We start from the raw sequence: 57,340 nt of genomic DNA, 5'->3' as shown, positions 1-57,340 counted from the left end.
CCACCGCACGATCTACGACGCCCGGCACACCCAGGACCTGCCCGGCACGCAGGTCCGCGCGGAGGGGTCCGACCCGGCCTCGGACGCCACCGTCAACCGCGCCTACGCGGGCCTCGGCGCCACCTTCGAGCTGTACCTGAAGGCCTACGGCCGGCACTCCATCGACGACAACGGGCTGCCGCTGGACGCCACCGTCCACTACGACCAGAACTACGACAACGCGTTCTGGAACGGCGAGCAGATGGTGTTCGGCGACGGCGACGGCGAGATCTTCCTCGACTTCACCATCCCGGTCGACGTCATCGGCCACGAGCTGACCCACGGCGTCACCCAGCACACCGCGAACCTGGAGTACTTCGGCCAGTCCGGCGCGCTCAACGAGTCGGTCTCGGACGTCTTCGGCTCGCTGATCAAGCAGTACACCCTCGGCCAGACCGCCGACGAGGCCGACTGGCTGATCGGCGCGGGCCTGCTCGCCCCGCAGGTCCACGGCACCGCGCTGCGCTCGATGAAGGCCCCGGGCACGGCCTATGACGACCCGAACCTGGGCAAGGACCCGCAGCCGGCGACCATGGACCACTATGTCCGCACCGGCCGCGACAACGGCGGCGTGCACATCAACTCGGGCATCCCCAACCACGCCTTCTACCTGGTCGCCACGGCCATCGGCGGGAACGCCTGGGAGAAGGCCGGGCAGATCTGGTACGACGTGCTCACCGGCGGCGAGCTGAGGAGCGACGCGCTGTTCGCCGACTTCGCCACGCTGGCGGTGAAGGCGGCCCGGGAGCGGTACGGCGCCGGAGACGAGCTCCAGGCCGTGCAGAAGGCGTGGGAACAGGTCGGGGTGCGGACGCTGTAGTACTGCGACGCCGCGGTGCTGGAGACTGAGCCCATGCGGATTCAGGTGAGGCGTACAGGCGGGTTCGCAGGCATCGAGCGCCGGGCCGAGGTGGACACCTCGGCCCGGCCCGACGCCGCCGTCTGGCACACCCTGGCCGAACGCGTCCTTGCGTCCGGCCGGGGCACCCCGCCGGCCGGCGTCCCGGACGGCTTCCGGTACGAGATCACGGTGGACGGCCGCACGGTGTACGCGGCCGATCCCCGACTCACCGAGGAACAGCGGGAGTTGATCACGAAGGTGCTGAAGGAAGGGGCCTGAGGACGGGTTTCCGCCGGGGCGTTGACTTCCGTTACCGGGGGTAAGGATGATCCGGCCATGGCGACTGACGCAGGCAATCCGATACCTCGGTTCCCGGCCGGCTTCCTGTGGGGTGTGTCGACCTCCGCCCATCAGATCGAGGGGGCGGCGGACGAGCGCGAGGCGTCCGTGTGGGACGTGTTCACGGCCGAGCCGGGGCGGGTGAAGGACGGTTCGACGGCGGCGGTGGCCTGCGACCACTACCACCGCCACCGGGAGGACGTGGCCCTCCTCGCCGGCCTCGGCGTGGACGCGTACCGCTTCTCCGTCTCCTGGCCCCGCGTCGGCTCCCCCGGCGGCCTGGACTTCTACGACCGCCTGGTGGACGAGCTGTGCGCGGCGGGCGTGCGGCCCGTGCCCACCCTCTTCCACTGGGACCTGCCCGCCTCGCTGGACTGGCTGGAGCGGGACACGGCGGAACGGTTCGCCGAGTACGTGTCCGTGGTGGCCGAACGGCTCGGCGACCGCGTCACCAAGTGGATCACCCTCAACGAGCCCGCCGAGCACACCCTCCTCGGCCACGCCCTCGGCGCCCACGCCCCCGGCAGGCAGCTGCTCTTCGACGCGCTCCCGGTCGCCCACCACCAGCTCCTCGCCCACGGTCTCGCGGTACGGGCCCTGCGCGCGGCCGGGGCGAGGGACATCGGCATCGCCAACTCCCACGGCCCCACCTGGCCCGCCTCCGCCGAACCGGCCGACGTGGAGGCGGCCGGCTTCTACGACGTCCTGCTCAACCGCCTGTTCGCCGAGCCGGTCATCCTCGGGCAGTACCCGGACGGCATGGGCGAGTTGATGCCGGGCGACGTGCACGAGGACCTGAAGGTCATCGCCGAGCCCGTCGACTGGTACGGGATCAACTACTACGCGCCGACTCGGGTGGGTGCGCCCGGCGGCGCCGACAGCGAGTACGGCGGCCTTGCGCTGCCCGCCGAACTACCCTTCTCGGTAAGGGAGATCGAGGGCCGGCCGGTGACCGACTTCGGCTGGCCGATCGTCCCGGAAGGCCTCACCGAGCTGCTGTGCGGCTTCCGCGAGACCTACGGCGACAAGCTCCCGCCGATCGTCATCACCGAGAACGGCTGCTCCTACGACGGCCTCGACGACCAGGACCGCATCGCCTACCTGGACGCCCACATCCGCGCCCTGCACACCGCCATGGAGGCCGGCGTGGACGTGCGCGGCTACTTCGTGTGGTCCCTGATGGACAACTTCGAGTGGGCCGAGGGCTATCAGCGCCGCTTCGGCCTGGTGCACGTGGACTACACGTCGCTGATGCGCACCCCGAAGGCCTCCTACCACTGGTTCCGGGGCATGCTCCGGGCGCAGAGATGACGGCCCGGGATGACCGCGCAGGATGACGGCACGGAGACGGCCATGGCCCGGGCCCCGGCCGCGCTGGCCGAGCCCGTCGTACCGGTCGGCCGGGGCTGGACGGCGGCCCTCTCGCTGGCCAACGGGGCGATCTGGGTCGGCTGGTTCGGCCCGCTGCAGATCCTGCTCGCCTCCCAGGCGGGGGACTTCGCGCCCGGCTCCGGGATGTCCAAGGAGACGATGCTGGCCTGGGTGACCGGCGCCGGCGCGGTGGTCTCCCTGTTCGCCAACCCGCTTTTCGGCGCCCTGTCCGACCGTACGACCGCCCGCCCCGGCCGCCGTACGCCGTGGATCGTGGCCGGGTCGGCGGGCGGCGCGCTGTCCTTGCTGCTGCTCGCCCGGGCGGGCGGGGTGTGGTCCATGGCGGTGGGCTGGTGCCTGGTGCAGCTCACGCTGAACGCGGCGTTCGCCGCGGTGACGGCGGCCGTGCCGGACCGGGTGCCCCGGCGCCAACGGGGCGCGGTGGGTGGGTGGTTGGGGGCGGCGCAGATCCTGGGCGTGGTCGGCGGGACGGGACTGGCGACCGTGGCGGGCGGAGTGGGCGCCGGGTATGCGGCGTGCGCGGTGTTCACGGCGGCGGGTGTGCTGCCGTACGTCCTGCGGCATCCGGATCTGCGGCTGTCGGCCGACGACCGCCCGCCGTGGTCCTGGCGCGGCTTCCTCGCGGGCTTCTGGCTGAGCCCGCGCCGCCACCCCGACCTCGGCTGGGCCTGGCTGACCCGCTTTCTGATCAACCTCAGCAACTCGCTGGTGCTGTTGTACCTCCTCTACTATCTGCGGGACCGGCTGCACTACGCCGACCCCGACCGGGGCGTGCTGATCCTGACGGCCGTGAACAGCCTGACGCTGATGGCGACGGTCGTGGCGGGCGGCGTCTGGTCGGACCGGGTGGGCCGGCGCAAGCCGTTCGTCGTCTGGTCGGGCGTGCTGATGGCGGTGGCGACGGCGGCCCTGGCCGGCTGGCAGACCTGGCCCGGCGCGCTCGTGGCGGCGGCCGTCCTCGGCGTCGGCTTCGGCGTGTTCACCTCCGTCGACTTCGCGCTGATGACGGACGTCCTGCCGAAGGCGCTGGACCGGGGCAAGGACCTGGGGGTCGTCAACGTGGCCAACGCCCTGCCCCAGGTGGCGGCCCCCGCCCTGGCGGCGCCGATCGTGACCTACCTGGGCGGCTACCGGGTGCTGTACCTGGTGGCGGCGGTGATCGGGCTGGCGGGGGCGGTGCTGGTGGGGCGGATCAGGGGAGTCGACTAGCCGGACAGGGCCTGGGTGGCTCAGAGGACTCCGGCGTCGCGGGCGGACCAGACGGTCGGGTAGAGGGGCCGGAAGCCGAGGTCCCGGCGGATCCGCTCGGTGGACATGACCCCCAGCCACGGGTCGGGGTCGGTCCGGGTGTGCATGTCGGCGGGCGGCTCGACGCCGTTGAGCCGGTGCAGCTCGACCGCGGTGACGGGGGCGTCGTCGGCGATGTTGTAGACCGGGCCGCTCACCGCCGGTGCGTACAGCAGGCGCAGCAGCCCCTGGGCGACGTCGGCGTGGTGGCCCATGTGCAGCCGCTGGGTGGACGCCCAGTGCGTGGCCCAGCGCAGGGACTGGGCGAGGTGCGGGTCGCCGTCGCCGTAGACGAAGGGCAGCCGGCCGACGCGCACCTCCATGCCCTCCAGCGCGAGCAGTTCGCGCTCGGCCGCCGCCTTGGACTCGGGATAGGCGCCCCACATCGCGCCGCCGGGCCGGGTCTCGTCGTCCTCGCTCAGCGGGCGGCCCCGCCCGACGCCGTACACGAGACCCGTGCTGACCTGCACGAAGCGCCGCACGCCCGAGGTGAGCGCGGCACGGCCCAGGGCCACGGCCGCGTCCCGGTTGACGGCCCACGCCTCCGCGTCCGGCACCCCGCGGAAGGACGCCGCGATGTTCACGACCGCGTCCACCCCGGCGAGCGCCTTGCCGAGCGTCTCCTCGTCCCGCAGATCGCCGACGGCGACCTGGGCGCCCAGTTCCGCGAAGGCCTCGCCGCGCGGCGCGTCCCGCACCAGGACCCGTACCTGCTCGCCCGGCTGCCGCTGGGCCAGCAGCCTCGGCACGAAGCGCCGGCCGACCTGTCCCGTGGTGCCCGTCACCAGTGTCAACATCTTCTGCTCCTCTCGACGTGGTGCCACCACTGTCGAACGGGGCCGCGAGGGGCGGGAGAGACCTCCCGATCAGGGGACCGGCACTCCCTGGATAACCCCTGCCTTCTGCTCCACCCTGAAGAGGTGAACCGAGCCGAACTCGCCGACTTCCTGCGCCGTGGCCGTGCCCGCCTGGACCCGACCGACGTGGGGCTCGCCCCCGGCGCCCGGCGCCGCACCCCGGGCCTGCGGCGGGAGGAGGTGGCGTCGCTGGCCGGTATGTCGGTCGACTACTACACCCGGCTGGAGCAGTGCCGGGGTCCGCGCCCGTCCCGTCAGATGCTCACGGCACTGGCGCGGGCGCTGCGCCTGACCGACGACGAACGGGACCACCTCTTCCACCTGGCGGGCGAGGAGCCGCCCCGCCGGGAGACGGCCTCCGCCCATGTCAGGCCCGGGCTGCTGCTGGTCCTGGACCGGCTGCACGACGCGCCGGCGCTGGTGGTGACGGACTGCGGTCAGGTGCTGGCGCAGAACGCGCTGTCCAGGGCGCTCTCAGGAGACGCGCTGGCCCGCCCGGCGCGTGAACGCAACCTGGTCCGCCGCTTCTTCCTGGACCCGGCGGGACGCGGGCTCTTCCCGCCGGAGGACGTGCCGGACCACGCGCGTCAGCACGTGGCGAACCTGCGCGCGGTGGCCGCCGCCCGCCCCGACGACCCCGAACCGGCCGCCTTGGTGGCCGAACTCCGCGCCGCCAGCGAGGAGTTCGCCCGTCTGTGGGACGAGCACGAGGTGGCGGTGCGGCGCGGCACGACGAAGCGTTTCCGGCACCCGGTCGTGGGTCTCCTGGAACTCGACTGCGAGATCCTCCTGACCGACGACCACCGCCACCACCTCGTCCTCCACACGGCCCGCCCGGGCACGGAGTCGTACGAGCGGCTCCAGCTGCTGAGGGTGGTGGGCCTGCAGGACATGACCCCCCAGGGCGCCGCCGGTTAGAAACCGAGCTTGCGCAGCTGCTTCGGGTCCCGCTGCCAGTCCTTGGCGACCTTGACGTGGAGGTCGAGGAAGACCGGCGTGCCGAGCAGTGCCTCGATGTGCTTGCGGGACTTGATGCCGACCTCCTTCAGGCGCTTGCCCTTGGGGCCGATGATGATGCCCTTCTGGCTGGGGCGCTCGATGTAGACGTTGGCGTGGATGTCCAGGAGGGGACGGTCCGCGGGGCGGTCCTCGCGCGGGAGCATCTCCTCCACGACGACGGCGATGGAGTGCGGCAGCTCGTCGCGCACGCCCTCCAGCGCGGCCTCGCGGATCAGCTCGGCCACCATGACCTGCTCGGGCTCGTCGGTGAGGTCGCCCTCGGGGTAGAGGGCCGGGCCCTCCGGCAGGAGCGGGATCAGGAGGTCGGCCAGGAGGTCCACCTGCTTGGAGCCCACCGCCGACACCGGCACGATCTCCGCCCACTCGAGGCCCAGCTCCTTGCCCAGCTGGTCGATCGCGATGAGCTGCTCGGCGAGGGCCTTGGAGTCGACCAGGTCGGTCTTGGTGACGATCGCGACCTTCGGGGTCTTCTTGATCCCGGCGAGTTCCTTGGCGATGAAGCGGTCGCCCGGGCCGATCTTCTGGTCCGCCGGCAGACAGAAGCCGATCACGTCGACCTCGGCCCACGTCGTACGGACCACGTCGTTCAGTCGCTCGCCGAGCAGCGTGCGCGGCTTGTGCAGGCCGGGGGTGTCGACCAGGATCAGCTGGGCGTCGGGCCGGTGCACGATGCCCCGTACCGTGTGCCGGGTGGTCTGCGGCCGGTTGGACGTGATCGCCACCTTCTGCCCGACCAGAGCGTTCGTGAGGGTGGACTTGCCCGCGTTGGGACGGCCCACGAAGCAGGCGAAGCCGGCGCGGTGGTGGGCCTCGGCCGGCTGCTCGGATGACTGGGTACGAACGCTCATGCCGTTCATTGTCCCTGATCCACGAGCCCCCGCCGTACCGTGAGGTTTCGGTAACCCTCAGGCAATGAAACGTCACGGAAACACACCTGTGCGCAACCGGAAACGCTCACCGGTGACCCTCTGACGAGCCCGCACACCGTTGGAGACGCCCGTGACTTCCGCCGCCGCGCACGTGAACACCGGCGACACCGCCTGGCTGCTCGCCGCGACCGCCCTCGTCCTGCTGATGACCCCGGGCCTGGCCCTGTTCTACGGCGGCATGGTCCGCACGAAGAGCGTCCTCAACATGCTGATGATGAGCTTCGTGTCGATCGCCCTGGTCACGGTGGTGTGGCTGGCGGCCGGCTACTCCCTCGCCTTCGGGGACGACATCGGCGGCGGGCTGATCGGCGGGCTCGGCCACGCCGGGATGGCGCACCTCGGCCCGGGCAGTGTGCACGGCACCGTCCCCACCCTCCTCTTCGCCACCTTCCAGCTCACCTTCGCGATCATCACCGCGGCCCTGATCAGCGGTGCGGTCGCGGACCGCACGAGCTTCTCGGCGTGGCTGGTCTTCGTCCCGGTCTGGACCCTCCTGGTATACGTTCCGATCACCCACTGGGTGTGGGGCCCGGGCGGCTGGATCGCCGGCACGCTCGGCGCGCTCGACTTCGCGGGCGGTCTGCCCGTCGAGATCACCTCCGGCGCCTCCGGTCTCGCCCTGTGCCTGGTCCTCGGGCCCCGGCTCGGGTTCAGGAAGGACGCCATGCGCCCGCACAACCTGCCCATGGTGATCCTCGGCGCCGGTCTGCTCTGGTTCGGCTGGTTCGGTTTCAACGCGGGCAGCGCGCTCGGCGCGAACGGCCTCGCCGCGGCCGCCTTCCTGAACACCCTGGCCGCCGGCTGCACCGGCCTGCTGGGCTGGCTCTTCGTCGAGCAGAAGCGCGACGGCCACCCGACCACCCTGGGCGCCGCCTCCGGAGCGGTCGCCGGCCTGGTCGCGATCACCCCGTCCTGCGGCACGGTCTCCCTGCTCGGCGCGCTGATCGTCGGCCTGGCCGCCGGTGTCGTCTGCTCCTACGCGGTGAGCTGGAAGTTCAAGCTGAACTACGACGACTCCCTGGACGTCGTCGGCGTCCACCTGGTCGGCGGCGTCATCGGCACCCTGCTGATCGGCCTGTTCGCCGAGAAGGCGATGACCGGCGACACGCGGGGCCTCTTCTACGGCGGCGGACTCGCCCCGCTCGGCAGGCAGGCGCTCGCCGTGGTGGTCGTGGCCGGCTACGCCTTCGCGGTGACGTACGGCCTCGGCAAGCTCCTCGACAAGGCGATGGGCTTCCGCGCGAGCGAGGAGCAGGAGCACACCGGCCTGGACCTTACGGTGCACGCCGAGACGGCTTACGATCACGGGGTCCTGGGGCACGGCGCCCCGGTCGCCCACTCCGTCCTCCCCTCCGCTCAGAAGGTCAAGTCCCAGGCATGAAGCTCATCACCGCGATCGTCAAGCCGTACCGTCTGGACGAGGTCAAGACCGCCCTGCAGGAGCTCGGGGTGCACGGTCTGACCGTGACCGAGGCGAGCGGCTACGGCCGGCAGCGCGGCCACACCGAGGTGTACCGGGGGGCCGAGTACCGGGTCGACCTGGTGCCGAAGGTGCGCATCGAGGTCGTGGTCGAGGACGCGGACGCCGACGCCGTGATCGACGCGATCGTCGGGGCCGCGCAGACGGGGAAGATCGGGGACGGGAAGGTGTGGGCCGTGCCCGTGGAGACGGTCGTGCGGGTGCGGACCGGCGAGCGCGGTCCGGACGCCCTCTGAGCCGGGGGGCTGTCGTGGGGGGCGAATGGTACGTGCTCGTCGAGACGAACAACGGGCACCTCGACGGCAATTGGCTCCTGAAGGACAAGGTGCATGTGGAGGCGGCAGGGAGCAGGCCCTGGCGTGTGCCGAGGAGCTGAGCCTCACGTACACGGATCGGCTCTTCTCCCTCGGCTCCGGCTACGGCCGCCTCGTGTTCCGCGTCTCCGAGACGAGCTGGTTGCTGGAGATCACGGATTCGTGGTGGCCCACCGACTCCGACGAGGCCGTCACGCGAACGCAGTACGCCCGGTTAACCGTGGCGCAGCTCATCTCCTCGACGGAGCCTCCTCCCGTCGAGCGCCCCGCGCCGAAGAAGGGGAGACTGCGCCGCGGCCTCGGCCGCGACTGACGGCCCGTGCCCGACGCGCCCTGACCAGCAGTGCTCCGGTCACCGCTCCCGCCACGAACACGAGCCCGGCGAGCAGCCACGGCAGGGCGAGGAAGGAGGCGCTCGCCGACTGCCGGGTGCCGGTGGCGCTCGCGGTCAGCGTCACCTCCGCGCGGTCGAGCTGGGGCGCTTTGGACCAGGTCTCGGTGAGCCGGACCCGCTGTCCCGGCAGCAGCTCGGACGGCACCCGGGTCAGCTCGCGGTCGAGCAGAGCGCGGCCGAACAGCCCTCGTGCCTTCAGCTCCACCTCGGGGTCGAGGGTGACGTTTCCGGTGTTGCGCAGGGTGTAGGAGACGGTCGCCGTGCCGGTGCCGAACCCCGGGATCAGGGGCTGGTGATGGGTGATGCGCAGCTGCCCGACGGAGAGCGCGGGCAGGGTGGGCCCGCTGACCCGCAGGTAGACCCGGGCGCCGACGGCCCGCTGCACGCCGAGCGCGAGCCGCTCGCCGCCGGTATCGACGCGCTCGTCCAGGGCGACGACGGCACCCGGGTGATCGCCGGGCTGGGCACCCCGCGGGACGCGGAGGGTGAAGGGCACGGTGACGGTCGTATGGCCGGGCACGGTGACCCGGGACTTCGCGAGCCGGGTCCAGGCGCCCACCCCGAGCATGCGCTCCTTGACGGTCCGCACGGCGAAACCGCCGTCCCGGGCGGTGTTGTAGGCGTCGGCCGCGTAGAGGCGGAAGGTGAGCGGACGGCCGGTCTTGTTCTGGACGGCGACCTTGTCGGTGAGGGTCTGACCGGGATCGGCGGAGAGGTAGAAGTAGGGCCGCGCGGCGATCTTCGAGGCGACCGGGTAGACGGACCAGCTGCCGTTGTCGGCGGCGTGGGCGGGCGTGGCCTGCCATGCCGTCATCAGGGCCAGGAGGAGGACGTACAGCTTGCGCATGGGTGCGGACCCCCACGGACGGTAGACAGGGGCGGGAGACGGGGGAACGGGCGGGTGCGGACGCCCGCACGCTCAGGTGAGCGTCAGTGTGAGCACGCCGGAGTACGCGCCCGGAGGCGTGAACGCCGGTACGGCCAGGGAGAGTCCGGCGTCGACGGTGAACTCACCGCCGGTGAGCGTGCCGTCGGAGGTCGACGCGAGGGTCGCTCCCGAGGCGCCCACGGCGCCCGCCGAGCCGGCCTTGCAGGTGCTGGGGCTGCCCGCCTTGGTCGCGCACGCGGGGGTCCAGCTCAGCTTCCCGGCGTCGATCTTGCCGCCGGGCCCGGTGAAGTCGGTGACCTTGCCGGTCAGGGACCAGCCCGCGGGCTCGCCGCGGAAGTCCTGCACGGTCACCGTCTGCAGCTTGCCGGTCGAGGCCCCGCCCTTGCCGAAGTCGACCGCCGACAGCGCGACGGAGTCCCCGGCCTGGGACATGGACAGCGTGCCCGCCTTGACGGTGGTGGTCAGCTTCTGGCTGCCGGGCGGAACGGGGGTGTTGTCGTTGACGACGTAGGCCGCGGGGCCCGCGCCCTTGTCCGCGCTCCAGGCGCCGCCCTCGTAGGCCACGATCCCGGTCGTCGTCTTGTCGTTGACGACGAGGGAACCGCTGAAGGAGCCCTGGGTGTTCGCGGTCACGGTCGCGGTGTCCGCGGTCTGGGTGCTCCCGGACCGCCCGGCCAGGGTGACGGTGGCGCCCGGCGTGAAGTTGCTGCCGGTGACGGTCACACCGGCCCCCGGGTCACCCGAGGCCGAACTCAGGGAGATGGCCCGGGTGTTGGCCGGGGTCCCGTCGGTGGCCGTCACGGTCTGGGACACCGGGGCGGGCGGATCGGTGACCGTGCACGGCGTGTCCAGTTCCAGGATGTAGCTGGTGTGGATGTTGTAGTCGCCGGGCGAGAGGGTGATCTGTCCGGCCTTGGTGACGGTGAACGTGCCGGTCATGGAGAAGGACGGGAAGGTCGCCTTCCCCGGCACCGGCGGGTTCTTCTTCGGCCCGGCGACGGTGACGTCCCCCGTCTGTGCGCCGCCGAGGGTCACCTTTCCGGTCGGGGTCATGATGTCGGCGGGCAGGGCCAGGTCGGTGGGGTTGCCGGCGGCGGCGGTGACAACCGTGTACGTGACGGTGACGGTGTCGCCGACCTTGGGGGTGGCGTTGTCCACCGACACGGCGGCGGTCGTGGTGCCGTCGATCGGCGGGATGCCCGCGACGGCGGGCGGGATGCAGTGCGTGGCGAAGTCCACGTTCGTGCCGGCGGCACCGGCCGGACAGGCCAGCGCGCCGCCCGCGGTGACCGCGAGGGCGGTCGCCCCGAACAGGGACGCCCAGCGCCACCGTCGGGATCTTCGTGGTCTTGGGGGTGTCGAACCCATGGGGCCCCCTCCTGAGGGTTGCGGGCGCAGCGGCTCATCTGCGCCGACAGGGGGCATTGATGTGGAGCGGGAGTGAGAAGTCAATGGAGATGTCGCAGAAATCTGACGGATCATCAGTTTCTGCGGCATCCGGAACACATCGCTCGGTCCGGTCAGTCGAAGACGAACGGGCCGGGTGACTGCGGACCGCTTGCCGTGCAGGTCACGGTGACCCCGAAGATCACCATCTGCAGTGAGCCGCCGTAGGCGTCCAGGCTCTCACCGGAGGCGACGGTGCCGGGGAGCGGGCCGACGCTGACGGCGTCGCCGGTGTTCATGGCGGGGTTCCTGGTCCCGCTGAAGACCACCGATCCGTCGCCGGCCCTGGCCATGGTGAGGGTGGAGGAGATGGAGTCCTGCGCGACCGCGACCGGCGCGGTGATCGCGGAGGAGGTGAGGGTGATGGTGGCCGAGGTGCCGCTCTGGGTGGCGGTGAGCGTGGCCGTGCCGCCGCCGAAGACGCCGCAGCTCGCGGTGATGGTCGCCGGCTGTGGGGTGACGGCGGCCGCGGAGGGTGCGAAGGCCAGTCCGGTGACCGCGAGGGCCCCGGCGGCCAGTGCCGCACCCGTTGCCGTGCGCTTGCCTCTCATGGGGATCCGCTTCCCTTCCCTGTGGGGGGGTGTGGGGGGACACCGACGGGCGGTGAGGCCTGCGCAGGCGGTCGGGCCCACCGCGCCGGCGGTGCGGATCTGACGGCCCGTCGGAGACGTACGGTTTCATTGATGCGCAGGGGCAGGAGGCCAACAAGGTTGAATTCCAGCCGGCCTTTCGGCCGGTGCCGGGGTACGTCAGCCGGCGGAAACGGTGACCCGCACCACCCCGTCGAGCCCGGCCAGCAGCACCGGCGTCCCCGCACCCCCCAGGTCGGCCACCGCGGCCAAGTCCTCGTCGGCCACGGACTCGGCGTCACTCACGAGCGCCGCCGCCTCCAGCGAGCCCGCCCCCGACGCCACCGCCATGGCGACGGCGGTACGCAGCGCGCTCAGCCGCAGCGAGGGCAGCGCAACCGACCCGGCGACATAGGTACGCCCGGTCTCGTCCCGTACCGCCGCCCCCTCCGGCACACCGTTGCGGACCCGCGCGGAACGGGCCAGGGTCACGATCTTGCGGTCCTCGGGGTCAAGCGCGTTGCTCTCGGTCATGCCCAGAGCATACGAAGCCACAGCCCGACCACCCCGCCACGGGGTACCGCGTCACCCCGCGACGGGGTACATCGCGCCCCGCCGTCCCTCCGGAGAGGCCAGCCACTCCAGCTTCGCCGCGGTGTTCGCCTCGTCCAGCGGAGTGTGCAGCACGATCATCAGATCGGGCCGGGCCGGCACCTTCATCACCGTCGACTCCACGACCAGCAGCCCGGCCAGCGGATGGTCCAGCTCCTTGCGGATCTGCCCCTGGTCCTCGATGTCCCGCTCGGCCCACATCGCCCGGAACTCGGCGCTGGCCTCGCTCACCTCGGCGAGCACCGCCCGGAACCCCTCGTCCTCCGGCCGCGCCGCACACGCCGCCCGGAACTGGGCCACGACCGTGCGCGCGTTCTGCTCCCAGCTGTGGCTGCGCGACCGGTAGAGCGGATCGGTGAAGAAGTCGACGAGACAGTTCTGCGTGATCTCCGGCCGCATGCCCAGCACGATCGCGGCCGCGTCGTTGTACATCACGCAGTTGTAGTACAGGTCCATGATGTGCGCCGGATACGGCATCCAGGTGTCGATCAGCCGCCGCAGCCCGTCGCACATGTCCCGCTTCTCCGGCGCCACTTCGGGCGCCGGCGGGTTCATCCCGGCCAGCAGATACAGGTGCCGGCGCTCGGCGTCGCTCAGCCGCAGCACCCGGGCGACGGCGTCGAGCACGTGGGGGGAGACGGAGATCTCCCGCCCCTGCTCCAGCCACTGGTACCAGGAGGCGCCCACCCCGGCGAGCACGGCGACCTCCTCCCGGCGCAGTCCGGGCGTACGGCGCCGGCCGCCGCCGACGGGCAGCCCGGCCTCCTCGGGACTGACCCGGGCCCGCCGGCTCATCAGGAACTCGCGCAGTTCGTTGCGCCGTTCGCTCCTCATCGCCCCCGCAGCAGGCACGTACCGCTCCTCCCCCGTCGTGTCTGGTGGTGCCACCACCACCATAAGTTCCGACTCCCCACCGGTATTCCGCCCGCCCGAAGCTCGGTACATGGCGATCGACACCACCACCCAGACCACCACCTCCACGGGCACACCGCTCGACACCCGCCGGCCGCCCCGGTTGTCGACGCGTGACAAGCTCGTCCTGTTCGTGCTGTGCGCGGCCCAGTTCATGGTCGCGCTGGACTTCTCCGTCCTGAACGTGGCCCTGCCGGAACTCGGCGCCGACCTCGGCATGAGCCGCTCGGCCCTGCAGTGGGCGGTCACCGCGTTCGCGCTGCCCTCCGGCGGCTTCCTGCTGCTCTTCGGCCGCATCGGCGACCTGTACGGCCGCCGCAAGCTGTTCCTGACCGGCCTGGCCCTGTTCGGCGCGGCCTCGCTGCTGGCGACCCTGGCCTGGGACCCGGCGTCCTTCCTCACCGGACGCGCGCTGCAGGGCCTCGGCGCGGCGGCGATCGTCCCGACCGGGATGTCCCTGCTGACCACCACCTTCCCGGAGGGGCCGGCCCGCGACCGCGCCCTCGGCATCTCCGGCACCCTGCTGTCGCTCGGCTTCACCGTCGGCATGGTCGCGGGCGGCGTGCTGACGGACGCGCTCGGCTGGCGCTCCACGATGGCCCTGCTGTCGGTGTTCGCGCTCGTCGTGCTGCCGCTGGCCCCGGGCCTGCTGCCGGAGTCGCGCACCCCGGAGCGTCCGCGCCTGGACGTGCCCGGCGCGATCACCGTCACCACCGGCCTGCTGTCCCTGATCTACGCCCTGTCCACGGCCGCCGACCACGGCTTCGGCCGCCCGGACGTCATCACCACCCTGGTCGCCGGGCTGCTCCTGCTGGCCGCGTTCACGGTCGTGGAGTCCCGTACGGCCGCCCCGCTCGTCTCGCTGCCCATGCTGCGCCGCCGCACGGTGGCCTGGGGGAATGCGGGCGGCTTGGTCACCTTCTCGATGATGTCCACCGTCGTCTTCGTCCTGACCCTGTACCTGCAGGAGATCCTGCGCCTGTCGGCCTTCGAGACGGGCCTGGTCTTCGGCGTCCAGGGCGTGCTGTCGGCCGTCGCCGGCTCGCTCGCCCCGAGGGTGATCGGCCGCTTCGGCGCCCGCCGCACCCTGGTCGGCTCGCTGACCGGCCAGGGCGCGCTGATCGCGACGCTGCTCCTGCTGAACTCCCACGTCTGGTCGGTGTGGCTCGCCACGGCGGCGGTGTCCCTGGCCAGCATGTGCCACCTGGGCGCGATCATCTCGTACGGCCTGACCGTCACCTCCGGGGTCCCGGACGAGGAGCAGGGATTGGCCACCGGTCTGGTGACCTCCACCCAGCAGGTCGGCATCACGGTCGGCATCCCGCTGCTGGGGGTCCTGGCCACCACCTCCGGGGATCTGCTGACCGGCGTCCGCACCGTCGTGGCCCTGGACGCGGCGATCGTCCTCGCGGCAGCCGTCCTGGTCGGGCTGGGCCTGCGCCGGCGTCAGTCCAGGGTCTGAACGATCTCGCTCCGCGCGGCCGTGTGCACCACACGGCCGCGCGCTCCGTTGACCAGCGGGAGGTAGGGGGCGACATGCCCGCACTCGACGTCGGCGACGATCGGCACACCGAGTGGGCCGAGGGCGTCGAGCACGGCCTCGTGCTGGGTGAGGGTGCGGCCGGCGGGGGCGTGGGTGCGGCCGACGAGGACGGCGGCGGCACGGTCGAAGAAGCCGTTGAGACGCATGCCGTGCAGGTTGCGGCAGATGGTGAACGCGTTGTCCTCGCAGGCCTCCACGTACACGAGCAGCCGGTCGCCGCCCGCGAAGGACGAGGTGTCCAGGTACGGCGTCCCCGCGAGGTTGGCGAGGGTCTCGATGCACCCGCCGATCAGCCGGCCCTCGACGTCCACGTCCCCGTCCCCGTCGAGCCGGGTCCAGGCGCCCTCGGCGTCCAGGGTCAGGTCACGGATCTCCGGGTTCCGGGCCCAGTCGTCCCAGCCGCCGGACCGGTACCGGCCGGGCGGTGTCTGAGCGAACGGCTCCCCCTGCGGCGCGGCCACGATGTCCAGCCAGGACAGCAGCCCCTCCGGCGTCCGGTAGGGCGTGTCCATGAGGTTGTTCCCGTGGACGGTGGCGACGCCGGTGAGCAGGGTCAGCGGGGTGATGACCGTGGACATGTCCGAGTAGCCGACGACCCAGGTCGGCTCGGCCCGCCGGATCGCCTCGAAGTCGAGCAGCGGCAGCAGGTCGATGGCGGTCTCCCCGCCCCACGGAGGCACCACGGCCCGTATCTCCGGGTCGGTCAGCATCGCGGTCAGCTCGGCCGCGCGCTCGGCGGCCGGCGCGCTGAGGTGGGTCGAGCCGTCCATGCACCGGCCGACGACCGCCTCGTACCCCCGCGCCTCGATCTCCCGGACCGCGACTTCGAGCCGCCCCCGGAGTTCCTTGGCCACTCCGCTGGAGGGAGAGGTCACACCGACGCGGTCACCGGGGCGCAGGGGGCGCGGATATCTGATCGTCATACGGGCATCCCACCGCGCGCCGATCGCCTCGGGCAACCGGATTCACGGCCGGTCCAGCCGCAGCCGCTCCGCCCTCGGCAGTCCGGCGACGACGAGGTCGTACGAGTCCTCGATCAGCTCTTTCACCAGCCGCTCGGGCAGGTCGCCGTCGGCCGTCACGGTGTTCCAGTGCCGCTTGTTCATGTGATACCCGGGGATGATCAGGCCCTCGTGCTCACCGCGCAGCCGGATCGCGTCCTCCGGGTCGCACTTGAGGTTGATCGTGAGGGGCCGCGCGCCAAGGTTCGTCAGGGCGAACATCTTGCCCAGCACCTTGAAGACCGAGGTCTCCGGGTTGAACGGGAAGTCCTCCACGGCCGCGTTGAAGGACAGGCAGAAGGCGCGCAGCTTCTCTGGGGTCACTCGGGTGTCGCCTCCTCGGCGGCCGGCACGGGGACGGGTTCCACCAGGACCGTCACGATCTTGTTCCGGCGTCCGGCCGCGGCCTCCGCGGTCAGCTTCAGCCGGCGCTCGTCGGGCAGCTCGACCTCGGCGGACGCGCCCGCGATGGGCACCCGGCCGAGGGCCTTGGCGAGCAGTCCGCCGACGGTCTCCACGTCCTCGTCGTCGTACTCCTCCAGGCCGTACAGCTCGCCGAGGTCGGTGATGTCCAGGCGGGCGGTGACCCGGAAGCGGTCGTCGCCGAGATCCTCGACCGGCGGGAGTTCCCGGTCGTACTCGTCGGTGATCTCGCCGACGATCTCCTCGAGGATGTCCTCGATGGTGACGATGCCGGCGGTGCCGCCGTACTCGTCGATGACGACGGCGACGTGGTTGCGTTCCTTCTGCATCTCGCGCAGCAGGTCACCGGCGTTCTTGGTGTCCGGCACGAAGGCGGCGGGCCGCATGGCGGTGGAGACCAGGTCGCCCTCCGCCTCCCGGTTGATGTGGGTCTTGCGGACCAGGTCCTTCAGATACACGATCCCGACGATGTCGTCCTCGCTCTCGCCGGTGACCGGGATCCGGGAGAACCCGGAGCGCAGGGCGAGGGTGAGGGCCTGCCGGATGGTCTTGAAGCGCTCGATGGTGACCAGGTCGGTGCGCGGCACCATGACCTCGCGCACCAGCGTGTCGCCCAGCTCGAAGACCGAGTGCACCATGCGGCGCTCCTCGTCCTCGATCAGCGACTCCTTCTCGGCGAGGTCGACCAGCGCGCGCAGCTCGGCCTCGGAGGCGAACGGGCCGCGCCGGAAGCCCTTGCCCGGGGTGAGGGCGTTGCCGATGAGGATGAGCAGCGACGGGATCGGGCCCATGATCCGGGCCAGCGGCAGCAGCACGTAGGCCGCCGCGGTCGCGGTGTTGAGGGGGTGCTGACGGCCGATGGTCCGCGGGGACACCCCCACGGCGACGTACGACACCAGGACCATGACCCCGATGGCGATCAGCAGGGCCTGCCAGGTGTCCTTGAATGCCTCCAGGCAGGCGTAGGTCACCAGGGCCGCGGCCGCCATCTCGCAGGCGACGCGGACCAGCAGGGCCACGTTCAGATAGCGGGTGGGGTCGGCGGCGACCTGGGCCAGCCGGGCGCTGCCGCGGCGGCCGGACTTGACGGCCTCCTCGGCCCGGAAGCTGGAGATCCGGGCGAGGCCCGCCTCCGCGCAGGCGGCGAGCCAGGCGACGACGACCAGCGCGATCGCGCCGATCACGATCTGCGGAGACATACGGCCCGCTTATGAGACGGTCGGCGCCGGGGACGGCCCGGTCAGCCCGCGCTCGGCGCGCCATCCGTCCACGATGGCGGCCTGGAGTCCGAACATCTCGGCCTTCTCGTCCGGCTCCTCGTGGTCGTAGCCGAGCAGATGCAGCACGCCGTGGACGGTGAGCAGCTGGAGCTCCTCGTCCATGGAGTGCTGCGTCTCGGCTTCCGCCCCCTGCTTGGCGGCGACCTCCGGGCACAGCACGATGTCACCGAGCAGCCCCTGCGGCGGCTCGTCGTCGTCCTTGGACGGCGGTCGCAGCTCGTCCATCGGGAACGACATGACATCGGTCGGACCCGGCAGGTCCATCCACTGGATGTGCAGCTGCTCCATGGCGTCGGCGTCCACGACGATCACCGAGAGCTCGGAGAGCGGGTGGATGCGCATCCGCGCGAGCGCGTAGCGGGCGATGTCGAGGATCGCCTGCTCGTCTACCTCGGTGCCGGACTCGTTGTTGACGTCGATCGACATGGTCGTGCTGGTCTACTTCCCCTTGTGCCCGGACTTGCCCCGGCTCTTCTGCATGCCGTTCTGGGTGCCGTGGCTGCTGTCGTACTTCTCGTACGCGTCGACGATACGGCCGACGAGCTTGTGCCGTACGACATCGTGGGACGACAGCCAGGAGAAGTGGACGTCCTCGACGCCGTCCAGGATCTCCTGGACCTGCCGCAGGCCGCTCTTGGTCCCGTCGGGCAGGTCGACCTGCGTCACGTCACCGGTGATGACGATCTTCGAGTCGAAGCCGAGGCGGGTGAGGAACATCTTCATCTGTTCGGGGCTGGTGTTCTGGGCCTCGTCGAGAATGATGAAGGCGTCGTTGAGCGTACGACCGCGCATGTACGCGAGCGGCGCTACCTCGATCGTCCCCGCCGCCATGAGCCGCGGGATGGAATCCGGGTCGAGCATGTCGTGCAGCGCGTCGTACAGCGGGCGCAGGTAGGGGTCGATCTTCTCGTACAGCGTGCCCGGCAGGAACCCGAGCCGCTCCCCCGCCTCCACCGCCGGCCGGGTGAGGATGATCCGGTTGACCTGCTTGGACTGCAGGGCCTGCACGGCCTTGGCCATGGCCAGGTAGGTCTTGCCGGTACCGGCGGGTCCGATGCCGAAGACGATCGTGTGCTTGTCGATCGCGTCGACGTACCGCTTCTGGTTGAGGGTCTTCGGGCGGATGGTCCGGCCCCGCGAGGACAGGATGTTCTGCGTCAGCACCTGCGCCGGGGTCTCGGGCCCGTCGCTCGTCCCGTTCTCGCTCGCCTTGAGCATGGCGATCGAGCGTTCCACTGCGTCCTCCGTCATCGGCTGCCCGGTGCGGAGCACCAGCATCATCTCGTCGAACACGCGCGAAATGAGAGCGACGTCGGCGGGGTCGCCGACCGCGCTGATCTCATTGCCCCGGACGTGTATGTCGGCCGCCGGGAAGGCCCTCTCGATCACACGCAGAAGGGAGTCGCCGGAACCCAGCACGGTCACCATGGGGTGCTGGGCGGGGACGGTGAACTGCGCTCTCGCCTGCTCCTGCGCGGGGGTGGTGTGAGCTGTGGGTGTCTGTGTCATGGGCCGGCTCTGAAGGCCTGCGCTTCCTCCTCGTCACGGCCGCGTAGCTGAGGGCGGCCTCGCGATTCCAGGGTACGACGGTGCACAGACAAGCCCGTAGGCCTTTTACACGGCCCCCTCCTCAGCCGCCCCGACCACCACAGGCCCACAGGGCACACACCTCAACCACCCGAGCCGACCCCACCCCGCCGGGGACCACTCCCCAGACACCCGAGCCGGCGCCATCCCGCCGGGGGGCCACTTCCCAGGCACCCGAGCCCGATCCGCCGAGGACGACCGCTTCCGAGCCGCCCACGCCCCAGGGGGCACCACCACTTCCCAGCCGACCGGGCACTCCTCAACCACCCGAGCCAAACCGGCCGGGGACAACCACTTCCCAGCCGCACACCGAACCGCTCCCACCGGAGGTCACCTTCCAGCCGGTCCGAGCCGGACTCACCCCGCCCACCCGCCGGGAGGCCACGTCTCAACCTCCCGAGCCTGATCCGCCGAGGACGACCACTTCCCAGTCGCACACCGAGCCGCCCCTGCCGGGGGTCACCTCCCAGCCAGACCGAGCCGCCCCCACCCCCGCCCGCCCCCACCGAGGCACTCCGCAACCACCCGAGCCCCACCCGCCAGGGACGACCCTTCCCAGCCGCCCACCCGGCTCGTCTCCCAGCCGACCGAGACGGGACCCCCAGGGGGCACCTCTCAGCCGACCGAGACGGGTGGGTGGGTGGGCGAGCGGGGGTCCAGGGGGCGGAGCCCCCTGGTGGTCAGCTGGAGCGGCGGAAGCCGATGGTGGGCACCGCGCGGCGCAACGGCCACGGCCGGTCCAGTTCCTCCGGGACCAGCGCGTCCAGGAAGCCGTACCGGCGAAGCGCCGCCCGCTCCTGCCCCGGCACGGACTGCACCCGCCGCCACCACGCCCCGATCTCCGACCACCCCGGCGCCGACAAGGACCCCCCGAACTCCTGCACCGACAGCGCCGCGGTGAGCCCCGCGAAGGCCAGCCGGTCCGCCAGCGGCCACCCCGCGAGCGACCCCGTCACGAACCCGGCGACGAAGACATCCCCCGCCCCCGTCGGATCCAGCGCCTCCACGGCGATCGCCGGCACCTCCGCCGCCTCCCCCGTCCGCCGGTCCACGGCGTACGCCCCCTCCGAGCCCAGGGTCACGACCGCCACCGGCACGTACTCGGTCAAGGCATGCGCGGCGAGCCGCGGACAGTCGGCCCCGGTGTACCGCTTCGCCTCCTCCGCGTTCGGCAGAAACGCCTCGCAGTGCTCCAGATCGGCGAGCCCGGCCAGATCCCACGCCCCGGTCTCGTCCCAGCCGACGTCGGCGAAGATCCGGGTCCCCTCCCGCGCGGCCTGCGCGATCCACGGCGCGCGCGCCCCCGGCGTCAGTGAGGCCACGGCGGCCCGCGCGCGGGGCGGGCAGTCCGCGGCCCGCTCCTGGATGAGCACGGCCTCCGGCGGCGGCTCGTGCCCGTGGGACACCATCGTCCGCTCGCCCTCGTACGCCATGGACACCGTCACCGGGGAGTGCCAGCCGGGCACGGTCCGCGACCTCGACAGATCGATGCCCTCGCCCTGTGCGAGCGCGTCCCAGCAGTACTCGCCGTAGTGGTCGTCCCCGAAGGCCGCCGCCAGGGAGGTCTTCAGACCGAGCCGGGCCAGGGCCGTGGCCATGTTGGCGACCCCGCCGGGGCTGGAGCCCATGCCCCGGGCCCAGGACTCGGTGCCGCGCACGGGCGCCGAGTCCAGGCCGGTGAAGATGATGTCGAGGAAGACCGTGCCCGTCAGATAGACGTCCCAGGGCGGGTCCCCGGGCCGGCGCAGCGCGGCGAGCGGGTCGACCTGGGCCTGACGGCGCGCGGCCGGGGTGAGGTGTTCCGGTTCCTCTCCGGTGATCGTGTGCGACGGGGTCACGGTGCGCTCCCTGGCATGGTGCGGATCTGGCCAGTGTGCACCAATCAGCCCGCCGCACAGGGGGTTACCAGCGGGGCATCACCGGTTGCCGCCAGCCCGGTTCGGCCACCCGCATCGCGGCCGCGTCGTCGCGGTCGCGCAGCGAGCCGTCGTCCTCGGCCCACCGCCGGTGCAGCCGGGCCAGTTCGTCCCGGTCGAGCTCGACCCCGAGGCCGGGGGCGTCGGAGACATGGACCCTCCCGTCCCGGAACGCCGGCCGCTGGGTGAGGACGTCCTCGGACTGCCACGGATAGTGGGAGTCGCACGCGTGGTGGAGCCCGGGGACCGTGGCGGCGACCTGGGTCATCGCCGCGAGGCTGATGCCCAGATGGGTGTTGGAGTGCATGGACACCCCGACCCCGAAGGCGGCGCAGATCGCGGCGAGCCGCTGGGTGTTGCGCAGCCCGCCCCAGTAGTGGTGGTCGGAGAGCACGACCTGCACGGCGTCGCGCGTGAACGCCTCCTTGATCTCGCCGAAGGTGGTCACGCACATGTTGGTGGCGAGCGGTACGTCGGTCCCGGCGGACACCTCGGCCATGGCTGGCGTCCCCAGAGTCGGGTCCTCCAGGTACTCCAGGACGTCCCCGAGTTCCTTCGCCACCTTCAGCGAGGTCTCGACCGACCAGGCGCCGTTGGGGTCGAGGCGCAGCGGATGGCCGGGGAAGGCCTCGGCGAGGGCCCGTACGGCCGCGATCTCCTCGTCGGGCGGGAAGACGCCGCCCTTGAGCTTGAAGGACGTGAAGCCGTGCCGCTCCTTGAACAGCCGTGCCTGGGCCACGACTCCGGCCGGGTCGAGAGCGGCCCCCCAGTCGTCCTGCTCGCCGGCCACGCCCTCCGGATGGCCGGCCCACTTGTAGAACAGGTAGGCGCTGTACTCGACGGTGTCCCGCAGCTTGCCGCCGAGCAGCGCGTGCACGGGCAGCCCGAGTGCCTTGCCCTGGGCGTCCAGACAGGCGACCTCGAAGGCGGACAGCACCGACAGCCGGAGCTTGTCGGCGCTCTGCACGCCGCGCAGCCCGCCGGCGTCCACCTGGCCCTGGACCCGGGACTCGTCCACGCCGAGGTCGATCGCGAAGAGGCCGTTCACGTCCATGACCGAGCGTCCGGTGAGCCGTTCGGCCAGCGGGCGGGCCAGTTCCAGGTACTTGGTGTCGCCGTAGGTCTCGCCGAGCCCGGTGATCCCGTCGGCGGTGACGATCTCCACGATCAGCCGCGGGGTGTACGGCTGGTGGACGCCCTGGGTGTTGAGCAGCGGCGGGTCGGCGACCAGGATCGGCGTCAGCCGCACCTCGGCGATGGTCAGGTCACGGGTCACAGGGAGGCTCCTACGAGGTCGAGTCCGGCGGTGAGCAGGGCCTTGAGGTCGGCGAGGTCGGCGGGCGCGGGGTCGGTGAGCGGGGCGCGCACAGGTCCGACGCGCTGTCCGCGCAGCCGGGCCGCCGCCTTCACCAGGGACACGGCGTATCCAGGGGCGCGGTCGCGCAGTTCCACGAACGGGACGTAGAAGTCCCGCAGCAGCTTGTCGACGGTTCCGTGGTCGGCGTCCCGCAGGGCGGTGAAGAAGGCGCCGGCGATCTCAGGGGCGAAGGCGTGCACGGCGGAGGAGTAGGCGGGCACGCCGACGGTGGCGTAGGCGCGGGCCTGGATCTCGGCGGTGGCGGCGCCGTTGAAGAAGAGGAAGCCGTCGGGGGCGGCGAGGGTGAGGCGCTGGAGCCGGTCGAGGTCGCTGTGGCCGTCCTTGAGGCCGATGACGTTCGGGATGCGCGCGATGCGCCGCAACGCGTCGGCGGTGTAGGCGACCTGGCCGCGCTGGTAGGCGATCAGCGGCAGCCCGGAGCGCTCGGCGAGCCGCTCCAGCTGGGCGGCGAGGCCGTCCTGCGGGGCGTCGACCAGGTAGTGCGGCAGCACGAGCAGGGCGTCGGCGCCGGCCTCCTCGGCGATCCGCGCGAACCGGGCGGCCTGCGCCCAGCCGTACCCGGTGCCGGCCACGACCGGAACCCTTCCGGCCGCCTCCTCGACGGTGATGGTGACGACGGTCCGGTACTCCTCCTCGTCCAGCGAGAAGAACTCCCCCGTGCCGCAGGCCGGGAAGACGGCGCCGGGACCGGCGGCGAGCCGGCCGGCGACATGGGCGCGGAAGCCGTCGGGATCGAGGGAGCCGTCGTCACGGAACGCGGTGAGCGGGAAGGACAGCACGCCGCGCGCCATCCCCTCCCGCAGCCGCCGCGCGACACCCTCGGGACTCGGATCGCCACCCACCTTGATCATCTCCCCTTATGAATTACGTCTACATATGCGAACGAGCTTAGCGCTTCCTACCCGGGGCCCCACTACACAAACCGAAAAGTGACGCAGATCGCATCCGTTCTCCTTCTTCCTCGAACCGCGTGCTTGGTACAACTTTTTTCGCGCGTTCCTGTCGCTCGACGGGCGTCGCCCCACTCCCCTTCCTGAGCCGCTCCTCTCGCCTGCCCTGGGAACGCCCGTGTCCGCCCGCCGCCACCTGCCCTGGCCCCTCGTCGCCCTGTTCACCGCCGGGTACCTCGCCTCCTACCTGCTGCCGACCACCGTCGGCCGGCTGGACACCGGGCTTCCGCTCACCGCGACCCAGGCGGGGGCCATCGGCAGTGCGCTGCTGCTGAGTTCGGCGACGGCGGGCTTCCTGCTGGCCTCCCGGGTCGACCGGTTCGGCCCCCGTACGCTCGCCCGCCTCGGACTCGCGCTCACCTTCCTCGGCTATGGCGCCGCCGCGCTGACCGGGGTGGTACCGGCCGTCGTCGCGGGCGCGGTCGTCGGCGGCTTCGGGTCCGGCACGGTCACGGTGGTCGCCGCGAGCGGCATCGCCGCCCAGCGGGACCCGCACCGGGCCACCACGCTCGGCCTGCTGACCGTCTCCGCCCTGGCCGGCGCCCTCTATCTGACGATCCCCCACCTCGGCCCGGGCCACGGCCTGTCCCTGGCCGGGCTCGCGCTGACCGCGCTCGCCGTCTGGCCCTTCACCGCCCGCCTGTCCGCCCGGACCGCACCGGCCCGCACCGCCGCCGCCCACGGCCGTCTCCCCCAGCGCCGCGCCGGACTGCTGCTGGCGGCCGCCATGCCCTGCTGGTCCCTCGCGCAGAACTCCCTCTGGGGCGTCAGCGGCCGGATCGGGCTCGACCAGGCCCACCTCAGCGAGGTCACCGTCGGCGCGGTGTTCGCGATCGCGCTCGGCGCCGGGCTCGTCGGGGTCCTCGGCGCGGGCGCGCTCGGCCCCCGGCTGGGCCAGGCGGTGCCCATCGGCGCCGGTACGGCACTGATCGCGGGCTGCATCGCACTCAGCGCGTCCGCGACCGACCTGACGGCCTTCGCGGCGGGCGAGATCTCCTGGAACCTGGTCTACCCGGTCGTCCTGTCGTACGTCATCGGCCTCGCCGCCTCCCTCGACCCGCGCGGCCGCTGGGCGGTTCTGGTCGGCTCGGCGGCCTCGCTGGGGACGGCGGCGGGACCGCTGGCGGGGAGTGTGCTGGCGGTAGGAGCGGGCTTCCCGATGATGGGCAAGGTGCTCGGCGCCGCGCTGCTGCTGATCGCCGTACCGATGACGGCGGTGGCCCTGCGGGCGGGCAGGCGGCTCCTGCCGGTCGTGGAAGTGCCGGTGGACTCGCCCGCCGTGCCCGCCCAGTTGGCCTACGACACCGCGTCCCCGAACTCGTACGCCTCCACTTCGGCGATGTAGCGGGCCCGCCGCTCCTCGTCGTCCTCCAGGAACGAGGCGAGGAAGGAGTTGCGGGCCAGCTCGCGCAGCCGGTCCTCGGTCAGGCCCAATGTTCGGTACGCGGCCGCGAAGTTGTCGCCGGCGTACCCGCCGAAGTACGCGGGGTCGTCGGAGTTGACCGTGCACAGCAGGCCGGCGTCCAGCATGGCCGGCAGCGGGTGGTCGGCCAGCGTGTCGACGGTGCGCAGGCGGACGTTGGACAGCGGGCACAGGGTGAGCGGGATCCGCTCCCGCACCAGCCGCTCGACCAGCGCCGGGTCCTCCATGCAGCGCAGCCCGTGGTCGACACGCTCGACGCCGAGCACGTCCAGGGCCTCGCCGATGTACTCCGGCGGCCCCTCCTCACCGGCGTGCGCGACACGGCGCAGCCCGAGCGCGGCGGCCGCCTCGTACACCTCCCGGAACTTCGCCGGCGGATGCCCGACCTCGGCGGAGTCCAGGCCGACCCCGGTGATCCGGTCCAGGTACGGCCTGGCGGCCTGAAGGGTCTCCATGGCCGACTCGGCGGACTCGTCCCGCAGGAAGCAGAGGATGAGCCTGGTGGAGACGCCGTGGTTCCGCTCGCTGCCGCCGAGCGCCCGCCACAGCCCCTCCACGACCGTGCCCATGGACACGCCCCGGGCCGTATGGGCCTGCGGGTCGAAGAAGATCTCCGCGTGCCGCACGCCCTGCGCGGCGGCACGGGCCAGATAGGCGTCGGCCAGGTCGGCGAAGTCCTGCTCGGTGCGCAGGACGGCCATCAGCTCGTAGTACAGGTTCAGGAAGGACTGGAGGTCCTCGAACCGGTAGGCCTCGCGGAGCTCGTCCGTGTCCGCGTACGGCAGGGTCACGCCGTTGCGGGCGGCCAGCTCGAACGCGAGCTCCGGCTCCAGGGTGCCTTCGATGTGGAGGTGCAGTTCTGCTTTCGGGAGGGGCATCAGAGCATCGTACGGATCTTCTACCGCCGTTTCGGAACCGCCACCCGCTGCAGGTCGTGCGCCACGGTCAGCTCACCCTCGAAGCCGGCCGCGCGCGCTTGCCGCTCGAACTCCTCGGGTTCGGTGTAGCGCTGGCTGAAGTGGGTGAGGACGAGGTGCCGTACGCCCGCCTCCCGGGCGACGGCGCCGGCCTGCCCGGCGGTCAGGTGACCGTGCTCCACGGCCAGTTCGATGTCCTCGTCCAGGAAGGTCGACTCGATGACGAGCAGGTCGCAGCCCTCCGCGAGCGCGTGCACGCCGTCGCACAGCCGGGTGTCCATGACGAACGCGAACCGCTGCCCGCGCCGCACCTCGCTGACGTCCTCCAGCGTGACGTCCCCCAGCCGGCCCTCGCGCTGCAGCCGGCCGACGTCCGGGCCCTCGATCCCGTGCGCGGCGAGCCGGTCGGGCAGCATACGGCGGCCGTCGGGTTCGATCAGCCGGTAGCCGTAGGACTCGACCGGGTGCGACAGCCTGCGGGCCTCCAGGGTGTACGCCGGGGTCACCGCGAGGATGCCGTCGGCGGCGACCGGTGCCTCGGTGATGCCGACCGTCTCCCGGTAGGCCGTGGCATACCGCAGGCGGTCGAAGAAACGCTGCCCGGAGCGCGGGTAGTGCGCGGTGACCTCGTGCGGCACCTGGTCGAGGTTGATCCGCTGGATGACACCGGCGAGGCCGAGGGAGTGGTCGCCGTGGAAGTGGGTGACGCAGACCCGGTTCAGGTCGTGGGCGGCGACCCCGGCGCGCACCATCTGCCGCTGGGTGCCCTCGCCGGGGTCGAACAGGATGCCCTCGCCGTCCCACCTCAGCAGATAGCCGTTGTGGTTGCGGTGCCGGGTCGGGACCTGGCTGGCGGTGCCGAGGACCACCAATTCACGTACGGACACGGGGACTTGTTCGCTTTATCCGGGGGGCCACTGCATGCCGCGGCCGCCGAGGACGTGCGCGTGCGCGTGCCAGACGGTCTGGCCCGCGCCGCTGCCGGTGTTGAAGACGGTCCGGTAGCTCTCGAGCTTCTCCTCGTCGGCGACGGCCTGGGTTTCGGCGAGCACGTCGGCGGCGAGGTGCGGTGCTTCGGCGCCGAGGACGGCGGCGTTCTTGTAGTGCGCCTTGGGGATCACCAGGATGTGGGTGGGGGCCTGGGGGTTTATGTCCCGGAAGGCGACGGTGGTGTCTGTCTCGCGGACGATCGTCGCCGGGATCGTACCCGCGACGATCTTGCAGAACAGGCAGTCGTCCTGCGGTTCTCCCGCCATGCGTGTGCCTCCTCGCGCTGGTGATCAATACCGGTGCATCGTAGTCGTATCAGCTCGGCATTCCCGGCGGAGTCTTCGCGGGCCGTTCCTCCAGCGCCGCCAGCGCGAGCCGGATCGCCTCGTCGAGCTGCGTGTCGCGGTCCTCCGCCCAGTCCTGAGGCCTCTGCACGACCTCCACATCGGGGTCCACCCCGTGGTTCTCCACGTCCCAGCCCACCCCCTCCAGCCACATCGCGTACTTCGGCTGGGTGATCAGGGTGCCGTCGACCAGGTGGTAGCGGCTGTCGATGCCGATGACGCCGCCCCAGGTGCGGGTGCCGACGACCGGGCCGATGCCGAGGGCCTTGATCGCCGCGTTGACGATGTCGCCGTCGGAGCCGGAGAACTCGTTGGCGACGGCGACGACCGGGCCGCGCGGGGCGTCGAGGGGATAGCTGGTGGGGCGCATGCCGCGCGGGAGGTCCCAGCCGATGATGCGGCGGGCCAGTTTCTCCACGACCAGCTGGGAGGTGTGGCCGCCGCGGTTCTCGCGGACGTCGACCACGAGTCCCTCGCGGGCCACCTCCACCCGCAGGTCCCGGTGGATCTGCGCCCAGCCGGGGGCCTGCATGTCGGGGACGTGGAGGTAGCCGAGCCGGCCGTCGGAGGCGGCGTGGACGTGGACGCGGCGGCCGGCCACCCAGGCGTGGTAGCGCAGGGGTTCCTCGTCGGCGATCGGGACGACGACGGTGTGCCGGGGTTCGCCGCCGCCCGCCGGGGAGACGGTGAGCTCCACCGGGTGGCCCGCCGTGCCGACGAGCAGCGGGCCCGGTCCCGTCACCGGGTCGACCGAGTGGCCGGCGACGGCGATGATCGCGTCGCCGGGGCGTACGGCCACGCCGGGTGCGGCGAGCGGGGAGCGGGCGTCCGGGTCGGAGGTCTCCGAGGGCAGGATGCGGTCGATGCGCCAACTGCCGTCCGGGTGGCGGGAGATGTCCGCGCCGAGCAGCCCGTGCCGGGGGCCGCCGCCACGGCCGCCGGAGGGGATGACGTAGGCGTGCGAGGTGCCCAGTTCGCCGTGCAGCTCCCACAGCAGGTCGACGAGGTCGCTGTGGGTGGCGATACGGGCCAGCAGGGGGCGGTAGCGGGCGAGGACGCCGGTCCAGTCGACGCCGCCGAGGTCGGGCCGCCAGAAGTGGTCGCGCATCAGGCGGCCGGTCTCGTCGTACATCTGCCGCCACTCGGCCGCCGGGTCGAGGGTCTGCCGGACGCGGGCGAGGTCGACGGTGACGCTGGTGTCGCCGTCGTCGTCGGTGCCGGTACGGCGGTCGCTGGGGACGACCCTCAGCCGGTCGTCGCTCCACAGCAGCACGCGCTTGCCGTCGCCGCTGACCTCGAAGTGGTCGGCGTCGGAGGCCAGGTGCTCCAGGCGCCGCTGCGCGAGGTCGTAGCGCTCCAGCTCGGTGTGCGGGCCGGGGTCCTCGGGGTGGGCGCGGGCGGTGCCGAGGACGCCGTGCACGGGGTGGCGCAGCCAGAGCACGCCGTCCTTGGCGGCGCGCAGGGTGGAGTAGCGGCCGGCCTCGACGGGGAAGGGGACGATCCGGTCGGCGAGTCCTTCGAGGTCGATGCGGGTGGCGGGGGTGCCCTCGCTGTCGGGGGTCTCCTCCTTGTCCGGGGTCTCGAAGGCGCGGCCGTGGCGCTGCGGGCCGAACGGCGAGGGCGTGGTGGCGGCGAGGGTGATCAGGTGCGGGCGGGCGCCGACGACGAAGGCGAGGTCGAAGACGTGCTCGTCGTAGACCGGGTCGAAGGCGCGGTTGGAGAGGAAGGCGAGGTGTTTGCCGTCGAGGGTGAAGGCGGGGGCGTAGTCCTGGAAGCGCAAGGGGGTCGCCTCGGTGACCGACAGGTCGGTGGTGTGGGCGATGCGCAGTTGGGACAGCGGGCGCGGGCCGGGGTGGGCCCAGGCGAGCCAGGCGGAGTCGGGTGAGAAGGCGAGGCCGGAGACCTCGCCGTCGTCGCTGCTGTCGACCTCGCGGACCTCGCCGGTCTCGCGTTCGACGAGCAGCAGCCTGCCGTCGTGCGCGGCCACGGCGGCCCGGCTGCCGTCGGGGGCCATGGCCAGCTCCAGGACCCGGCCGAGCTGTCCGGCGGCGAGGCGGCGGGGCGGGGCGCCCGGTACCGTCCCGGTCGCCGGGGCGAACTCCAGGGCGTCGTCGCCCTCCGCGTCCGTCACCCACACCACCCACTCCTCGCCCTCGGCGCGGAAGACGTGCGGCATCCGGGCACGGACGCCGGGGTCGGCGGCGAGGGCGCGGGCGGGCCCGGAACGGTGGGTGACCCAGTGGATGCCGCCGCGCACGCAGACGGCGCTGCCGCGCGCGGTGTGGTCCGGGGACGCCTCGCCGAACCAGCGGGCGGCGTTCACCGGACGGGGCCGCAGATCGATCCGGGGTCCGCCGAGGCGCACGTCCAGTCGGCGCGGCTCGGCGCCCTCCAGGTCGTCCAGCAGCCACAGTTCACCGGCGCTGCTGTAGACGGCCCGGGTGCCGTCACCGGAGGCGTGGCGGGCGTAGAAGCCGTCGAGGGGGGTGTGGCGGCGCAGGTCGGAGCCGTCGGCGAGGGAGGAGTACAGGGCGCCCGTGCCCTCGTGGTCGGAGAGGAAGGCGATCCGGTCCCCGGACCACACCGGGCACTCGATGTTCCCGTCGACGTCCTCGTGCAGCCGGACGAACTCCCCGTTCCCCTCCCGGTCGATCCACAACTTGCCCGCCGTGCCGCCCCGGTAGCGCTTCCAGTAGGCGGCCTCGCGGCCCATCGGCGCGGACAGCAGCACGGTGGCGGGGCCGAAGGCCACGTCGCCGACCGGGCCGTACGGCAGGGTCTCGGCGGGTCCGCCGTCCAGCGGGACGGCGTGCGCCCAGCTGTGGCGGAAGCTGTGCCGGCCGTGCGCGCCGAGCGCGAGCACCCGACCGTCGGCGGTCCAGCCGCGCACCTCGGTGCGGCGGTTGCCCCAGTGGGTCAGCCGGTCGGCGGGGCCGCCGTCGACGGGGGCGACATGGATCTCGGGCGCGCCGTCGCGGGTGGAGGTCCAGGCGAGGTGCCGTCCGTCCGGCGATATCCGTGGCATGGTGACCGGCGTGTTGTCGGCGCTGACCCGCCAGGCCCGGCCGCCGTCGAGCGGCGCGAGCCAGACGTCGTCCTCGGCGACGAAGGCCACCAAGTCGTCGTGTACATGAGGGAATCGGAGATAGGCGGAGGACGTCGTGGTCACCGTCGAAGCACCCTGGGTCACCCCGTCACTGTACGCAGCGACCGGTGTGCGCCGCTTCCTCTTCCGATCACTTGCGCCCGGTCACTTTCCCTCGGCGGGCCAGCAGGTGGGGTCGCCCTTGCACCAGATGGTGCGGGTGACGGTGACCGTCACGGTGGGCCGGCCGCCGCCGGGCCGGTAGGTGGGCGGCCTGTACGTCGGCCCGTGCGTGGCGCCGCAGTCGCCGAGCCCGCTGACGTGGAACACCTGTCTGCCCGCGACCTTGGCGGTCAGATCCCCCCGCACGCAGGCGCCGTCGACGGCCTTGGTCACCTTCCCGGTGACGGTGATCCTCCGCCCCTCGTTGGTCTGGCCCTGGCAGTCGACGGAGACGACGGCGGTCTCGGACGGCGAGGGCGTCCGGGCCGCCGCGCCGCCGCCGTTGCCGTAGTGGCCGGTGCAGGTGAGCCAACTGACGTCGACATGCTGCTGGCGGAGCCTGGCCGTCGCGGTGGTGTCGGTGGTGTAGGCGGCGGTCACGGTACTGAGGTCGCCCGGCTGACACGCCACGACGGCCGCACCGGCCCCCGCGACCAGCCCCACCACGGCCACCGTCCGCGTCCCGCGCCGCCCACACCGAATCCGCCTCAATACCCCCATGCAGGGCAGACTGCCACCGGCACGCACGCCGGGGAAGGCCACATACGGCCACTCACCCGTACGGGGAGCGGGTCTCGTAATCTGGGCGAGTGCGCGGGGAACGCAGGCTCAGGCGGCTCGTCCTGCCGGACGGAACCGTTTACCGGTGGACCGTGCGGCACCGGCACCGGGACGACGGCCCCTGCGCGGAGGTGCTGACGCTGCACCGGGACGGGTCCCGCACCCGGATCGTGTTCCCGGGGACCGGTGGCGCCTACGGGCACTCCGGCCTGGTCGGCGACGGCCGCGGTCACACCGTCAATCTCCACGAGCCGGGCGTCGTACGGGCCTTCGCGGAGGAGGTACTCCGGCGACGGGCCTCCGGTGACGTGAACGGGTGGGCCTTGCTGCCCGCGGTCGCCGTCAGCCGCGCAGCAGCAGCCACTGCTGGAGTTCCACCAGGTTGCCCTCCGGGTCCTTGAGGTGGGCGACCCGCATGCGCTCGGTCATGGGGGCCGGGCCGTGCAGCAGCTCCGCACCGCGGGCGGTGATCTCCGACACGTAGGCGTCCAGGTCGTCGACGCGCAGCACCACCAGGGAGCGGTGCCCGGTGGCCGTCTCGCCCAGCTCGTTCAGCACCTCGGCCATCATCGCGCGGTCCTGCAGCGCGATCCCGGCGGAGCCGGCGTGCGGGCTGAACTTCTCGTACGGGCCCTCGGCCGTCCCGGACTGCGGCTTGAGGCCGAGGACGTCGGCGTAGAAGCGGTAGCAGGCGGCGAAGTCGGTGACCAGGAGCCGGACTTGGGCGAGTTCCACGGTGTCCCCCCGGGGTGTCAGGACCAGCGGCCGGTGCGGCCCAGCAGCAGGGCCACGGCGGCGGTGCCGGCGGTTGATGTACGCAGCACGGTAGGACCGAGTACGTACGCCCTCGCACCCGCCTCCTCGAAGAGCGCCAACTCGTCCCGGGCGACGCCTCCTTCGGGGCCGACGACCAGCACGATCTCGCCCTCGGTGGGCAGTTCGGCGGTGGCCAGCCGCCCGCTCTCGTGCTCGAAGTCGGAGTGGAGCACGGCGGCGAAGTCGGCTTTGGCCAGAAGTGCGGCAACCTGCTTGGTGCTTGCCGCGTCCGCGACCCGCGGGAAGCGCAGCCGGCGGGACTGCTTGCCGGCCTCGCGCGCGGTGGCCCGCCACTTGGCGAGCGCCTTGTGACCCCGCTCGCCCTTCCACTGGGTGATGCACCGGGCGGCCTGCCAGGGCACGATCGCGTCGACGCCGGTCTCCGTCATCGTCTCGACGGCGAGTTCGCCCCGGTCGCCCTTCGGGAGCGCCTGGACCACGGTGATACGGGGGCTGGGCTCGGGCTCCACCGGGAACTCGAACGGCTCGACCACCAGGTGGTCCTTGCCCGACACGCTGACGACGACCCCGGCGGCCCCGCGGCCCTCGCCGTCCGTCAGCACCACGTTCTCGCCGGGCTGCATCCGCCGTACGGAGACCGCGTGCCGCCCCTCGGGGCCCGTGACGTCGACGACCGAGCCGGGGCCCACGCCCTCCAGCGAGTCGACGACGAACACCGGCGCGGTCATCGCAGGCCTCCCTTGGCCGACAACGCTGTCCGGGCGGCGTCGAGTTCGGCGGCCAGCACCTCCACGAGCTCCCCGGCGGGCAGCTCGCGGGCCAGCCGGTGCCCCTGCCCCGCCCACAGCGCCATGCCCTGCGCGTCCCCGGCCTTGGCGGCGGCCTTGCGCAGCGGCGCGGTGAGGTGGTGGATCTCCGGGTAGGCGGCGGGGGCGTACGGGCCGTGCTCGCGCAGGAAGCGGTTGACCAGTCCGCGCGCCGGGCGGCCGGAGAAGGCGCGGGTCAACTCGGTGCGCGAGAAAAGGGGGTTGGTCAGCGCCTGCTTGTACACGGCCTGGGCGCCGGACTCGGGGGTGGCGAGGAAGGCGGTGCCCAGCTGGGCCGCGCTCGCGCCGGCCGCGAGGACGGCGGCGATCTGACTGCCGCGCATGATGCCGCCGGCGGCGACGACCGGGATGCTCACGGCCTCGCGGATCTGCGTGACCAGTGACAGCAGCCCGATGCCGGAGCCGTCGTTCTCGGGGAGGTCCCGGTGGGTTCCCTGATGGCCGCCGGCCTCCACGCCCTGCGCGATCACCGCGTCCGCCCCGGCCCGCTCGACGGCGCGGGCCTCCTCCGTGGTGGTGGCGGTGACCAGGGTGTAGGTGCCGACGCGGCGCAGGCTGTCGAAGACGTCCCGGCTCGGCACACCGAAGTGGAAGGAGACCACGGGCACCGGGTTGTCGAGGAGCACGGCGAGCTTGGCGTCGTAACCGTCGTCCCGGCCGCTGTCCGGGTCGCCCAGCTCGGTCTCGTACCAGGCGGCCTCGCCGGCCAGCTGGTGGGCGTAGACCTCCACGGCGCCGGACTCGGCATGCTCGGACTGCGGCATGAACACGTTCACGCCGAAGGGCCGGCTCGTGAGCCCCCGCAGCTGCTTGATCTCCTGGTACATGCCGTCGGCGGTCTTGTATCCGGCGGCGAGAAACCCGAGACCACCGGCCTCGCAGACGGCGGCGGCGAGCTGCGGGACGGAGACACCGCCCGCCATGGGGGCCTGCACGATCGGGTGGGGGAAGAGATCGGTCAGCGCGGAGGACATGACCGCATGTTGTCACGTCCGTCGAACAAGTCCGAATCCGGGCGTCCGATGGCATAAACCACTGGCATACGGGGTGCCGAGGCACCCCGTATGGCCTCCGTGAGCGGTTGCTCAGCGCCCGTTGAAGGCATCCTTCAAACGCGAGAACAACCCCTGCTGCCCCGGCTGACCGTGTCTGCCCGGCGGGACGACCCCCGGACCCCCGGCCACGCCGCAGCGCACGTCAGCGCCCGTTGAACGCATCCTTCAAACGCGAGAACAACCCCTGCTGCCCCGGCTGGAACTGCCCCTGCGGCCGCTCCTCGCCGCGCAGCTTGGCCAGCTCCCGCAGCAGGCGCTCCTGCTCGGGGTCCAGCTTGGTCGGGGTCTGCACCTCGACGTGCACGATCAGGTCACCCCGGCCGCCGCCGCGCAGATGCGTGACGCCGCGGTTGTGCAGCGGGATCGACTGGCCGGACTGGGTGCCGGGCCGGATGTCGACCTCCTCCATGCCGTCCAGCGTCTCCAGCGGCACCTTGGTGCCGAGCGCCGCCGCGGTCATCGGGATGGTGACCGTGCAGTGCAGGTCGTCGCCGCGCCGCTGGAAGGTCGGGTGCGGCAGCTCGTGGATCTCCACGTACAGGTCACCGGCCGGACCGCCGCCGGGACCGACCTCGCCCTCACCGGCGAGCTGGATCCGCGTGCCGTTGTCGACACCGGCCGGGATCTTCACGGTCAGGGTGCGGCGGGAACGGACCCGGCCGTCGCCGGCGCACTCGGGGCACGGGGTCGGCACGACGGTCCCGAAGCCCTGGCACTGCGGGCAGGGACGCGAGGTCATGACCTGGCCGAGGAAGGACCGGGTGACCTGCGAGACCTCACCGCGGCCACGGCACATGTCACACGTCTGGGCGGTCGTACCGGGCGCCGCGCCCTCGCCGTTGCAGGTGTTGCAGACGACCGCCGTGTCGACCTGGATGTCCTTGGTGGTCCCGAAGGCCGCCTCGTCCAGCTCGACCTCGATGCGGATCATCGCGTCCTGGCCGCGCCGGGTGCGCGAGCGCGGGCCGCGCTGCGACGCCGTACCGAAGAACGCGTCCATGATGTCGGAGAAGTTGCCGAAGCCGCCGGCCCCGAAGCCGCCCGCGCCGGCGCCGCCCGCCTGCGAGAGCGGGTCGCCGCCGAGGTCGTAGACCTGCTTCTTCTGCGGGTCCGACAGCACCTCGTAAGCGGCGTTGATCTCCTTGAACCGCTCCTGGGTCTTCGGGTCCGGGTTGACGTCCGGGTGCAGCTCGCGCGCGAGCCGGCGGAACGCCTTCTTGATCTCATCCTGCGACGCGTCGCGGCGCACGCCGAGAACGGCGTAGTAGTCCGTGGCCACTTACGACTCCGCCAGGATCTGTCCGACGTACCGTGCCACTGCGCGTACCGCTCCCATCGTTCCCGGATAGTCCATGCGGGTCGGTCCGACCACGCCGAGCTTGGCAACCGCCTCGCCGCCCGAACCGTAGCCGACCGACACCACGGAGGTGGAGTTGAGTCCCTCGTGGGCGTTCTCGTGCCCGATACGCACCGTCACGCCCGGATCCTTCGCCTCGCCCAGGAGCTTGAGGAGCACGACCTGCTCCTCCAGAGCCTCCAGGACGGGCCGGATCGTGAGGGGAAAGTCATGCCCGAAGCGGGTGAGATTGGCGGTACCGCCGATCATCAGCCGCTCCTCGTTCTCCTCGACCAGCGTCTCCAGAAGAGTGGAGAGCACCGTCGAGACCGTACCGCGGTCCTCGGGATCGAAGGCCTCCGGCAGGTCCTCGACCAGCGTCGGCACGTCCGAGAACCGGCGGCCCGCGACCCGGCTGTTCAGCCGCGCCCGCAGATCGGCGAGGGAGGTCTCGCCGAAGGGCGCCGGGCAGTCGACCATCCGCTGCTCGACCCGGCCGGTGTCCGTGATCAGCACGAGCATCACGCGCGCGGGGGCGAGCGAGAGCAGTTCCACGTGCCGCACGGTGGACCGGGTCAGGGACGGGTACTGCACGATGGCGACCTGCCGGGTGAGCTGCGCGAGCAGCCGGACCGTGCGCGCCACGACGTCGTCGAGGTCGACGGCGCCCTCCAGGAAGTTCTGGATGGCGCGCCGCTCGGGCGCGGTCATCGGCTTCACGCCCGCCAGCTTGTCCACGAACAGCCGATAGCCCTTGTCCGTGGGGATCCGCCCGGCGCTGGTGTGCGGCTGGGCGATGTACCCCTCGTCCTCCAGGGCCGCCATGTCGTTACGGACCGTCGCCGGGGACACGCCGAGGTTGTGCCGCTCGGTCAGGGCCTTCGACCCGACCGGCTCCTCGGTGCCGACGTAGTCCTGGACGATGGCGCGCAGCACCTGAAGCCTGCGTTCACTCAGCATTCGCGCGCACCTCCAGCATGTCGTCCCCTCGGTCCTGGTCGGCCCTGCGGTTCGTCCGCCTGGCACTCTTCGCATGCGAGTGCCAGCGTTCCCGGGCCCAGTGTACGGCTGTCGGGTACACCCGGGGCAAGGTCGGTGCGGTCCCGGCGGCTCGTGCGGCTAGCGTCGCGGTATGACGGTGACTTGGGAAGAGCTGGGGTGGGAACGACTGGCCCCGGGGGTCGGGCGGTGCCGGCTGCCCGGCTGGGACTGCACGGTCGGGCTGGTCCTCGGGGAGGGTACGGCGCTGATGGTGGACGCCGGCTCCAGCCTGGCCGAGGGCGCGCGGCTGCGGACACAGGCCGAGGAACTGGCCGGCGGCCGTGTGACCCATCTCGCGCTGACCCACCCCCACTTCGACCATGTCTTCGGGGCGGCGGCCTTCGCGGGGGCGCAGCTGTACGGGGCGGTGGGCGTCGACGCGGTGCTGGCCCACGAACGCGACGAGCTGCGCATGGACGCCGTGAGAAACGGACTCGCGGTGGCGGACGCGGACGAGGCGGTGGACGCGCTGGTGCCGCCCGGCCATCCGGTCTCCGGCGAGTGGACGCTGGACCTCGGGGGCGGCCGGCAGGTTCTGCTGGCGAACGTGGGTCCGGGGCATACCGCGCATGATCTGGCGGTGCTGGTCCCAGGAGATCCCGAGGTGGTGTTCTGCGGCGACCTGGTCGAGGAGTCCGGCGAGCCCCAGGCGGGCCCGGACGCGGTCCCGTCCCGCTGGCCGGACGCCTTGGACCGGCTTCTCTCCCTGGGCGGCGAGGACGCGCTGTACGTTCCCGGTCACGGAGCGGTGGTGGACGCGGCGTTCGTACGACGGCAGCGCGACGAGCTGGCGGCCCGTTTCGGCGTGTCGTGAGCGCGGCCGTACGGCTTCTCCTATCGTCACTCGAATGCGCCCACCCGTCTCCCGCCACCGCCCTTCCAACGAGGGCCCTTCGGGCCCGCGCCCTCGTTTGTACTCCGCCGACCTGACCCCGCCGTGGAAGAAGCCGAAGCCCGTGCCTGAGGTGCCGGCGGAGCCGGGCCTGGTGGTGGAGGAGCCCGGCACCGGGTTCTGCGGGGCGGTGATCCGCTGCGAGGCGGGCACGGTGACCCTGGAGGACCGCTTCGGCAAGCACCGGGTGTTCCCGCTGGAGCCGCGGGGCTTCCTGCTGGAGGGGCGCGTGGTGACGCTGGTGAGGCCTTCCGGCGGTCCGGTACGGCCCACCCGTACGGCCTCCGGCTCGGTCGCCGTCCCCGGCGCCCGCGCCCGCGTGGCCCGCGCCGGCCGCATCTACGTCGAGGGCCGGCACGACGCCGAGCTGGTCGAGAAGGTGTGGGGCGACGACCTGCGCATCGAGGGCGTGGTCGTGGAGTACCTGGAGGGCGTGGACGACCTGCCGTCGATCGTCGCCTCCTTCGCACCGGGCCCGGACGCCCGCCTGGGTGTTCTGGTGGACCACTTGGTGCCGGGCACGAAGGAGTGGCGGATCGCGGAGTCGGTGACCAGCGAGTACGCGCTGGTGGTCGGCCACCCGTACATCGACATCTGGCAGGCGGTGAAGCCGGCCGCGCTGGGGATCGAGGCGTGGCCCACGATTCCGCGGGGGCAGGACTGGAAGACGGGGGTGTGCCGGGCACTGGGCTGGCCGTCGGAGAACACCGGGGCGGTGTGGCAGGCGATCCTGAAGCGGGTGGGGTCCTACAAGGACCTGGAGCCGGAGCTGCTGGGGCGGGTGGAGGAGCTGATCGACTTCGTCACGGGTAGCGGTGGGGCCTGACGTTGGGGAACGTTCCGAACTCGGTGGTGTCCAGTTCGAGTCCCAGATCCTCCAACGGGACTGGATCACCGAACTTGATGATCTCCTGGCTGCGGTAGTCAGCGTCCTCGCCCTGGCCCGAAGGCTTTGTCAACAGGACGCAGTGCGCCATGACCGGGTCAAGGACGAGGTAGGCGGGAATCTTTCCCGCCGCGTAGATCGAGCGCTTGACCACGTAGTCCTGGTGGACGCTGGACTTGGAGACGACCTCGACGACCATCGTGATCAGCCCGGACGGCAACAGGCGCCCTGAACGCGGCATTGCATCGCGCTCCATTACCACCAAGTCCGGCACCGGCTCGCTGGCCTCGTCAAGGATGTCGACGTCCTGGGTCTGAAGCCGAGCCCACCGCTTGCGCGGGATTTGGTCAAACACGTCTTCCACGATCATGTTGTGGACCAGATCAGGGCTGGCCATCATCACGATTACCCCCCGGAGAAGCTCGACTTTGACGCCCTCGGGAGCCTCGAACTCCTCGAAGAACTTCGTCATCCCACGCTCGTCCACAGCGGTCATCTCCGTGGCCCTCCACATCCGCCGCGTCCTTTTGGCGGCAGCCTACGAACCAGGTTAGGGACCGAACCGGCGCTCCGGGGGGATTCACTCGCCGGAGTGATCAGTCCACCAGGTCCCGCACCACCGCGTCCGCCAGCAACCGCCCCCGCAGCGTCAGCACGGCCCGCCCCTCCTCGTACGGCCCTTCCTGGAGGAGCCCCTCAGCCAGCGCCCGCCGGGACGCCGCAAGCCCCTCCTCCTTCAGCAAGGACAGCGGCGCCCCCTCCCGCAGCCGCAGTTCCAGCAGGATCCGCTCCACGCGCCGGTCCTCCTCGGACAGCAGCTCACGCCCCGCCCCGGGGGAGCGGCCGGAGGCGAGCGCCGCCGCGTACGCCCCCGGATGCTTCACGTTCCACCAGCGCACCCCGGCCACGTGCGAGTGCGCCCCGGGACCCGCGCCCCACCAGTCGGCGCCGCGCCAGTACAGCTCGTTGTGCAGGCACCGGCCCGCCTGAGAGGTGGCCCAGTTGGAGACCTCGTACCAGTCGAAGCCCGCCTTGCTCAGGGTCTCCTCGGCGATCAGGTAGCGGTCCGCGTGCACGTCGTCGTCGGTCATGGGGACCTCGCCCCGGCGGATCCTGCGGGCGAGCTGCGTGCCCTCCTCGACGATCAGCGCGTACGCGCTGATGTGGTCCGGCCCCGCCCCGATCGCCGCGTCCAGCGAGGCCCGCCAGTCGTCGTCGCTCTCGCCGGGGGTGCCGTAGATCAGGTCCAGGTTCACGTGCTCGAAGCCCGCCGCCCGCGCCTCCGCGACACAGGCCTCGGGGCGGCCGGGCGTGTGGGTGCGGTCCAGGATCTTCAGCACATGCTGCCGCGCGCTCTGCATGCCGAAGGAGATCCGGTTGAAGCCGCCCTCCCGGAGGGTGGCGAGGTACGCCGGGTCGACCGACTCCGGGTTCGCCTCGGTCGTGACCTCGGCGTCCGGCGCCAGGCCGAACTCCTCGCGGATGGCGGCCAGCATCCGTACGAGATCGTCGGCGGCCAGCAGTGTCGGCGTACCGCCCCCGACGAAGACCGTACGGACCGCGCGCGGGTCGTCGCCGAGCACCTTCCGGGCGAGCCGGATCTCGTCCGCCAGCGTGTCCGCGTAGTTGTCGCGGGACGCCAGCACACCGCCGGTGCCGCGCAGCTCGGTCGCGGTGTAGGTGTTGAAGTCGCAGTAGCCGCAGCGGGTCGCGCAGTACGGGACGTGCAGGTAGAAGCCGAGCGGGCGGCCTGTGGCCCCGGCCAGCGCGTGCGCGGGCAGCGCGCCGTCGGCGGGGACGGGCTCGCCGTCGGGGAGTGCGGAAGGCATGCCTTCCATTGTCCAGCACGGCCGCCGTTACTCCGCCTGGAGCACCAGCAGGGCGAGGTCGTCCTCGGGCGGGCCCTCACCGAAGTCGTCCACCAGGCGGCGGATCCTTTGCGCGATCGGTTCGGCGCCGAGCCCGGCGCAGCCGGACAGGGCGCGGGCGAGGCCGTCGCCGTCGTCGAACTGGCGGGAGCCGGAGCGCCGCTCGGTCACCCCGTCGGTGACGCACAGCAGGCTGTCGCCGGGCCGCAGGTCGAAGGTCTCGCTGGTGTACGTCTCGTCCTCGACCACGCCGAGCAGGGTCTGCGGGCCGGCGGCGGTGCGCACGGTGCCGTCGGGGCTCAGGACGAGCGGGAGCGGGTGGCCGGCCGAGGCGAGGGTGCAGCGGACCCCGCCGTCGTACGGGGTCAGCTCGCCGTAGAGGAGGGACAGGAAGCGGGTCTGCGGGCCGTCCCCGGTGACCACCGGCCGGCCGCCGGCGGCGACGAGGGCGCGGGCGGCGGCGTCAGCGGCCTCGGTGGCGTCGTCCAGGAGGAGCTGGTTGAGGCGGTCGAGGACGTCGGCGACCCGGTAGCCCTCGCGGGCCAGGAGGCGCAGCCAGGGGCGGGCGAGGCCGATCACGACCGCCGCCTCGGGCCCCTTGCCCTGGACGTCGCCGACGGCGAAGCACCAGCGGCCGTCACCGGCGGGGAACAGGTCGTAGAAGTCGCCGCTGGGGCCGCCCTTGTCGCAGGGCTCGTAGACGAGCGCGCTGCTCACGCCGGGGATCTCGGCGACCGCGCCGGGCAGCAGGCCGCGCTGCAGGACGGCGCTGATGGTGGCCTGGCGGGCGTACTGGCGGGCGGCGCCGATCGCCAGGGCGACGCGGCGGCCGAGGTCCTCCACGAGCCCGGTGACCTCGTCGGGGAAGCGCGCGAGCCCGCACCTGCCGATGACCAGCGTGCCGAGCGGCCGGCCGCCCGCGATCAGCCGGTACGCCAGCGCCGTGCCGTCGGCGCCCTGCGGGCCGAGCGCGTGGCCGGGCCACGGATACGGCTCGGGGCCGGAGCGCAGCGCCTCGCCCGGGCAGGGCGGCTCCTTCTCCAGGGCGCAGCGCAGTTCCTCGATGCGGTTCTCGCTGGCGTGCCAGACCCGGTCGGGACCGCCGGCGGCGCCGCCGCGCACGGTCGCCTCGTCCTCCAGCCACACCGCGCACCAGTCGGCGAGCCGCGGCACGATGAGCTGACCGGTGAGGGCGGTGACCAGGGTCTCGTCCAGCTGTCCGGCGAGCAGGTCGGAGGCCTCGGCGAGGAACGACAGCGCGCCCCGGCCGAGCCAGTCCCGGTCGCCGTCGGCGCGGTGCGGCTGCGGGGCCAGGTCCTCGGCGACCTCCAGGGGGGCGTCCGGGGCGGGGCCGTCCGGGTCCTCGACGCCGCCCGGGGGCAGCCGCGCCCAGACGGTCTTGGCGCCGGCGCGGTAGGTGACGCCCCAGGTCTCGGCGAGCGTGGTGACCAGCCGCAGGCCGCGCCCGGACTCGGGGGTGTCGTACGGCCCCTCGCCGCCGAGCGGGTCGCGCGGGGCGCGGGAGGGATGCCGGTCGCCCACCTCCACCACGAACGCCCCGGTCTCCTCCAGCAGCCATTCGACCACCACGTCCGTACCGGCGTGCACGACGGCGTTGGTGACCAGCTCGCTGACGACGGCCATGGTGTCGTCGACGAGCCGCGCCGGGATCGCGCACACCTCGGACGCGTCGGCCAGCGCGGCCCGCACCAGCGCACGCGCCGACCCGGGCGCGAGAGGGCTTCCGGGCAGCGTGGCGCGCCCGCGCACCTCCCGGGCCCGGGGCTCGCTCTCCCGCTGTGTCGGTATGGCCGCCATGTCCATGCGGCCAGGGTGACAGACAGGGCGCACCTATAAGCGCTGAGTTACCGAAGTGGGCGGAAGACGGCCACTTTCGAACGCCCGTGACTGTCAAAGGGGCGCGGGGCTGTGCCCGGTGTGCGGCCCCGCCGCGTGGCGCGAGCGACCACGGCGGAGCCGCACACCCAACCGGGCCGGCCCTTACTTCTCCCTGGTCCCGGCGTACATCTCCTCGATGAGGTGCTTGTACTCCCGCTCGACCACCGGCCGCTTCAGCTTCAGGCTCGGGGTGATCTCCCCGTGCTCCACGTCGAGGTCCCGCGGCAGCAGCCGGAACTTCTTGATGGTCTGCCACTTCTGCAGTCCGGCGTTGAGCTGCTGCACATAACCGTCGACCATCTCCACGGTCTGCGGCGCGGCCACCACCTCGGCGTACGGCTTGCCCTCCAGCCCGTTCTGCTTCGCCCAGTCCAGGATCGCGATCTCGTCCAGGGCGATGAGGGCGGTGCAGTAGTTCCGGTCGGCGCCGTGCACCAGGATGTTGGAGACGTACGGGCACACCGCCTTGAACTGGCCCTCGACCTCGGCGGGGGCGACGTACTTGCCGCCGGAGGTCTTGATGAGGTCCTTCTTGCGGTCGGTGATGCGCAGATAGCCGTCGGGCGAGAGCTCGCCGATGTCGCCGGTGTGGAACCAGCCGTCGGACTCCAGCACCTCGGCGGTCTTCTCGGGCAGCCCGTGGTAGCCCTCCATGATGCCGGGGCCGCGCAGCAGGATCTCGCCGTCGTCGGCGATGCGCACCTCGGTGCCGGGCAGCGGCTTGCCGACCGTGCCGGTGCGGTAGGCCTCGCCGGGGTTGACGAAGGAGGCGGCGGAGGACTCGGTGAGGCCGTAGCCCTCCAGGATGTGGATGCCGGCGCCGGCGAAGAAGTAGCCGATCTCGGGCGCGAGCGCGGAGGCCCCGGAGACGCAGGCGCGCAGCCGGCCGCCGAAGGCCTCGCGGAGCTTGGCGTAGACGAGGGTGTCGGCGACCTTGTGCTTGGCGGCGAGACCGAAGGGCACCGCGGCGGTGCCGGTGCGCCGGAAGTTGTCCTGGCTGACCTTGGCGTACTCGCGGGCGACCTCGGCGGCCCACTGGAAGATCTTGTACTTGGCCGGGCCGCCCTCGCGGGCCTTGGCGGCGACGCCGTTGTAGACCTTCTCGAAGATGCGCGGCACGGCCGCCATGTACGTCGGCTGCACCACCGGAAGATTCTCGATGATCTTGTCGACGCGGCCGTCGACGGCGGTGACGTGCCCGACCTCGATCTGGCCGGAGGTGAGGACCTTGCCGAAGACGTGCGCGAGCGGCAGCCACAGGTACTGCACGTCGTCCATGGTGACGAGGCCGGTCGCGGCGATCGCCTTCGCCATGTATGCCCAGTTGTCGTGCGGGAGCCTGACGCCCTTGGGGCGGCCGGTGGTGCCGGAGGTGTAGATGAGGGTGGCGAGCTGGTCCTTCTTGATCGCGCCGACCCGCTCCTTGATCAGCGACGGGTGGGTCTCCAGGTAGGCCGCTCCGCGCCGCTCCAGCTCGGCGAGCGTGATCACCCAGTCGCTCGTCTCCACGCCCGTCGCGTCGATGACGACGACCTTGGTCAGCTCGGTCAGCTCGGCGCGCTTCTCGACCGCCTTGGCGACCTGCGCCGCGTCCTCGGCGATCAGCACCCGGCTCTCGGAGTCGGAGAGGATGAAGGCCGACTCGTCGGCGTTGGTCTGGGGATAGACGGTGGTCGTGGCTCCACCGGCGCACAGGATGCCGAGGTCGGCGAGGATCCACTCGACCCGGGTGGAGGAGGCGAGCGCCACCCGCTGCTCGGGCTCCACGCCCAGTTCGATGAGGCCGGCCGCGATCGCGAACACCCGCTCGGCCGCCTGCGCCCAGCTGAGCGACTTCCAGTCGTCGGGGCCCTGGCCGGAGGCGGCCGGTACCGGGTAGCGGTAGGCCTCGGCGTCCGGTGTGGCCGCCACGCGCTCCAGGAAGAGGGCCGCCACGGACGGCGGACGGTTCTCGATCAGGGTCTGTGTGTCGCTCACGACATCCTCCGGGGCCCGCGACGGCGCGGCTGTACTCGGTGCGGCTGGGTTAGCTCACGGTGGGGGCTCGAGCTGTTGTAACACTGTTGTTTAACTCGCGAGTAACTATCGAGCAGGGATCAGAGTAAGCCGCGACCGGCTGCCGCGTAAGGGGCATCGGCCTGTCACTTTCCACGCAGAGCGACGCTACGCGCGCGTAGGGGCCCGCCGCGCTTTCGCACGACGAGCCCCTTTGTGTCCGCGTTTATGGACGTAACCCGTTGTTACCGCTGGTTACTTCTTGCCCTTGGCCGACCCCGCGCTGTCATCGCTGGAGAGGACGGCGATGAAGGCTTCCTGCGGAACCTCCACGGAACCCACCATCTTCATCCGCTTCTTGCCTTCCTTCTGCTTCTCCAGCAGCTTCCGCTTACGGGAGATGTCACCGCCGTAGCACTTGGCGAGGACGTCCTTGCGGATGGCGCGGATGGTCTCGCGGGCGATGACCCGGGAGCCGATGGCGGCCTGGATCGGCACCTCGAAGGCCTGCCGCGGGATGAGCTCGCGCAGCTTGGCGACGAGCCGCACCCCGTACGCGTACGCGGCGTCCTTGTGGGTGATCGCCGAGAAGGCGTCCACCTTGTCGCCGTGCAGCAGGATGTCGACCTTGACCAGGCTGGAGGTCTGCTCGCCGGTGGGCTCGTAGTCGAGGGACGCGTAGCCGCGGGTCTTGGACTTCAGCTGGTCGAAGAAGTCGAAGACGATCTCCGCGAGCGGGAGGGTGTAACGGATCTCGACCCGGTCCTCGGAGAGGTAGTCCATGCCGAGCAGGGTGCCGCGCCGGGTCTGGCACAGCTCCATGATCGAGCCGATGAACTCGGTGGGCGCCAGGATGGTGGCGCGCACGACCGGCTCGTACACCTCGCCGATCTTCCCCTCGGGGAACTCGCTCGGGTTGGTGACGATGTGCTCGCTGCGGTCCTCCATGACCACGCGGTAGACCACGTTGGGCGCGGTGGCGATCAGGTCGAGGCCGAACTCGCGCTCCAGCCGCTCCCGGATCACGTCCAGGTGCAGCAGGCCGAGGAAGCCGACGCGGAAGCCGAAGCCGAGGGCGGCGGAGGTCTCCGGCTCGTAGACCAGCGCGGCGTCGTTGAGCTGCAGCTTGTCGAGGGCCTCGCGCAGCTCGGGGTAGTCGGAGCCGTCGAGCGGATACAGACCCGAGAAGACCATCGGCTTCGGGTCCTTGTAGCCGCCGAGGGCCTCGGTGGCGCCCTTGGCCTGGCTGGTGACGGTGTCACCGACCTTGGACTGGCGCACGTCCTTCACGCCGGTGATCAGGTAGCCCACCTCGCCCACGCCGAGGCCGTCGGCCGGGAGCATCTCGGGCGAGTTGGTCCCGATCTCCAGCAGCTCGTGGGTGGCGCCGGTCGACATCATCCTGATGCGCTCGCGCTTGTTGAGCTGGCCGTCGATGACACGGACGTACGTCACGACACCGCGGTAGGAGTCGTAGACCGAGTCGAAGATCATCGCGCGGGCCGGCGCGTCGGCGACCCCGACCGGCGCCGGGATCTCCTTGACGACCTTGTTGAGCAGCGCGTCGACGCCGAGGCCGGTCTTGGCGGAGACCTTGAGCACGTCCGACGGGTCGCAGCCGACCAGGTTCGCCAGCTCCTCGGCGAACTTCTCCGGCTGCGCGGCCGGCAGGTCGATCTTGTTCAGTACGGGGATGATCGTGAGGTCGTTCTCCATCGCCAGGTAGAGGTTGGCGAGGGTCTGCGCCTCGATGCCCTGGGCGGCGTCGACGAGGAGGATGGTCCCCTCACAGGCGGCGAGCGACCGCGATACCTCGTAGGTGAAGTCGACGTGCCCCGGGGTGTCGATCATGTTGAGGATGTGGGTCGTGCCCTGGTCGGGGCCCTCGGTGGGGGCCCAGGGCAGACGCACCGCCTGGGACTTGATCGTGATGCCGCGCTCGCGCTCGATGTCCATCCGGTCGAGGTACTGAGCACGCATCTGCCGCTGCTCGACCACACCGGTCAGCTGGAGCATCCGGTCGGCGAGCGTGGACTTGCCGTGGTCGATGTGCGCGATGATGCAGAAATTGCGGATCAGCGCCGGGTCGGTACGGCTCGGCTCGGGCACATGGTTAGGGGTCGCGGGCACGCAGGGTCCTGTCTCTTGAGGCGCCTTATGCCTCGGGTCGGATCGATACGTAGTCTCCATGGTCCCACGCGGAGGGACCGGGCACCGTTTTGGGCCGCTCGCAGGGCCACTGGTACTGTAGATGGCTGTGCCTCATGCCCTCTCAGCGCGAGGCGCGTCAGAGAAATTTTGGATCACCGGTACGGGACCCGAGCGGCCCCGCACCAAGAACCTGAAAAGGCTCCTTCGTGGCGAACATCAAGTCCCAGATCAAGCGGATCAAGACCAACGAGAAGGCTCGGCTGCGCAACAAGGCCGTCAAGTCCTCCCTGAAGACCGCGATCCGCAAGGCCCGCGAGGCCGCTGCCGCGGGTGACGTCGAGAAGGCCACCGAGCTGCAGCGCGCTGCCGCGCGTGCGCTCGACAAGGCCGTCTCGAAGGGCGTCATCCACAAGAACCAGGCCGCCAACAAGAAGTCGGCGCTTGCTTCCCAGGTCACGTCCCTCAAGGGCTGAACCTCCTTTTTGATCTGACCGCCGGAAGGACCCAGAGCGGGCCCTCTCTCATCCGCTCCCGGCCGGCACCCCCGGATTCGCACGCGGCCTGCGTTCGCCACGCGGGTGCGAGTCCACCAGCTTGATCCGAAGGCCCCGGCACCCTCCCTTCCCCAGGGCGGGCGGCGGGGCCTTCGGCATGCCCCTCTTACGACCGGAGCCGGGTGATCCGAGCTCGGTGACCGGAGCCGGGTCGCGCACGTCGACGCGTGTGCTGCCGGCCGTGACGCCATGGAGCCGACCGTGGACGCCGCCGGCGTCGGTCATCGCGTCCCGGTCCTGGACGTCACGGGACGGACAGCGGACGGCGGGTGGCTCCCGGCCGCGCGGTGCCTGGCGTCCGGGCCGCCGCCGGCAGTGCCCGGAAGGGTGTGCCTGTCCCTGCGGGAGAGGGCGTCGGGGCGCTTGCGGACGAGCGTGCCGACGACCGCTGCGGGCGGGGCTTGGGCCTCCCCGGGTGGGCGCCGATCCGCCCCGCTTCAGGGCCAGTTCAGGACCAGGTCCGCCCGAGTCCGCGCCGGATCAGCTCCGGCCTCTCGACCGCGCCGCACGGGCGATCGTCACGACCGCCTTCTCCAAGGCGTACTCGGGATCGTCGCCCCCGCCCTTCACCCCGGCGTCGGCCTCGGCAACGGCCCGCATCGCGACCGCGACGCCGTCCGGCGTCCACCCCCGCATCTGCTGCCGCACCCGATCGATCTTCCAAGGCGGCATCCCCAGCTCCCGCGCCAGATCCGCCGGCCGCCCCCCGCGTGCGGAGGACAGCTTGCCGATCGCCCGCACGCCCTGGGCCAGCGCGCTGGTGATCATCACCGGCGCCACGCCCGTCGCCAGCGACCATCTGAGCGCCTCCAGCGCCTCCGCCGTACGCCCCTCCACGGCCCGGTCGGCGACCGTGAAGCTGGAGGCCTCGGCCCGGCCGGTGTAGTACCGCCCGACGACCGCCTCGTCGATCGTCCCCTCCACGTCGGCGACCAGCTGGGAGACCGCCGAGGCCAGCTCCCGCAGATCACTGCCGATGGCGTCGCAGAGTGCCTGGCACGCCTCGGGCGTGGCCGACCGCCCGAAGGAGCGGAACTCGCCCCGCACGAAGGCCAAGCGGTCCGCGGGCTTGGTCATCTTCGGGCAGGCCACCTCCCGAGCTCCCGCCTTGCGCGCGGCGTCCAGCAGCCCCTTGCCCTTGGCCCCGCCCGCGTGCAGCAGCACGAGCGTGATCTCCTCGGCGGGCGACCCGAGATATGCCTTCACGTCCTTGACCGTGTCGGCGGACAGGTCCTGCGCGTTGCGTACGACCACGACTTTCCGCTCGGCGAAGAGCGAAGGACTCGTGAGCTCGGCGAGGGTGCCGGGCTGCAACTGGTCCGGGGTGAGGTCGCGTACGTCCGTGTCGGCGTCGGCGGCCTTGGCGACGGCCACCACCTCCTGCACGGCACGGTCGAGCAGGAGGTCCTCCTGGCCCACGGCGAGCGTCACCGGGGCGAGAGGGTCGTCATTCGCAGTCTTCCTGGCCATCACTGACAGCATCCCACGCGGCACTGACAACGAACCGGCCCCGGCACCCTGACCGGTCCCGGAGCGGACCCCGAGCCCCGTCTCGGGGTCACGGCTCCTCGCGCCAGCCGTCCCACTCCCCGGCGAACTCGTCCAGCTCCGCCGGGTCCAGCCGCCCGTCCTCGTCCCGCAGGACCACCAGCCACTGCGCGTCCTCGGCGTCGTCCTCGCCGGCCAGCGCGTCCCGGACGATCCGGGGCTCCTCGTCCAGCCCGAACCGCTCCCCGAGCACCTCGGCCACCTCCTCGGCGGCATCCCGGTCGGGCAGCACCAGCACGTGTCTCACATCGCTCACGGGCCCATTCTCCGGCACCGTGCGGAAGGCCGGGACGGCGCCGTACGCCCAGGTCAGGCCTCGGGCGCGGCGGGAGTGTCAGGCGTAGGCCCATATCACGGGAATCCGACACCAGCGCCGGAACCGGACCGAACTACGAATCCGGGTTCCTGTTCCGATTCCGCACAGTCGGCACATGGTCCAGCTCGATCCCGAACCGCTCCCGGTACGCCGTCAGCACCTCCTCGTCCGTCTCCAACTCGCGCGTCGAGCGCGTACCGTCGCCGGCCGTCGTCTTCAGTTCCCGCCCGCTGAGCGTGATCCTCCCTTCGTCCTCGGTGACCCGTGAGCAGACCAGTGACCGGGTGAAGTGCGACAGCGGGGAGGTTCTGTGCCACCAGACCCCGGCCGCGAAGTCCCCGAGCACGCGGGGCCGCGTCTCCAGTCGGTACTGCGGGCTGCCGTCCCATACGACGTCCAGGTCTGTGGAACCGGCCGAGCCGCCTCCGCTCACCCCGGCCGCGTCCGGCCCGGCAGCCACCACCCGGAACACGCCGGCCGGGTCCACCTGCTCCTCACGTTCCGCGTAGCTCAGCGGGTAGTGACTGTGCGCGCCGAACCCGACGTCCGCGAGCCACGTCTCCCTCTCCACCGTCCGCACCCGCAGGGCGAGATGGTCGTACGGGATGCCGAGCCGCCCCTCGTCGCCGTACCCGCGTGCCGCGAGCAGCTCGACCTCGTAGCCGAGCGCGGCGAGCAACGTGCCGAAGGCGCCGTTCAGTTCGTAGCAGAAGCCACCACGCCCGCGCCCGACCACCTTGTCCAGCAGCCGCTCCTCCTCCAGCACGATCTCCTCGCCGAGGTGGATCGACAGGTTCTCGAAGGGGACGGTCCGCAGATGGCGCAGCTGCAGCTCGCGCAGCGCCCGGCCGGTGGGCTCCTGCGGGTGCTCGGCCCCGATCCGGCGGAGATAGGCCTCGACCTGGCTTGAGTTCATGGCCCCAGTCTGGCGAACACCCGGTCCTCAGTCTCTCGCCACCCGCACCTCCCCGTCCTTCCCTCCCGTCCCGCCGACCGCCAGCTCCCCGTCCCGGTCGGTGCGCAGCACCAGCGCCCCGCCCTCCCGCAGCGCTGCCACCGTCGCCGGTGCCGGGTGGCCATAGGGGTTGTCGGCGCCGCACGAGATGAGCGCCACCCGGGGAGCCGCGAGCCGCATCAGCTCCGGGTCCTGATAGGCCGAGCCGTGATGGGCCACCTTCAAGACGTCCACACCGGCCAGCTCGGCCGCCGCCGGTGACCGCACCAGCGCCCGCTGGGCCGGTGGTTCGAGGTCGCCCAGCAACAGCAGCCGCAGCCCGCCCGAGCGCACCAGCATCGCGACGCTGGCGTCGTTCGGACCGTCCGGCTCGGGCAGCGGGCCCGGCCAGTACGGGGTCTGGGTGTCCCAGGGCGGCCGGGTGCTCGGTGGTGGCCACAGGACCCGCCAGGACAGCGCTCCGGCACGCCGTTGCTCTCCCGCTACGGCCCGCGTGACCGGGATGTGCCGCGCCGCCGCCTCCCTTCTGACGAACTCGGCCTGGTCGGCGGGCTCCTCATACCCCGTGGTCTCGATCGCGGCCACGGAACGGCCCCGCAGTACACCGGGCAGTCCCGCCACATGGTCGGCGTGGAAGTGGGTCAGAACGAGGAGCGGGATGCGCGTGATGCCCAGCTGCCGCAGACAGTGGTCGACCAGCGCCGGATCGGGGCCGGCGTCCACGACCACCCCGGCTCCCTCGCCCGCCGCCAGTACGGTCGCGTCACCTTGTCCGACATCGCACATCGCGAACCACCAGCCCGGCGGCGGCCAGCCCGTGATCACCCGGGGCAGCGGCGCCGGCCGCACCACCGCGAGCAGGAGCAGCACCCCGAGCAGTCCGCACCACCACGGATGCCGGGTGAGCCACCGTCCGGCCAGGACGACGGCGACGGTGACCACCGCGAGCAGCAGCGCTCCCGGCCAGCTGCCCGGCCAGTCCACTCCCGCGCCGGGCAGCGCCGCCCCCGTCCGGGCCACACCGGCGATCCACTCGGCGGGCCAACTCGCGCACCAGGCCAGCGCCTTGGCCAGCGCCATCGCCAACGGCGCCGTCATGAGCGCCGTGAACCCCAGCACGGTGGCCGGTGCCACCGCCACCTCGGCGAGCAGGTTGCACGGCACCGCCACCAGGCTCACCCGCGCCGACAGCACCGCCGTGACCGGGGCGCACACCGCCTGTGCCGCTGCTGCCGCCGCCAGCGCCTCCGCGAGCCTCGGCGGCACCCGGCGCCGCCGCAGCGCCTCGCTCCAGCCCGGTGCCAGGACGAGCAGCGCGCCGGTGGCCAGCACGGAGAGCAGGAAGCCGTAACTGCGGGCCAGCCACGGGTCGTAGAGCACCAACAGCAGAGCGGCCGTGGCCAGTGCCGGGATCAGGGATCTGCGGCGCCCGGTGGCCAGGGCGAGCAGCGCGACCGCACCACAGGCGGCGGCCCGCAGCACGCTGGGGTCGGGCCGGCACACGACCACGAATCCCAGCGTCAGCACTCCGGCGAGCAGCGCGGTCGCCCGCAGCGAGAGCCCGAGGCGCGGGGCGAGACCACGGCGTTCGACCAGCCGGGCCAGTCCGGGCGGCCCGATGAGCAGCGCCAGCAGGACGGTGAGGTTGCTGCCGGACACGGCGAGCGTGTGCGCCAGGTCCGTCTCCTTGAACGCCTCGTCCAGCTCGGGCGTGATCCGTGAAGTGTCCCCGACGACCAGCCCGGGAAGGAGCGCCCGCGCGTCCCCCGGCAGACCGTCGGTCGCCTCCCGCAACCCGGCCCTGAGCCGTCCCGCGAACCGTTGCGGCCCACTGGGCCCCGCCACGATCCGCGGCCCCGGCCTCCCACGCACCCGCAGCACGGCCGCGGTCCGCTCCCCACCCGTCAGCGCGGGCACCAGCCGCCCGCCGACCCGCAGCCGCGTGGACGGCAACAACCCGAGCCAGGCATCACGAGCACCCTGCCTGCCCCGCGCACCCTGCCTGTCCTGCGCACCCTGCCTGTCCTGCGCACCCTGCCTGTCCTGCGCGCCCCACGCACCCTGCTCACCGTCAGCCGTCCCTCCCGGCGCGGGAACATCCGCGTCGACGACCAACAGCACCGGAGTCCGCGTCCGCACACTCGTCCCGTCGCTCTGTTCGACGCGCCGCACCTGCGCCCGGGCCAGTACCGCCTGCGGCGCGGCGTGATCGCCGCGCACCCGCGGCCGGCTCAACCAGGGGTCGCCGCTCACCTCGACCTCGGCGGTCACGATCGCGTACCGCCGGGCCAGCTCGGGTACCGGCCCGCGCCGCAGGTCCGCCCCATGCAGCCCGGCCGAGGCGGCCGCCGCGGCGACGCACAGCAGCACGGCGGCGATCGAAGCGCGGGCCCACGCGAACCGCCCGAGCGGCCGCCCGGCCTGCTCTCTCCGCGTAACCTGCCCGGCCGGTACGGACTGTGCGGGCCGTGGAGTCCTCCGCGTCGCCAGCAGGGCGAGCCCGCCCACCAGGCAGACGATCGCGATCCCGGCCGTCCAGCCCGCCGGGGTGTCCAGCGTCAGGGCCGCCGTGCCCCAGGCCGCGAGCGCGGGCGGCACCAGACGCAGGTCCATGGGCCCCGCCCGGTCGCCGCGAGCGGCGGTCCCGTCTTCCCTGGTGTCACGGACTGCGGCGTCTCCGACCTCCGGGTGTCCTGACCTCCCGCCTCCCCGCCGGGCCTGCGCGAGTACGCCGGAACTCCCGCGCACCGGCGGCCCGTCGATGATCGCGCGGCTCATGGCCGTACCAGGTTCCGCAGATCACTGAAGCGGCGGTCGCCGATGCCGTTGACCTCGCGCAGTTCGTCCACCGAGCGGAAACCGCCGTGCTGGGTGCGGTAGTCGATGATGTGCTGAGCGAGGACCGGGCCGACCCCGGGCAGCGCGTCGAGCTGGTCCGCCGTGGCCGTGTTGAGGGAGACGGGCGCCGCGGTGCCCGTGCCGGCCGGTCCGGAGGCGGGCCCGGTCGACGGGCCGGGAGGAGGTACCGCCCCGGCGGGAGCGCCGACGACGACCTGTTCGCCGTCGACCAGGAAGCGGGCGCGGTTGAGCCCTTCGATGCTCACGCCGGGACGGACACCGCCCGCCGCCCGCAGCGCGTCGGCCACCCGGGAGCCTGCCCGCAACCGCTGGATGCCCGGGTGGCGGACCTTGCCGCTGACGTCCACGACGATCTGCCCACCCGGAGTCGCCGAGGCGCCCGCACCCGCACCGGCGGCCTCAGCGTCGTCCTCCTTCTTGGTGTAGTGCGTGTCCGACTTGGCGTAGGGCGCCTGCGCGCGCACCACTTGAGGCGCGCTCACGGACTCGGTCCGCCCGGCCCAGAAGTGCTGCGCGGCGAACACAGCGGCGGCCACGAGCACCACGGCGAGCGCCACGACTCCCCGCCGCTCCACCCCGCACCGCGCCTGCAGCCACACCGGCATCCGCTCCCGCAACGCCGGCCCGAACCGCTCCCACCAGCTGGGGCCTACGGGGTCGGCCAGCCCTAACCGGCTCACATCCCCCGCTGGTTCCGGGTCGTCGGTCGTGCTCGGTACCGAAGCCGGCGTCGGCGCCGGCCCGTCGGCCGGCACGGCGTGCGGTGGCTCGGTCGGCGCAGGCACGACCGTGGCCGACATCGTCCTCGCCGGGCCCAGCCCGGGCGCCCGGCCCGTGACAGACGCCGTGGCCGATGCCGTGGCCACCTGCGTGTCCGCCCCGGTCGGCGACTCGGTCGCGGCCCCTGACGCCATCGTGGTCGCCGGGCCGGCGGGCCCCTCCCCGTCCGGCGGTCCGTTCCCCGACTCCCGCCATCGCACGGCTCGTTCACCGAAGAGGAGTTCAGCTCGGCGGCGCAGTTCCTCGGCCGGCGCCGGCGGCCGCCGGCGGGCACGGCCGCGGTCGATGCCACGGCGGTGGCGGATACGGCCGTCGGAGGTGGGGCCCCGGCCTGGGCCGCTGGTCGGAGTCGCTGTGCGTGAGCGTGATCGAAGAGCCATGCGACGAGGATGGGACATCACGCCGATTCGCGATGATCTTGGTCAATTCCCGCGGATGACTGCCCCGTTGTGGATAACTCCGCCACCCGTACGAGTGACTGGCTCAGCGGGGTGAGATCACCGCTCCGAGCAGCCCGGGACCGGTGTGTGCCCCGATCACCGCCCCGATCTCGCTGACATGGAGGTCGGCCAGGCCCGGCAGCCGTTCGCGCAGCCGGTCGGCGAGCGCGGCGGCACGGTCGGGGGCGGCGAGGTGATGGACGGCGATGTCGACCTCTGCATCGCCCGCACGCTCGGCGGCGATCTCCTCCAGACGCGCGATGGCTTTGGACGCCGTACGTACCTTCTCGAGCAGTTCGATGCGGCCGCCGTCCAGCTGGAGCAGGGGTTTGACGGCGAGTGCGGAACCGAGCAGCGCCTGTGCGGCTCCGATGCGGCCGCCACGGCGCAGATAGTCGAGGGTGTCGACGTAGAAGTAGGCGGACGTGCCCGCGGCGCGCTTCTCGGCGGCCGTGACGGCCTCGTCCATCGTGCCGCCGGCTCCGGCCGCCTCGGCCGCGGCGAGCGCGCAGAAGCCGAGGGCCATCGCGACCATCCCGGTGTCCACCACCCGGACCGGCACCGGCGCCTCGCGGGCCGCGAGGACGGCCGCGTCGTAGGTCCCGGACAGCTCGGCGGACAGATGCAGCGAGACGATGCCGCTCGCTCCGGACTCGGCGATCCTGCAGTAGGTTTCCGCGAACGTCTCGGGGCTCGGGCGCGAGGTGGTGACGGGACGCCGCTTCTGCAGCGCCTGGGCCAGGGAGCGGGTCGAGATCTCGGTGCCCTCTTCGAGCGCCTGGTCGCCGAGGACCACGGTCAGGGGCACCGAGGTGATGCCGTGACGCTCCATCGTCCGCGGCGGCAGGTAGGCCGTTGAATCGGTGACGATCGCGACATGGCGGGACATGAGCTGGAGGTTACCTGCCGTAGTGCTCGTGCGGCAGCCCGGCCCCCGAGGTGGGGCGGGAGGGGCCGGGTCAGGTGGTGCTCTCGGGGCGCGGCTTCTTCTGCCAGGGGTGGGTGAGGCGCGGCGACGGCGGGGTGATCGCCTGGCGCGCCTGCTCCTCGGCGGATGTCCGCGAGCGGGTGTGCTGGGCCGCCGGGCCGTCGGATGTGGACGCGGCGGATGCCTCGGGCTGCGGTCGCTGCGCCGGTCCGGGACGGGCCGGGGTCCAGTGGCGCAGGGCGTCGGCCTCGATGTCTATCTGGTCGCCGAGCGCGCCCAGATCGTCGTCTACGAAGCGGCGCGCCCGGTCGCGGACCGCCCAGCGCAGTGAGTCCGCGGACTTGGTGATGCGTTCGGCGCGGCTGCGCAGCTCGGGCAGCCGTGCGCCGAGCTCGGCCCGGTCCGGCTCCGACTCCAGCCGCCTGAGGTCGGCGTCCAGCTCGTGCCCGTGCGCGCTGAGCCGTTCGAAGAGGCCGAGGGACTCCTTCAGCGACTCGTCCTCGGCCGCGCCCGCGCGCAGGGCGTCCTGGGTGGCACGCATGGAGGTGCGCAACGCGAGTCTCAGCTGCGCGATCTCGGCGGCCGGGCCGATCTGGACGAACGACTTGGCGCGCAGCGTGTGGTCCTCGACGGTGCGGCGGGCCTGCTCGATGGTCCGGTCCACCCCGCGCTTGGCGGCGCCGACCGCCTTGACCGTGGCATACGCGCCCAGGCCGATGAAGAGCACGAAAAGCAGGGCGAACACGGCGATCACTGCTTCCACGACGCTCCTCCTCCGGCAGGTGCGGCACACGCCGCTGCGCTTTCCACGATAAACGCAGCGGGCAGGCCCGGAGTTCCAGAAAAACCCCGAACCTGCCCGTAGGGGACTACCCCGAGACTGCCCGCTCCGGTGGGCTGACGGTCACGCCGGAACGATGTTCACCAGCTTCGGCGCCCGGACGATCACTTTGCGGATGCCCGCGCCGTCCAGCGCCGCGACGACCTTCTCGTCGGCCAGCGCCACCTTCTCCAGCTCCTCCTCGGAGATGGCCGGCGGCACCTCCAGACGGGCCTTGACCTTGCCCTTGATCTGCACGACGCAGGTCACGGTCTCGTCCACGACGTACTCCGGGTCGGCGACCGGGAAGTCCTGGTGGACGACCGAGTCGGTGCGGCCCAGCTTGCGCCACAGCTCCTCGGCGATGTGCGGGGCCAGCGGGGCGACCATCAGCACCAGCGGCTCGGCCACCGAACGCGGCACCGCGGTGCCGGCCTTGGTCAGGTGGTTGTTCAGCTCGGTGACCTTGGCGATGGCGGTGTTGAAGCGCAGGCCCTCCAGGTCCTGGCGGACACCGTCGATCGCCTTGTGCAGGGCGCGCAGCGTCTCCTCGTCGGGCTCGGCGTCGGTGACGGTGACCTCACCCGTCGCCTCGTCGACGATGTTGCGCCACAGGCGCTGCAGCAGCCGGAACTGGCCGACCACCGCGCGCGTGTCCCACGGCCGGGAGACGTCCAGCGGGCCCATGGCCATCTCGTACAGGCGCAGGGTGTCGGCGCCGTACTCGGCGCAGATCTCGTCCGGGGTCACCGCGTTCTTCAGGGACTTGCCCATCTTGCCCAGCAGGCGGGTGACCTTCTCGCCCTGGTAGTAGTACGCGCCGTCCAGTTCCTCGACCTCGGCGGCCGGCACCGCGATCCCACGGCTGTCGCGGTAGACGTAGGCCTGGATCATGCCCTGGTTGAACAGCTTGTGGAACGGCTCGGCCGACGACACGTGACCCAGGTCGTACAGGACCTTGGACCAGAAGCGCGCGTACAGCAGGTGCAGCACGGCGTGCTCGGCGCCGCCGACGTACAGGTCGACACCGCCGTGCGGCCTGCCCTCGCGCGGGCCCATCCAGTACTGCTCGATCTCGGGGTCGACCAGCTGCCGATCGTTGTGCGGGTCCAGGTAGCGGAACTCGTACCAGCAGGAACCCGCCCAGTTGGGCATGGTGTTGGTCTCGCGGCGGTACTTCTTCGGCCCGTCGCCCAGGTCCAGGGTGACGTTGACCCACTCCTCGTTGCGCGACAGCGGGGTCTCGGGCTGGGTGTTCGCGTCGTCCGGGTCGAAGGTGCGCGGGCTGTAGTCCTCGACCTCGGGCAGCTCCAGCGGCAGCATCGACTCGGGCAGCGCGTGGGCGACGCCGTCCTCGTCGTAGACGATCGGGAAGGGCTCGCCCCAGTAGCGCTGGCGGCTGAACAGCCAGTCGCGCAGGCGGAAGTTGACGGTGCCCTCGCCGATGCCCTTGTCCTGCAGCCATCCGGTGATGCGGGCCTTGGCCTCGACGACACCCAGGCCGTCCAGGGAGACCTCGTCGCTCGCGGAGTTGACCAGCTTCGCGTCGTACGAGACGAAGGCGTCGTCCCAGGCCGCGGTGTCGGTGCCGCGGCCGTCGGTCGGCTCGACCACGCAGCGGATCGGCAGCTCGAAGGCGCGCGCGAAGGCGAAGTCACGGGTGTCGTGCGCCGGGACGGCCATGATCGCGCCGGTGCCGTAGCCCATCAGGACGTAGTCGGCGATGAAGACGGGGATCCGCTCGCCGTTGACGGGGTTGGTCGCGAACGCGCCGGTGAAGACGCCGGTCTTGTCCTTGGCCTCGGCCTGGCGCTCGACGTCGGACTTCGAGGCGGCCTGCGCGCGGTAGGCGGCGACGGCCTCGGCCGGGGTGGCGTGTCCGCCGGTCCACACCTCGTGCGTGCCCTCGGGCCAGGCCTCGGGAGTGAACTTCTCGACCAGCGGGTGCTCGGGCGCCAGCACCATGTAGGTCGCGCCGAACAGGGTGTCCTGGCGGGTGGTGAAGATCGTGATGTGCTCGCCGTCGATCGGGAAGTCGACGCGGGCGCCCTCGCTGCGGCCGATCCAGTTGCGCTGCTGCAGCTTGATGGCCTCGGGCCAGTCCAGCGCCTCCAGGTCCTCCAGCAGCCGGTCGGCGTAGGCGGTGATGCGCATGTTCCACTGGCGCAGCTTGGCCTTGAAGACCGGGTAGTTGCCGCGCTCGGAGCGGCCCTCGGCGGTGACCTCCTCGTTGGCCAGCACGGTGCCCAGGCCCGGGCACCAGTTGACCGGCGCGTCGGAGGCGTAGGCCAGGCGGTACTCGCCCAGGACGTCGGCGCGCTCGCGGACGTTCAGCTCGCTCCACGCGCGCGTGGTGCCCGGAACGGCACGCTCACCGGACTCGAGCTGCGCGATCAGCTCGGAGATCGGGCGGGCCTTCTTCGCCTCGTCGTCGTACCAGGAGTTGAAGATCTGCAGGAAGATCCACTGGGTC

At 72.1% G+C, this 57,340-nt stretch carries 50 protein-coding genes (2 of these 50 only partly in view); 12 read left to right on the top strand and 38 right to left on the bottom strand.

What is annotated here, in order from left to right; genetic code table 11:
* The 4 genes in view from ACIBJF_RS11775 to ACIBJF_RS11760 are tightly spaced (at most 57 nt apart) and all read left to right on the top strand, a layout consistent with a single transcriptional unit that may run on beyond the window.
* Positions 1 to 859: the 3' portion of a M4 family metallopeptidase gene (locus ACIBJF_RS11775; protein WP_399173521.1), read on the top strand. It extends 212 nt beyond the left edge of the window; 859 of the gene's 1,071 nt are visible here — the last part of the coding sequence; its start codon lies beyond the left edge, outside the window; its stop codon occupies positions 857 to 859.
* Between the two features lie 33 nt (positions 860 to 892).
* A complete protein-coding gene (locus tag ACIBJF_RS11770; protein ID WP_399173520.1) occupies positions 893 to 1,159 on the top strand; it encodes a protealysin inhibitor emfourin in 267 nt (88 codons plus the stop codon).
* 57 nt (positions 1,160 to 1,216) lie between these two features.
* Positions 1,217 to 2,530 (top strand): GH1 family beta-glucosidase, encoded by a 1,314-nt coding sequence (locus tag ACIBJF_RS11765; protein ID WP_399173519.1) that lies wholly within the window; start codon positions 1,217 to 1,219, stop codon positions 2,528 to 2,530.
* A 42-nt stretch (positions 2,531 to 2,572) separates the two neighbouring features.
* Positions 2,573 to 3,820: an MFS transporter gene (locus ACIBJF_RS11760; protein ID WP_399173624.1), complete on the top strand. Its 1,248-nt coding sequence runs from the start codon at positions 2,573 to 2,575 to the stop codon at positions 3,818 to 3,820.
* Between the two features lie 20 nt (positions 3,821 to 3,840).
* Here the strand turns inward: ACIBJF_RS11760 and ACIBJF_RS11755 are convergent, their stop codons facing one another.
* Entirely contained in the window at positions 3,841 to 4,695 is an 855-nt protein-coding gene (locus ACIBJF_RS11755; RefSeq protein WP_399173518.1) for an NAD-dependent epimerase/dehydratase family protein, read from the bottom strand.
* 123 nt (positions 4,696 to 4,818) lie between these two features.
* Here ACIBJF_RS11755 and ACIBJF_RS11750 point away from each other — a divergent pair, with 123 nt between their 5' ends.
* Positions 4,819 to 5,673, top strand: coding sequence for a helix-turn-helix transcriptional regulator (locus tag ACIBJF_RS11750; protein ID WP_399173517.1), 855 nt, complete (start codon positions 4,819 to 4,821; stop codon positions 5,671 to 5,673).
* Here the strand turns inward: ACIBJF_RS11750 and era are convergent.
* Entirely contained in the window at positions 5,670 to 6,623 is a 954-nt protein-coding gene (era, locus tag ACIBJF_RS11745; protein ID WP_399173516.1) for a GTPase Era, read from the bottom strand. The genes ACIBJF_RS11750 and era overlap by 4 nt on opposite strands.
* A gap of 151 nt (positions 6,624 to 6,774) precedes the next feature.
* Between era and ACIBJF_RS11740 the strand changes: the two genes are divergently transcribed.
* Together ACIBJF_RS11740 and ACIBJF_RS11735 are read left to right on the top strand one after the other, a co-directional pair.
* Entirely contained in the window at positions 6,775 to 8,085 is a 1,311-nt protein-coding gene (locus tag ACIBJF_RS11740) for an ammonium transporter (protein ID WP_399173515.1), read from the top strand.
* Positions 8,082 to 8,420: a P-II family nitrogen regulator gene (locus ACIBJF_RS11735; protein ID WP_356302606.1), complete on the top strand. Its 339-nt coding sequence runs from the start codon at positions 8,082 to 8,084 to the stop codon at positions 8,418 to 8,420. The genes ACIBJF_RS11740 and ACIBJF_RS11735 overlap by 4 nt, the downstream gene beginning before the upstream one ends.
* A gap of 308 nt (positions 8,421 to 8,728) precedes the next feature.
* Here the strand turns inward: ACIBJF_RS11735 and ACIBJF_RS11730 are convergent, their stop codons facing one another.
* The 5 genes from ACIBJF_RS11730 to ACIBJF_RS11710 form a co-directional block, all read right to left on the bottom strand.
* Positions 8,729 to 9,739 (bottom strand): WxL protein peptidoglycan domain-containing protein, encoded by a 1,011-nt coding sequence (locus tag ACIBJF_RS11730; RefSeq protein ID WP_399173514.1) that lies wholly within the window; start codon positions 9,737 to 9,739, stop codon positions 8,729 to 8,731.
* A 72-nt stretch (positions 9,740 to 9,811) separates the two neighbouring features.
* A complete protein-coding gene (locus ACIBJF_RS11725; protein WP_399173513.1) occupies positions 9,812 to 11,149 on the bottom strand; it encodes a beta-xylosidase in 1,338 nt (445 codons plus the stop codon).
* A 152-nt stretch (positions 11,150 to 11,301) separates the two neighbouring features.
* A complete protein-coding gene (locus ACIBJF_RS11720; RefSeq protein ID WP_399173512.1) occupies positions 11,302 to 11,778 on the bottom strand; it encodes a hypothetical protein in 477 nt (158 codons plus the stop codon).
* Positions 11,779 to 11,976: 198 nt separating this feature from the next.
* Complete coding sequence (locus ACIBJF_RS11715; protein ID WP_351797866.1) at positions 11,977 to 12,330, bottom strand: cytidine deaminase; 354 nt, start codon at positions 12,328 to 12,330, stop codon at positions 11,977 to 11,979.
* 51 nt (positions 12,331 to 12,381) lie between these two features.
* On the bottom strand, positions 12,382 to 13,242 hold the full coding sequence (locus ACIBJF_RS11710; protein WP_399173623.1) for a helix-turn-helix transcriptional regulator: 861 nt from the start codon (positions 13,240 to 13,242) through the stop codon (positions 12,382 to 12,384).
* 109 nt (positions 13,243 to 13,351) lie between these two features.
* Between ACIBJF_RS11710 and ACIBJF_RS11705 the strand changes: the two genes are divergently transcribed.
* On the top strand, positions 13,352 to 14,782 hold the full coding sequence (locus ACIBJF_RS11705; protein ID WP_399173511.1) for an MFS transporter: 1,431 nt from the start codon (positions 13,352 to 13,354) through the stop codon (positions 14,780 to 14,782).
* Here ACIBJF_RS11705 and ACIBJF_RS11700 read toward each other — a convergent pair.
* The 8 genes from ACIBJF_RS11700 to ACIBJF_RS11665 all read right to left on the bottom strand — a co-directional run bounded on the left by ACIBJF_RS11700 (position 14,767) and on the right by ACIBJF_RS11665 (position 23,299).
* Entirely contained in the window at positions 14,767 to 15,786 is a 1,020-nt protein-coding gene (locus ACIBJF_RS11700) for a S66 peptidase family protein (protein ID WP_399173510.1), read from the bottom strand. The two genes, ACIBJF_RS11705 and ACIBJF_RS11700, sit on opposite strands and share 16 nt — an antisense overlap.
* Positions 15,787 to 15,828: 42 nt before the next feature.
* Positions 15,829 to 16,188 (bottom strand): MmcQ/YjbR family DNA-binding protein, encoded by a 360-nt coding sequence (locus tag ACIBJF_RS11695; protein WP_399173509.1) that lies wholly within the window; start codon positions 16,186 to 16,188, stop codon positions 15,829 to 15,831.
* Positions 16,185 to 17,486: a hemolysin family protein gene (locus ACIBJF_RS11690; RefSeq protein WP_399173508.1), complete on the bottom strand. Its 1,302-nt coding sequence runs from the start codon at positions 17,484 to 17,486 to the stop codon at positions 16,185 to 16,187. Before ACIBJF_RS11690 ends, ACIBJF_RS11695 begins: the two co-directional genes overlap by 4 nt.
* 9 nt (positions 17,487 to 17,495) lie before the next feature.
* Positions 17,496 to 17,993 carry an rRNA maturation RNase YbeY gene (gene ybeY / locus ACIBJF_RS11685; protein ID WP_208900934.1) on the bottom strand — a complete coding sequence of 166 codons (498 nt, stop codon included), beginning with the start codon at positions 17,991 to 17,993 and terminating at the stop codon, positions 17,496 to 17,498.
* 12 nt (positions 17,994 to 18,005) lie between these two features.
* A complete protein-coding gene (locus ACIBJF_RS11680; RefSeq protein WP_399173507.1) occupies positions 18,006 to 19,076 on the bottom strand; it encodes a PhoH family protein in 1,071 nt (356 codons plus the stop codon).
* 758 nt (positions 19,077 to 19,834) lie between these two features.
* A complete protein-coding gene (locus tag ACIBJF_RS11675; RefSeq protein ID WP_399173506.1) occupies positions 19,835 to 20,992 on the bottom strand; it encodes a carbohydrate kinase family protein in 1,158 nt (385 codons plus the stop codon).
* A 64-nt stretch (positions 20,993 to 21,056) separates the two neighbouring features.
* Positions 21,057 to 22,346 carry a glucarate dehydratase family protein gene (locus ACIBJF_RS11670; protein ID WP_399173504.1) on the bottom strand — a complete coding sequence of 430 codons (1,290 nt, stop codon included), beginning with the start codon at positions 22,344 to 22,346 and terminating at the stop codon, positions 21,057 to 21,059.
* On the bottom strand, positions 22,343 to 23,299 hold the full coding sequence (locus tag ACIBJF_RS11665) for a 5-dehydro-4-deoxyglucarate dehydratase (RefSeq protein WP_399173503.1): 957 nt from the start codon (positions 23,297 to 23,299) through the stop codon (positions 22,343 to 22,345). Before ACIBJF_RS11665 ends, ACIBJF_RS11670 begins: the two co-directional genes overlap by 4 nt.
* 217 nt (positions 23,300 to 23,516) lie before the next feature.
* Here ACIBJF_RS11665 and ACIBJF_RS11660 point away from each other — a divergent pair, with 217 nt between their 5' ends.
* Positions 23,517 to 24,743: an MFS transporter gene (locus tag ACIBJF_RS11660; RefSeq protein ID WP_399173502.1), complete on the top strand. Its 1,227-nt coding sequence runs from the start codon at positions 23,517 to 23,519 to the stop codon at positions 24,741 to 24,743.
* On the opposite strand, the gene ACIBJF_RS11655 is transcribed toward ACIBJF_RS11660, so the two are convergent.
* From ACIBJF_RS11655 to hrcA, 10 genes are all read right to left on the bottom strand, one after another.
* Positions 24,695 to 25,699: an adenosine deaminase gene (locus ACIBJF_RS11655; RefSeq protein WP_399173501.1), complete on the bottom strand. Its 1,005-nt coding sequence runs from the start codon at positions 25,697 to 25,699 to the stop codon at positions 24,695 to 24,697. The genes ACIBJF_RS11660 and ACIBJF_RS11655 overlap by 49 nt on opposite strands.
* 20 nt (positions 25,700 to 25,719) lie before the next feature.
* Complete coding sequence (locus ACIBJF_RS11650; RefSeq protein WP_399173500.1) at positions 25,720 to 26,625, bottom strand: ribonuclease Z; 906 nt, start codon at positions 26,623 to 26,625, stop codon at positions 25,720 to 25,722.
* Positions 26,626 to 26,640: 15 nt separating this feature from the next.
* Positions 26,641 to 26,994 (bottom strand): histidine triad nucleotide-binding protein, encoded by a 354-nt coding sequence (locus ACIBJF_RS11645; RefSeq protein WP_399173499.1) that lies wholly within the window; start codon positions 26,992 to 26,994, stop codon positions 26,641 to 26,643.
* A 49-nt stretch (positions 26,995 to 27,043) separates the two neighbouring features.
* A complete protein-coding gene (locus ACIBJF_RS11640) occupies positions 27,044 to 30,262 on the bottom strand; it encodes a S41 family peptidase (protein ID WP_399173498.1) in 3,219 nt (1,072 codons plus the stop codon).
* A gap of 60 nt (positions 30,263 to 30,322) precedes the next feature.
* Positions 30,323 to 30,826: a hypothetical protein gene (locus tag ACIBJF_RS11635; RefSeq protein WP_399173622.1), complete on the bottom strand. Its 504-nt coding sequence runs from the start codon at positions 30,824 to 30,826 to the stop codon at positions 30,323 to 30,325.
* Positions 30,827 to 31,282: 456 nt separating this feature from the next.
* Positions 31,283 to 31,675 (bottom strand): VOC family protein, encoded by a 393-nt coding sequence (locus tag ACIBJF_RS11630; protein WP_399173497.1) that lies wholly within the window; start codon positions 31,673 to 31,675, stop codon positions 31,283 to 31,285.
* Positions 31,676 to 31,692: 17 nt separating this feature from the next.
* Positions 31,693 to 32,445 carry a 16S rRNA (uracil(1498)-N(3))-methyltransferase gene (locus ACIBJF_RS11625; RefSeq protein WP_399173496.1) on the bottom strand — a complete coding sequence of 251 codons (753 nt, stop codon included), beginning with the start codon at positions 32,443 to 32,445 and terminating at the stop codon, positions 31,693 to 31,695.
* A complete protein-coding gene (locus ACIBJF_RS11620; RefSeq protein WP_399173495.1) occupies positions 32,442 to 33,518 on the bottom strand; it encodes a nitronate monooxygenase in 1,077 nt (358 codons plus the stop codon). Before ACIBJF_RS11620 ends, ACIBJF_RS11625 begins: the two co-directional genes overlap by 4 nt.
* Before the next feature lie 223 nt (positions 33,519 to 33,741).
* Positions 33,742 to 34,878 carry a molecular chaperone DnaJ gene (dnaJ, locus tag ACIBJF_RS11615; RefSeq protein ID WP_351797832.1) on the bottom strand — a complete coding sequence of 379 codons (1,137 nt, stop codon included), beginning with the start codon at positions 34,876 to 34,878 and terminating at the stop codon, positions 33,742 to 33,744.
* Positions 34,879 to 35,895, bottom strand: coding sequence for a heat-inducible transcriptional repressor HrcA (hrcA, locus tag ACIBJF_RS11610; protein ID WP_399173494.1), 1,017 nt, complete (start codon positions 35,893 to 35,895; stop codon positions 34,879 to 34,881).
* A 172-nt stretch (positions 35,896 to 36,067) separates the two neighbouring features.
* Here hrcA and ACIBJF_RS11605 point away from each other — a divergent pair, with 172 nt between their 5' ends.
* Together ACIBJF_RS11605 and ACIBJF_RS11600 are read left to right on the top strand one after the other, a co-directional pair.
* Positions 36,068 to 36,790: an MBL fold metallo-hydrolase gene (locus ACIBJF_RS11605; protein WP_399173493.1), complete on the top strand. Its 723-nt coding sequence runs from the start codon at positions 36,068 to 36,070 to the stop codon at positions 36,788 to 36,790.
* A 34-nt stretch (positions 36,791 to 36,824) separates the two neighbouring features.
* Entirely contained in the window at positions 36,825 to 37,694 is an 870-nt protein-coding gene (locus ACIBJF_RS11600) for a DUF3097 domain-containing protein (protein WP_399173492.1), read from the top strand.
* Here the strand turns inward: ACIBJF_RS11600 and ACIBJF_RS11595 are convergent.
* The 5 genes from ACIBJF_RS11595 to lepA form a co-directional block, all read right to left on the bottom strand.
* The gene (locus ACIBJF_RS11595; RefSeq protein ID WP_351797825.1) at positions 37,672 to 38,268 is read right to left on the bottom strand and encodes a Uma2 family endonuclease; all 597 of its coding nucleotides are present in this window, start codon (positions 38,266 to 38,268) and stop codon (positions 37,672 to 37,674) included. The two genes, ACIBJF_RS11600 and ACIBJF_RS11595, sit on opposite strands and share 23 nt — an antisense overlap.
* Positions 38,269 to 38,350: 82 nt before the next feature.
* On the bottom strand, positions 38,351 to 39,583 hold the full coding sequence (gene hemW / locus ACIBJF_RS11590; protein ID WP_399173490.1) for a radical SAM family heme chaperone HemW: 1,233 nt from the start codon (positions 39,581 to 39,583) through the stop codon (positions 38,351 to 38,353).
* A 27-nt stretch (positions 39,584 to 39,610) separates the two neighbouring features.
* On the bottom strand, positions 39,611 to 41,440 hold the full coding sequence (locus tag ACIBJF_RS11585) for a SpoIIE family protein phosphatase (RefSeq protein ID WP_399173621.1): 1,830 nt from the start codon (positions 41,438 to 41,440) through the stop codon (positions 39,611 to 39,613).
* Between the two features lie 183 nt (positions 41,441 to 41,623).
* Entirely contained in the window at positions 41,624 to 43,498 is a 1,875-nt protein-coding gene (locus ACIBJF_RS11580; protein ID WP_399173488.1) for an AMP-dependent synthetase/ligase, read from the bottom strand.
* Positions 43,499 to 43,771: 273 nt separating this feature from the next.
* Complete coding sequence (gene lepA / locus ACIBJF_RS11575) at positions 43,772 to 45,646, bottom strand: translation elongation factor 4 (protein ID WP_399173487.1); 1,875 nt, start codon at positions 45,644 to 45,646, stop codon at positions 43,772 to 43,774.
* Positions 45,647 to 45,873: 227 nt separating this feature from the next.
* Here lepA and rpsT point away from each other — a divergent pair, with 227 nt between their 5' ends.
* On the top strand, positions 45,874 to 46,140 hold the full coding sequence (gene rpsT / locus ACIBJF_RS11570; protein WP_399173486.1) for a 30S ribosomal protein S20: 267 nt from the start codon (positions 45,874 to 45,876) through the stop codon (positions 46,138 to 46,140).
* 561 nt (positions 46,141 to 46,701) lie between these two features.
* Here rpsT and holA read toward each other — a convergent pair.
* The 8 genes from holA to leuS form a co-directional block, all read right to left on the bottom strand.
* A complete protein-coding gene (gene holA, locus ACIBJF_RS11565) occupies positions 46,702 to 47,691 on the bottom strand; it encodes a DNA polymerase III subunit delta (protein WP_399173485.1) in 990 nt (329 codons plus the stop codon).
* 88 nt (positions 47,692 to 47,779) lie between these two features.
* Complete coding sequence (locus ACIBJF_RS11560; protein WP_351797818.1) at positions 47,780 to 48,025, bottom strand: hypothetical protein; 246 nt, start codon at positions 48,023 to 48,025, stop codon at positions 47,780 to 47,782.
* A gap of 133 nt (positions 48,026 to 48,158) precedes the next feature.
* On the bottom strand, positions 48,159 to 49,001 hold the full coding sequence (locus ACIBJF_RS11555; RefSeq protein WP_399173484.1) for an arylamine N-acetyltransferase: 843 nt from the start codon (positions 48,999 to 49,001) through the stop codon (positions 48,159 to 48,161).
* A gap of 27 nt (positions 49,002 to 49,028) precedes the next feature.
* Positions 49,029 to 51,653, bottom strand: coding sequence for a ComEC/Rec2 family competence protein (locus ACIBJF_RS11550; RefSeq protein ID WP_399173483.1), 2,625 nt, complete (start codon positions 51,651 to 51,653; stop codon positions 49,029 to 49,031).
* Positions 51,654 to 51,814: 161 nt separating this feature from the next.
* A complete protein-coding gene (locus ACIBJF_RS11545) occupies positions 51,815 to 53,059 on the bottom strand; it encodes a helix-hairpin-helix domain-containing protein (RefSeq protein ID WP_399173482.1) in 1,245 nt (414 codons plus the stop codon).
* A gap of 103 nt (positions 53,060 to 53,162) precedes the next feature.
* Entirely contained in the window at positions 53,163 to 54,008 is an 846-nt protein-coding gene (locus tag ACIBJF_RS11540) for a DegV family protein (RefSeq protein WP_399173481.1), read from the bottom strand.
* Between the two features lie 70 nt (positions 54,009 to 54,078).
* The gene (locus tag ACIBJF_RS11535) at positions 54,079 to 54,810 is read right to left on the bottom strand and encodes a hypothetical protein (RefSeq protein ID WP_399173480.1); all 732 of its coding nucleotides are present in this window, start codon (positions 54,808 to 54,810) and stop codon (positions 54,079 to 54,081) included.
* A gap of 141 nt (positions 54,811 to 54,951) precedes the next feature.
* Positions 54,952 to 57,340, bottom strand: partial view of a leucine--tRNA ligase gene (gene leuS, locus ACIBJF_RS11530; protein WP_399173479.1) — the 3' portion only. Its footprint extends 491 nt past the window's final position; the window shows 2,389 of its 2,880 coding nt (coding positions 492-2,880); its start codon lies off the right edge, out of view; the stop codon is at positions 54,952 to 54,954.

This window comes from Streptomyces sp. NPDC050743 (assembly GCF_044456925.1).
Taxonomy (GTDB): domain Bacteria; phylum Actinomycetota; class Actinomycetes; order Streptomycetales; family Streptomycetaceae; genus Streptomyces.
This window is presented reverse-complemented; position numbering and strand designations above follow the sequence as displayed.

Bases quoted from the DNA above. Each gene is read 5' to 3' on its own strand.
- ACIBJF_RS11595 (WP_351797825.1), bottom strand. From the start codon at position 38,268: ATGTGGAGGGCCACGGAGATGACCGCTGTGGACGAGCGTGGGATGACG.
- ACIBJF_RS11690 (WP_399173508.1), bottom strand. From the start codon at position 17,486: ATGTCTCCGCAGATCGTGATCGGCGCGATCGCGCTGGTCGTCGTCGCC.
- ACIBJF_RS11545 (WP_399173482.1), bottom strand. From the start codon at position 53,059: ATGGCTCTTCGATCACGCTCACGCACAGCGACTCCGACCAGCGGCCCA.
- ybeY (WP_208900934.1), bottom strand. From the start codon at position 17,993: ATGTCGATCGACGTCAACAACGAGTCCGGCACCGAGGTAGACGAGCAG.
- ACIBJF_RS11540 (WP_399173481.1), bottom strand. From the start codon at position 54,008: ATGTCCCGCCATGTCGCGATCGTCACCGATTCAACGGCCTACCTGCCG.
- ACIBJF_RS11700 (WP_399173510.1), bottom strand. From the start codon at position 15,786: ATGACGATCAGATATCCGCGCCCCCTGCGCCCCGGTGACCGCGTCGGT.
- ACIBJF_RS11735 (WP_356302606.1), top strand. From the start codon at position 8,082: ATGAAGCTCATCACCGCGATCGTCAAGCCGTACCGTCTGGACGAGGTC.
- holA (WP_399173485.1), bottom strand. From the start codon at position 47,691: ATGGCCAGGAAGACTGCGAATGACGACCCTCTCGCCCCGGTGACGCTC.
- ACIBJF_RS11620 (WP_399173495.1), bottom strand. From the start codon at position 33,518: ATGTCCTCCGCGCTGACCGATCTCTTCCCCCACCCGATCGTGCAGGCC.
- ACIBJF_RS11725 (WP_399173513.1), bottom strand. From the start codon at position 11,149: ATGGGTTCGACACCCCCAAGACCACGAAGATCCCGACGGTGGCGCTGG.
- ACIBJF_RS11655 (WP_399173501.1), bottom strand. From the start codon at position 25,699: ATGCCCCTCCCGAAAGCAGAACTGCACCTCCACATCGAAGGCACCCTG.
- ACIBJF_RS11710 (WP_399173623.1), bottom strand. From the start codon at position 13,242: ATGAGGAGCGAACGGCGCAACGAACTGCGCGAGTTCCTGATGAGCCGG.
- ACIBJF_RS11625 (WP_399173496.1), bottom strand. From the start codon at position 32,445: ATGACCGCGCCGGTGTTCGTCGTCGACTCGCTGGAGGGCGTGGGCCCC.
- ACIBJF_RS11705 (WP_399173511.1), top strand. From the start codon at position 13,352: ATGGCGATCGACACCACCACCCAGACCACCACCTCCACGGGCACACCG.
- era (WP_399173516.1), bottom strand. From the start codon at position 6,623: ATGAGCGTTCGTACCCAGTCATCCGAGCAGCCGGCCGAGGCCCACCAC.
- ACIBJF_RS11680 (WP_399173507.1), bottom strand. From the start codon at position 19,076: ATGACACAGACACCCACAGCTCACACCACCCCCGCGCAGGAGCAGGCG.
- ACIBJF_RS11755 (WP_399173518.1), bottom strand. From the start codon at position 4,695: ATGTTGACACTGGTGACGGGCACCACGGGACAGGTCGGCCGGCGCTTC.
- ACIBJF_RS11585 (WP_399173621.1), bottom strand. From the start codon at position 41,440: ATGGCGGCCATACCGACACAGCGGGAGAGCGAGCCCCGGGCCCGGGAG.
- ACIBJF_RS11605 (WP_399173493.1), top strand. From the start codon at position 36,068: ATGACGGTGACTTGGGAAGAGCTGGGGTGGGAACGACTGGCCCCGGGG.
- hemW (WP_399173490.1), bottom strand. From the start codon at position 39,583: ATGCCTTCCGCACTCCCCGACGGCGAGCCCGTCCCCGCCGACGGCGCG.
- ACIBJF_RS11645 (WP_399173499.1), bottom strand. From the start codon at position 26,994: ATGGCGGGAGAACCGCAGGACGACTGCCTGTTCTGCAAGATCGTCGCG.
- ACIBJF_RS11715 (WP_351797866.1), bottom strand. From the start codon at position 12,330: ATGACCGAGAGCAACGCGCTTGACCCCGAGGACCGCAAGATCGTGACC.
- hrcA (WP_399173494.1), bottom strand. From the start codon at position 35,895: ATGCTGAGTGAACGCAGGCTTCAGGTGCTGCGCGCCATCGTCCAGGAC.
- ACIBJF_RS11720 (WP_399173512.1), bottom strand. From the start codon at position 11,778: ATGAGAGGCAAGCGCACGGCAACGGGTGCGGCACTGGCCGCCGGGGCC.
- ACIBJF_RS11550 (WP_399173483.1), bottom strand. From the start codon at position 51,653: ATGGACCTGCGTCTGGTGCCGCCCGCGCTCGCGGCCTGGGGCACGGCG.
- ACIBJF_RS11730 (WP_399173514.1), bottom strand. From the start codon at position 9,739: ATGCGCAAGCTGTACGTCCTCCTCCTGGCCCTGATGACGGCATGGCAG.
- ACIBJF_RS11760 (WP_399173624.1), top strand. From the start codon at position 2,573: ATGGCCCGGGCCCCGGCCGCGCTGGCCGAGCCCGTCGTACCGGTCGGC.
- ACIBJF_RS11600 (WP_399173492.1), top strand. From the start codon at position 36,825: ATGCGCCCACCCGTCTCCCGCCACCGCCCTTCCAACGAGGGCCCTTCG.
- ACIBJF_RS11765 (WP_399173519.1), top strand. From the start codon at position 1,217: ATGGCGACTGACGCAGGCAATCCGATACCTCGGTTCCCGGCCGGCTTC.
- ACIBJF_RS11665 (WP_399173503.1), bottom strand. From the start codon at position 23,299: ATGATCAAGGTGGGTGGCGATCCGAGTCCCGAGGGTGTCGCGCGGCGG.
- ACIBJF_RS11770 (WP_399173520.1), top strand. From the start codon at position 893: ATGCGGATTCAGGTGAGGCGTACAGGCGGGTTCGCAGGCATCGAGCGC.
- ACIBJF_RS11555 (WP_399173484.1), bottom strand. From the start codon at position 49,001: ATGAACTCAAGCCAGGTCGAGGCCTATCTCCGCCGGATCGGGGCCGAG.